Genomic DNA, 54935 nt, shown 5'->3' with positions numbered 1-54935 from the left:
TCGTCAGCGATTCGCCCTCGCTGTTCGTGTAGTTGGCGTTGGGCATGCCGGTCGCGATGTCATAGCGGCCCGTGGTGGGCGGCGTCTTCGCGGGGTCGAACGCGTTCACGTTCAAGCGCTGGAAGCCGCGCATGTGCGAGTTGTCGCGTGTCCGATCGATAGACACCTGGGCGTTGAACGTCGAGCCGGTCGGGAACCATCCGGCCGAGATGCGGCCGCTGGTGGTGGCCTGATCGCTGACCGCACTGCCGTCGGTCAGGTTTTTGCCGTAGCCGTCGCGGTTCAGGCTGGCGCCGGCCAGACGGAAGCGCAGCTGGCCGTCGTTCAGCGCCGTGCCCACCGCGCCCTTGGCCGTGACCTGGCCGTAGCTGCCCGTCGCCAGCGTCACCGCGCCCTCGGTCTTCTGCGGCAGCGGCTTGGACACGTACTTCACCGCGCCGCCCACCGTGTTCTTGCCGTACAGCGTGCCCTGCGGGCCGCGCAACACCTCCACGCGCTGCACGTCGTAGACGTCCAGCAGCGCGCCCTGCGGGCGGGCGATGTAGACGTCGTCGAAGTAGATGCCCACGCCCGGGTCCACGCCCCACAGCGGGTCCGCCTGGCCCACGCCGCGGATGAAGGTGGTCAGCGTCGTGTTGCTGCCGCGCGCGGCGTAGATGGTCAGGTTGGGCACCTGGCCTTGCAGGTCGCCGAGGTCCTTGATGGCCAGCTTGTCCAGCTGCTCGGCCGTCAGCGCCGTCACGGCCACCGGCACGTCCTGCAGCGACTCCTCGCGCTTGCGGGCCGTGATCTTGACGACGTCCAGCGTCGTCACCGTCGGTTCGGTGGCCGGGGCGGTCTGGGCCTGGGCCGGCAGCGCGGCGCCGAGTGCGGCGGCAATGGCGAAATGCAGGCGGTGGACGCGTGAAGGCGCCGGTAGGCGTCGTGGCATGGAGGTCTCCTCGTTGTTTGTGTGAGCCAGCCCCCGCAGCGCAAAAGACATGCCCGGGCCAAGTTGGGGCAAACCGCGTGGAAACCCTTGCGCGCTAACCCGCGAAACGGGCGTGCACGGCCTCGGTTCTGTCTGAAATCCAGTCAGCGTGCATCGCCGCTGCTGTCCATTCGCCGGACATCCGCCCTTGGGGCTGCAGCGCCCGCCGGCCGCGGCTATCCTGCGCCGCTATCCCCATCCCCCGGAGACCCGAGATGCTCAAACGCCTGCTTCCCGCCGCCCTTGCCTTGGCCTTCAGCGCCACCGCCTTCGCCGCCGGCCCGCAGCTCAAGGGCCAGGCGCCGGGCTGGTACCGCGTGCAGCTGGGCGATTTCGAGATCACCGCGCTGTCCGACGGCAGCATCAACCTGCCCGTCGACAAGCTGCTGCAGCAGCCGCCAGAGAACACGTTGCGCGCGCTGCAGCACGCTTACCTGGGCGTGCCGCTGGAAACCTCGGTCAATGCCTACCTGGTGAACACCGGCGCCAAGATCGTGCTGGTGGACACCGGCACCGCCGGCCTGTTCGGCCCCACCGCCGGCGTCATGCTCGCCAACCTGAAGGCCTCCGGCTACAAGCCCGAGCAGGTGGACGAGATCGTCATCACCCACATGCACGGCGACCACATCGGCGGCGCCTCCAGCACCGCCTTCCCGAACGCGACGCTGCGCATCGACAAGCGCGACAGCGACCACTGGCTGGCGCCCGAGCAGGTCGCCAAGGGCGACGGCGCCAAGGCCATTGCCGCGCTGGTCAAGGGCTTTGCCGATGCCGGCCGCTTCAAGCCTTTCGAGGGCGCTGCGGCGGGCGTGGAGATCGTGCCCGGCGTGAAGGCGTTCCCCGCCTACGGCCACACGCCCGGCCACAGCAACTACGTGGCAGAGAGCAAGGGCCAGAAGATGATGTTCTGGGGCGACCTGATGCACGTGGCCGCGGTGCAGTTCCCCAACCCCGAGGTCACCATCCAGTTCGACAGCGACCCCAAGGCCGCTCGCCCCGAACGCGAGAAGGCCTACGCCGCCGCGGCCAAGGACGGCTACTACGTGGCCGTCACGCACATCAGCTTCCCCGGCATCGGCAAGCTGCGCACGGATGGCAAGGGGTATGACTGGCTGCCGGTCAATTACTCGACGAACCGCTGAACCTCAGCCTGCGATCACGCGGTTGCGCCCGCCGCGCTTGGCCGCATACAGCGCAGCATCCGCCCGCGCCAGCAGCGCCGCGGCATCTTCGTCCCGCCAGGTCGCCAGCCCCACCGACACGGTGATGGCAACACCCGGCACCAGCGGGCCGTCGGCCACCGCGCGGCGCAGCCGGTCGGCCGCGTCCACGGCCAGCAGCTCCTTGGTGCCGGACAGCAGCACGACGAACTCCTCACCGCCGTAGCGGGCGCAGACGTCCGACGGCCGCAGCTGCGCCTGCACGCGTTGCGCGAACGCGCGCAGCACCGCGTCGCCCACGCCGTGGCCGTGCGTGTCGTTGACGGCCTTGAAGCGGTCCAGGTCCAGCATCAGCAGCGACAGCGGCCGGCCTTCGCGCCTGGCCAGTGCGAGCTGGGCGGCCAGCGCCTGGTCCAGCGAGCGGCGGTTGGGCAGGCCGGTCAGCGCGTCCGTCGCCGCCTGGTGCTCCATGGCGGCCAGCGCTTCGCTGAGCTGCACGGTCAGCGCCGCATTGGCCAGCTGCAGCCGTATGCCCTCCACCACGCGCGTGGCCACGCCGTGCATGAAGTAGCACAGCAGGCCCAGGAACACGGCCAGCCCCAGTGCGATGTCCAGCATGGCCCGCCCGGGCAGGCGCAGCAGACCGGTCAGCGCCGTCAGCCACAGTGCGGCGCACAGCGCGTAGAACACGTGGATGCGCGTCACGTAGACCGGCGCGTTGACCGCCGCGACGCCGCACAGCACGGCCCCCAGGAAGGCGTTCAGCGCCGCATCGTTGCCCGCCAGCAGCGCGATGACGGCGCCCCACCAGGCGCCGTCGATGGCGGCCGCTGCCTGCAGCCAATGCTGGTGCCGGGCCAGGTTCATGCCCTCGCGGCGTATCAGCGCCAGCAACCCCAGCGAGATCAGCCATCCCGTGGCTGCCAGCGCCAGCCAGGCCAGCAAGTTGGCTTGCGGCACGCGGCCCCAGGCGGCCCAGGCCACGAGGCCCCAGCCCAGCGGCGCGGTGCGCATCGTGCGGCTCAGCGCCAGCACGCATCGGCCGAAGGCGATCTGCTGCGCCTGGTCGTCGTCAGGCCCGGCGGCCGGCGGCGGAAGCGGTGCGGTCATGGAGCGCGAGTATCGGCAAGCCGCAGCGGCTGTCCAGTCAGTTCTGCCCGCGCGCCATGCGCGCAATGGTGGTCAGGTTGATCGCCGCGATGACGATCTCCAGCGCCGTGCCGCCGATGGAGCCGACGACGAGGTTGTTGGCGATCCACAGCGCCGTGCCGCACAGCATCAAGAGCCGCATGGGGATGCCCTGCAGCGTGAACAGCGCGATGGTGCCCAGGCAGGAGGCCGTCAGCGGCAGCCAGTCGGTGGGCTTCTCGGCGATGACCAGCCCGAAGCCGATGTTGGCCGTGACCACCGCCACCGCCACCCACTTGGAGCGCGTGCGCAGCGACAGCAGCGAGCGCGTCATCGAGATCAGCGAGCTGGCCACGGCCGTCGGGTTGCCCAGCAGCGTGAAGTGCACGACATAGGCCAGGCACTCGCCCGTCATGTACCACTTGAAGCGTCGGTCGTCGGTCTGCAGGAAGCAGGCGACGCCCAGCACGAAGGCGACGTAGCCGAACAGCTGAGCGGGGGAGAACCAGTCGGTGGCGAGCATGCGGGAAGCGGTGGCCCCCGTGAACTGGGGGGTGAGAAGCGGCGGGGGCGAATTGTCCTGCTGACGCCAGGGAATACAGCCTTCGCGTGACGGGCAGGCTCATTCATCGGGGTTATGCCGTTCGCTCGAATTGGCAGCGGCGCCACGGACTAACCCGATCACGCCTGCACAACGCGTTTGACGACCATCCGGCCCGCCTCAGCTCAGCGACTGTGTCGCCCCTGCCATGAACCCGTTGAAGAAGAAGCTGCTCGCCGCCCTGGCCCTGACGGGCTGCCTGATCGCCGCGCCGGCCATGGCCGAGCTGCAGGTGCGTGCCGGCGGCACGATGGTCTACGACACCGTGACCAACCTGACCTGGATCACCAATGCCGCGACGGGCGGCCTGCTCAATCAGGCCGATGCGACCGCGTGGGCGGCGTCCTTGAGCTTCGGTGGCTTCGACGACTGGGCGCTGCCCACGGTCGCGCCGGTCAACGGCAGTGCGCTGCAGCTGGACTACAGCGAGGACGGCTCCACCGACGTCGGCATCAACAACGCCGGCCTGAACACGCAGCTGGGTTACCTGTACTACGCCAGCCTCAGCAACGCGGCGTTCAGCCTGACGAACACGGGCCCGTTCAGCGGCCTCGTCGACCCCGGCAATGACGTCGGCCCGGTGTTCTGGACCAGCAGCGCCAGCGACCCCGGCTTCAGCCTCGCCTTCTTCATGGGCATGGGCATGCAGGACCAACTGGCCAACGACACGCTGGCCCAGGCCTGGGCCGTGCGCGTGGGCGACGTGGCGGCCGTGCCCGAGCCCGGCAGCGTCGCGCTGATGCTGGCCGGCCTGGCCGGCGTCGCGGCTGCGCGCCGTCGTCGTTCGATCTGACACGGAGACCCACGATGAAACGATTGGCTCTTCTCGCCCTGCTGTGCCTGGGCTTTGCCGGCACGGCGCAGGCCCAGTACACACCCACCCCCAATGACTGGGCTTGCACGGGCAAGGTCGGCGGCACCTGGACGCACGGCCGCGCGCCGTCGGGCTGCGATGCGTCGGCCTTCGGCCCCGACAGCTTCGTGCGTGGCAACTACACGGGTGTCATCTACGACGACGCGGCCCATGCCGTGAGCAACGCCACCGAGCGCAAGCGCTACATGCAGGCCATGTACCCGGTGATCCGCGACGCGAGCCAGCGCTACCTGCTGGCGCGCAAGCCGGGCGCATCGGCGCGCGAGCTGGAGGCCTTCCAGCGCGGCACCTACGCGACGCTGCGGCAGGAGACGTTCTGGTCACACTACCGCGACGCGCAGCTCGCCGCCGGCCAGCCCTACGTGCTGAAGATGATGCGCGGCGACAGCGGCCACGGGCACGGAATGATGCAGGTCGACGACCGCTATCACTTCGTCCGGCTGCAGGAGGGGAAGGGCTGGAACATGATGCAGAACTTCACCTACGCCATCGACATCTACTACGCCGCGTGGCAAGCCGCGCCCGCCGCCTGCCTGGGTGGCGTGACCGAGCCCACCGGCACGACGGCCGACATCGACGCCTACTGGCGCAGCCGCGCACGCGCCGCGTGGAGCGCCTACAACGGCGGCCCCACGCGCGTGTGCCGCTGGCAGAACCCGGCCGACGTCAATGTCGCCAAGGACAACGGCTACCGCGACAACTACGACAACCGGCTGTGGCTGGTGGACGTGGCCGACCTGACCAAGGCCGCCGCCATCGATGTCAACTGCCTGATGGACAACGGCCCGTCCTGCCCGGTGCCCACCGGCGGCAGCGTCGAGTCCGGCAAGCTGCTGCAGGTCGGCACGTCGGCCTGCGTGCTGAACGCCGCCGGCACGCTGGAGTGCGTGGACGACGTGCGCGACGCCGCCTGCCTGGGCGGCCGCGCCAGCTTTGACGAGAACAGCATCACGCCCGTCTACGTTGCGCAGACCACCGGCTTCCCGCGCATCGACCACAACCGCCACCAGCTGTGCCGCGGCCAGGTCGCGGGCCTGCAATCGCTGGGCAGCGCCATCGCGACGCTGCAGCCGCTGGACCTGCGCTCCGCGCCGGATGGCATGGTGCTGGGCCAGGCTGCCGCCGGCACCTACCAGGTGCTGGACTTCATGGTGGTTGGCGCGCAGACACAGAAGCGTCTGTACCGCATCCGCGCATCCGTCAATGGTGCGCTGACCGACGGCTGGATCGATGCCGGCTTGCCGGCCACGCACGCCGCGCTGACCGTGGGCGCCGCGCCCGCCGGCGCCGGCACGCTGCCTTACGCGGGGGACTGGGTCAAGGTCGTGCCCAACCTCAACATGCGCGCCACGCCCAACGGCACCGTGCTGATGGCCATCCCGGCCGGCACCGCGGTGCAGATCAAGGAGGTGTACGGCACGGCCTCGGCCAACAACCTGTACTACCGCCTCGAGTACACGCACACCGACGGCGTGCTGCGCGAGGGCTGGGTGTTCGGCGGCAACCTGTACCCCGTTTCCACGCTGGCCAACTGGGTCGTGCCGACGACGGCGCCGTCCGCGCACAAGCCGGCGCACTGCCCCAACGGCACGCGCTACGACGCCCACCTGCGCCAGTGCATGAGCGCCAGCCAGACGTATGGCCCGTTCACGGCCGCCAGCACGCAGGCCTGCGTGGAAGCCGGCGGCGGCGCGGTCTGCACGGCCAATCGCCCGACCGTCATCGACGGCGTGGCGGTGACGATGCCCATCTGGAGCAAGGCGCTGGCGGCTGCGGCCACCGGCAACGGCGACTGCCCGCGCGGCGCGTCGCGTTCCATGGCGCACCGCTTCCACTGCACCGAGGCCGTCACGCGCAATGGTGCCGCCGAGGTGGACGTGTACGGCCCGTTCGGCACCGCACTGGTCAACGCCTGTCTGACGCGCAGCGGCAACGCGGCCTACTGCCGCACCAACCGCTGGCCGTCGGCGACCTTCCTGGCCCTCCAACCGTGATGGTCTGAGACATGGCGACGAAGGCTGTTCTCGCGTTGGCGCTCGCCGCGGCCGTGGGCGCCGGGCTGTGGTGGAGCCAGCGTGATGACGGCGCGCCGGCTGGTGGCGAGGCCCGGGCGTCGCCGCAGCCGGCGCTGGCCGGCGCTGCCGTCGGGCCTGTCATGGCACAGGCGCCGGCGTTGGCCGCCAGCCTGCCGCTGCAGGAGCCGATCAACGCCACCGCGCTGGCCTCCCAGACGCCCGTCCAGGCCGTGCGCGGCCTGCTGCAGTGCCACGCGGCCAACACTTGTCGCGTCACCAGCCGCGAGGGCCTGGATGAACATTTCGAGATCGTCGGCGCGCTGATGCAGCAGATCGAACGGCTGCAGGCACAGGGCAACCCGGCCGAGCAGAGCGCGCTGGTGCGCGAGCTGCTGGCCTTCCCCGATGGCCACGTGCAGGCTGCGGCACTTGCGCTCGCAGCGAAGCTGCCGCCCTCGACAGAAACCGTGTCCGCCGCCGTGGCAGCGCTGGGCAAGACCTACGACGCCGTGCTGCTGGACAAGGCCTACCCGGTGCTGCGCCAGTGGCAGCAGCTGGGCCTGACGGCGGGCTACGACGAGATGTTCGTGGGCCTGGTGCACACCGGCGGCTGGCAGGCCGCGCAGTCGGTGGCCGAGAACGTGGGCCCGTTCCTGAACGCAGGCAACGTGGCGCGCTTCGAGCAGGTCGCGCGTGAGCTGCAACCGGGCGCGCGCCAGCAGGCCTTGCTGCGCTCGCTGCGCGACTACCAGCTGCAGCGCCAGGGTGGCTGAGCTGTCGGGCTTGCGACAGCCCATGCGGCTGACGCTGGCTAGCCTGTGGGCATACAGACAGGAGACATCATGGCTGCCCGCATCGCGCCCGCAAGCGAACCTTTCGATCCCCAAGTTGCCGAGGTCATCAACCGCACGATGAAGGGGCGGCCGCCGCTGCGGCTGTTCACGACACTGGCGCGCGATCCCCGCCTGGCGAAGAAGTTCTTTGCCGGTGGCCTGTTGGACAAGGGTCACCTGAGCCTGCGTCAGCGCGAGATCGTCATCGACCGCACGACGGCGCTGTGCGGCTCCGAGTACGAATGGGGTGTGCATGTCGCCGGCTTTGGTGCCGTCGCGGGCCTCAGCGAAGAGCAGGTCCGCGCCACCGTGCATGGCGGCGCGGAAGCGGCCTGCTGGAGCGACGAGGAGCGGCTGCTGCTGCGCCTGTGCGACGCCTTGCATGCCGACTGCGACGTGGACGACGCGCTGTGGGCGGAGCTGCAGCGCGCGTTCAGCGACGACGCGCTGATCGAGCTGCTGATGCTGGCCGGCTTCTACCGCACCGTGAGCTACTTGACGAATGCGCTGCGGCTGCCGCCGGAGGCGGGCTGCCCGCGGTTTCCTGCCGGCTGAAGCAGTTGGCCGCTGGCTGACGAAGGCGGCGCCGTCCGACAGGGGCGGCGGGGCGCGTTCCCATACTGGGGCGATGCGCTTCCAGGACTATTACGAGACCTTGGGTGTCCGGACCGATGCGGACGCGGCCGCCATCAAGCAGGCCTACCGACGCCAGGCCCGGCTGCTGCATCCGGACCTGAACCACACGGCCGAGGCGCATGCGGCCATGGCGCGCATGAACGAGGCCTACGAGGCCTTGTCGGACCCGCAGCGCCGTGCGGCCTACGACGGCGTGCGGCGTCGGCAACAGGCCGCCGCTGCCAAGCCGGCCAAGCCCGAACTGCCCAGCGACTGGAAGCAGGGCTTCAGCTACGACGGCAAGCCCACGGCGGGCCGCAGCGGCGACGGCGGGTTCAGTGACTTCTTCACCAGCATGTTCGGCCGCTCCGCCAAGCCGGAACCGGCCGACGCGCCCGAGCGCGGCGCCGATGAGCATGTGAAGCTGGTCATCGACGCGTCGGACGCCATCGACGGCGCCGTGCGCGCGGTCAGCGTGCGCAGCCTCGCGCCGGATGACAAAGGCCACCGCGCCGCAGTCATGCGCAACCTGCAGGTCAAGATCCCCAAGGGCGTGCGCGCGGGCCAGCACATCCGCCTGCCCGGCCAGGGCTCGGCAGGCAGCGGTGGCGCGGCCGCGGGCGACCTCTACCTGGAGATCCAGTTCAAGGACACCGCTCGCGAGAGCAGCCGCGACGTGCTGGAGCCGCTGCCGCTGGCGCCCTGGGAGGCCGCCTTGGGTGGCGATGTCAACGCGACGACGCCGGCCGGCGAGATCAGCGTGACGGTGCCGCCCGACACGCCGCACGGCAAGCGCCTGCGGCTCAAGGGCCGCGGCCTGCCCGGCCAAACCGGTGAATCGGCCGGCGACATGGTGCTGCAGGTCGAGGTGAAGCTGCCGCCGTCCACGCTGCCCGGCGCGCGCGCCGCCTACGAGGTCATGGCGGCGGCGGTGGGCCGCGACTTCCATCCGCGTGCACCGGGGGGCTCCGCATGAACGACTCCACCGTGCTGGTCGGCGTGCTCGTCGACGACCAGACGCTGACGCTGGACGAGCTGGCCTGCGCCTGCGGCGTCAGCGCCGACTGGCTGAGCCAGCGGCTGGATGCCGGCCTGCTGGTCTGCTGCAGCGGCGAGGGCGCGGCACGCCGCTTCGCGAGCGCCCAGCTGGACCGGGCGCTGCGGCTGCAGGCCATCGAACGCGACTTCGACGCCAACCAGGAGCTGGCTGCGCTGGTGGTGGACCTCATCGACGAGATCCACCGGCTGCGCTCGCGCTCCACATGATCCCGAAAGCTTTCCCATGAGCTACATCGACTGCTACCTCGCGCCGGTGCCGCGCGCGAACAAGGCCGCCTACGAAGAGCTGGCCCGCATCTCCGCGCAGGTGCTCAAGGAGCACGGTGCGTTGAGCGTCGTCGAGTGCTGGCTGGACGAGTCGGGCCCGGACGCCAGTTCGTACCACGGCACCAGCGCCCGCGAGGCCGACGAGTCCTACGCGAGCATGGCCACCGCGGCCGGCGCTGGCGATGGCGAGACCGTTGTGTTGTCGCATGTCGAATGGCGCGACAAGGCGGCGCGGGACGCTGGCATGGAGAAGGTCACCAGCGACCCGCGCATGCAGTTCGAGGACCGGCCGCCCGCGTTCGGCGGCAAGCGCCTCATCGCGGCGGGGTTCAAGCCCATGCCGCTGGATTGATCCGTTTGCTTCACGCCGCCACGGCCTGCCCGGCGCGCTGCGGCAGCCGCATGAACATCAGCGCCGACAGGAAGGCGCCCATGCCCAGCGCGAACGCGCCAATGAACAGCCAGGCATAGCTGGACGACGCGTCGTAGATCAGCCCGCCCAGCACCGGCCCCAGCGCCATGCCGACGCTGCTGGCCATCGTCGTTCCGCCGATCACCGTGCCCATCATGTGCAGCGGGAAGTTCTCGCGCGCGATGACGGCGAACAGCGGCATCACGCCCGCGTAGGTGAAGCCGAACAGCGCGGCCACCGTGTAGAAGCTGCCCAGCTCGCGCGCATACAGATAACCCAGCGCGACGACGGCCTGCGCCAGCAGTGCCAGCACCAGGATGCGCGCGGCGCCGAAGCGGTCGCCCAGCAGGCCGAACACCAGGCGGCCGCCCATGCCTGCGAGCCCCTCCAGGCTGTAGATGGACACCGCCGCCATCAGCGGAATACCGCAGGTGACCGCATAGCTGACCGTGTGGAAGATGGGGCCGGAGTGCGTGGCGCAGGTCAGGAAGCTGGTCAGCACCAGGATCAGGAAGGGCGCCGAGCGCAGGGCCTGGCCCACGGTCATGTCGGGCTCGGGCGGGGCAGCGGCGGCCTGTGACAGCGAGGGCGGGCGGCGGATCAGCAACGCGGCCGGCAGCATGACGGCCGCCACCACGGCAGCGATGACCTGCAGCGTGCTGCGCCAGTCGTGCGCTTGCACCAGCCAGGCGGCCAGCGGTGACATCGTCAGCGGCGCCATGCCCATGCCGGCCGACACCAGCGACACCGCCAGGCTGCGCCGCGTGTCGAACCAGCCGGTCACGCAGGCCATCAGCGGCGCGAAGATGGCCGCGGCGGCCACGCCCACCAGCGCGCCGAACCACAGCTGGAACGCGAGCAGCGACGTCGCCACGCTGGCCAGCACCAGGCCCGTGATGAGCAGCACCGTGCCGGCCAGCACCACCTGGCGCGGGCCGATGCGGTCGGACAGCGTGCCCCAGAACATGCTGCCCACGGCCAGCGCGGCGAACGCGACCGTCATCGCGGTGGAGATGCCGGTCGTGGACCAGCCAGTGTCCAGCGAGATGGGCCGCAGCAGCACCGGCAGCGAGAACAGCGCGCCTATGGCCACGCAGCCCAGCAGGCCGCCGGCGGCGACGATGATCCAGCGGTAGTGCTCGCGCAGAGCTGAGGGGGTCGAGTCAGGCATGGCGGGTCCTTAGCAGCCAACGGCGACGGAGCGATTCCACCGCTTCACCGCCTACGACGAACGACGCCTGGCCGGATCGACAACACCGGCGCGAGCCAGGTCTCCCTAGCTTGTCGTGCCTCCCTATGTCGACACCTCGGCCGGCGTCTGCCGGCCAGCAGAATGGCCCGCAGCCGCCCGCCCACGGCGAAGCCTGGAGCCCACAGACATGCAGCGCCGTCCATGAAACGCAGACTCCTCCTGGCGGCGCCGCTGCCGTTCACCCTCTCCGGCTGCGTCGTCGGCGCGCAGACCCTGACCCGGGACATTCCGGCGGCCGACCCGCTCGCCAACGAGTCCATCCTCGTCATCGGATTCACCAAGCGATACCGGGTCCACATCGTCAGCGGCACGCGCACGCCGGGCGGATGGGCGTCCGACGAGACGCCGATGAGCAGCGCGGTGGTGGTGAACACCTATCCCGAGGACGGCTACATCGTCGCGCGCGTGCCGGCCACGACCGGGAGCCGGGTCTACGGGCTGACGGCCGTCATGCCCGATGCGGCGGGCTTTGCCCACTTCAAGGCCTGTGCCGGCAACATGACGCCGGTGTTCGAGGCGCCGGCCGGCAAGGTCATCTACGTGGGCGCCGTGGGCGTGTCGGCGGCGGGCAAGGGTGTTCAAGTGCACAAGGGCGCGCCGGCCAGCCTGGAAGAAGTCAGGCAGCAACTCGCCGGGCGCTTTCCGACCCTGGCCGCCGCGGTTCAGCCAGAGCCCATGCGCATGGAACGGCTGATGAAGGCGCTGTGCATGAACTTTGCAGGCTGATGCTGCCGGTCAGTCAGCTGATTTCTGTGGCGGCGTCTCCACCACCACCGGCTTCTCCGGCCATGCACCGCCCGCGCTGAACGCGGCCCAGGCCCAGCCCACCCACTTCAGCAGTGACGTGGCCAGCCACAGCGCCCAGGCCAGCATCAGGGCGCGGTAGGCCCAGGTCGGCGCGCTCAGCGCCCAGGCACCGGCCGTGTGCTCGGCGAAGCGGTCGTTCAGCCAGCTCAGCAAATGGCTGCTGGACTCCGGCCCCGCCACCATCAGGTCGGGGTAGCCCAGCAGGCCGGTGCGCAACACGTCCAGCAGCGCGCCGATGGCGAACAGCGTCCACAGCACCAGCAGCAGCTGCACGAGGATGCGCTGCCAGCGCTTCGCATCGGGCACGGCGAGTGCCCAGCGGCGGCGCGCTTCCAGCAGCGCGAACCAGCCGGCCAGCACTGCCAGCGCCCACATCGACACCGGCGCCACGCCCAGCGCCAGGATGATCCAGGCCGGCCGGTTCATGATGCCGGGCAGGCCGCGCGGCGCGAACCACGCCAGCACCAGCACGACGATCAGCACGCCCCAGATCAGCACGGCCGGCCCTATCAGGGGGCCGCCCACGGCCAGCACGATGCGGTCCTCGGGCACGTGCAACTGCAGCCGGTCGTTGACGCCGGGCAGCCCCAGTGCCAGGCCTTCGTGCCGCCACACCAGGCCCATGCCTGCGGGCTGGCGCCAGCGGATCTGCACCCGCTGCGCGCCGGGCGTCAGCGGCAGGCTCAACACGCCGTCGCGCGGCTGCAGTGCCAGCGTGGTGCCGTTGATCTGCACGCTCAGCAGCTCGGCACCGGCCGGCAGCTTCAGCGCGTGCGGGCCTCCCAGGCTGGCGCGCAGGTTCAGGGCCAGGTCCACGTCGGTGCTGCGTTCGCCGGGCTTCAGCGTCGTGTGCACCTGGTCCAGCGTCAGCGTCTGGCCGGCCAAGCCGGCGGGCTTGGTGATGGCCAGCTTCAGCGTCTCGCCGGGCCAGGGCCGCCATTCAGGCCGCCATTCGCCATCCTGGTTCACCGTGGTGGTCGGCAGGCCGCTGGATTCCAGATGCCATTGCGGCGACGCGGCCAGCGTCCAGCGCTCCACCTGGTTGGGCTCCTTGCCGGCTGCCAGCGTCAGCGCGGCGGCGGGCGGCAGCGTGCTGGTGACGTCGGCGGCGTCGTCGCCACCCAGCTGCAGGCTGGCTATTCCGTCGCTGACCGTCACGCGCGCGTCGCCGATGGCTTCGCCGGGCAGCAGCGCCCAGCGCACGCGCAGCGGCGCGCGGCTGGGAGCCAGGCGCTCGATATGGGTCTGGATCTGCCAGCGCAGGCCCAGCTCCAGGCGGCGGTCCACGCGCACCAGCGGTGCCAACGCGTCGCGCTGCGTGCCGGCGTCTTCGGCGCGGGCGCCGGCCTGGGCCTCGCGGCTCAGCGTGATCGCACCGGTGCTCTGGCCGCGCGGGTCCAGGCCGGCCAGCGTCCAGCCCTTCAGCTCGGCCTGCAGCGCGCGCGGGGGCAGCGGCAGCGCGATGTCCAGGCCGCTGGCATTGCCCACGTCGGCGCTCAGCACCAACTGGTGCACGCCAGCCGGCACGGCGGCCCACAGCCGGCCTTCGTCGTCACGGCGCGTGGCGGCAGGCTGGCCGTCGAGCAGCACGCTGGCGGGTTGCCAGCCGGTGCCTTGGCCGGGCAGCGGCACGGCCACCAGTGCCTGCGCATGGATCTCGGCGCGCAGCTGCACGGCCGAGCCCTGCGCGCTGACGATCAGGCGGGCCAGGTCGGCGCAGCGCGGCAGGCAGTCGGGCGGCGCGGCCAGCTTGCCGCGCAGCGTCTGCAGCTGGGCGTCGCTGGGCCAGGGCGCGGTGCCGACCTTGTCGTCGTTCGCGTCGGCCGGCGTGGGTGCGAGGCCCAGCGCCAGGCACAGCGCGGCGGCCACGGCGCCGGCACCACGGCGCGGCAGCGCGGGCGGCTTGAAGCCCGACACAACCACCAGCGCCAACGCCAGCAGCGCCAGCCCCACCAGCTTCAGCAGCGCGGTGGCCCAGGGCGGCAGCAGCCACAGGTTCAGCGTCTGCTCGGGCGTGACCGGGCCGCTCCAGACGAGCCGATGGGCGCGCCAGTTCCAGGTGGGCAGGCCGGGGCCGGTCTGCACGCGGGCGCCGGGGTCCACGCGGGACAGGTCGCTGCTGCCGGAGTAAGACGACGCACGTTTCTCCAGCATTCGTGGTGCGGGCATCTTGCGAACCTCCGGCGCGGCGACCTCGACTTCGGGCGGTGGCACGAACGCCGGATGCTCAGACGCGGCAGCCGGCACAGCCTGCTCGGCCATCACCATGCCCACCCCATCCAGGCTGGGGTAGATGGACAGCCGGATCTCATCCACCGCATACGGCAGCAGCACCAGCGCCAGCAGCGCGGCCATGGCGACGCGTCCGCGCGCGAACAGCATCTGCGCCCGCCCCACCGGCAGCACGCGCGCTAGCGCCGTCAGCGCCAGCAGGCCGAACCACAACACGGCCGGCGGGCTGCCGGGCGTGTGCCAGGTCAGCGCCAGCGCCACGCCCACCAGCACGCCGGTGCGCCAGCCCAGCAGCCGGAAGGCGGCCAGCGCGGCCAGCAGCACGAAGAAGAAGTCCCACAGCGTCCACAGACTGACCCAGGCGCCGTCGGCGCGGCTTGGGCCTTGCGCGTGCAGCAGCCGCCAGCCGGGCGGCAGCTGCAGCGTGGCGTTCAGCTGATCCACGGAGGCCGTCCAGCCGCTGGCGGGCAGCGCACCGTCGCGGGCCCAGCGGCTGTCGGCCGTGATGCTGGCCTCGCGGGCGCGCACCTCGAAGCCGGCGGGGCCGTCCTTCACCAGCTGCGTGATGGGCTGGTCTTCACCGCCCAGCGATGCGCGGCCCAGCTGGCCAGGCGCGGCCATGGACAGCCGTGAACTGGCCGACAGCGCGCCGCTGAAGCGGTCGCTCGCCGTCAGCGCACGGCCGTCGAAGTCCAGCCACAACCGGCGCTGCAGGCTGAGCGTGTCGGGCGCGGCGGTCTCGTTGCCGCGCTGCAGCTCGGTCAGCTTCAGCGTCTCGCCCGGCTTGAGCCGGAAGGCCGGCAGCGCGCGCCAGTCGTCGGGCATCTCGACCTGGCGCGGGTCCACGCTGGCCACGCCCTCGGGGCGTATCAGCCGCAGCGCGGGCTGCGCCTTCACGGCCCAGACCTCTTCGTCGGTGGCCGTCTTGGGCAGGGTCAGGGCTTGCACGGGCGAGTTCAGCCGCGCGGTCAGCGTGACGCGCCAGGCGCCGGGCCGGGCCTGCACGATGAGCCGGCCGTCCTCGGCCAGCCGCGCGGGCAGCGGGCTGTCCAGCTGCATCGCCACCAGCCCCGGCAGCAGCGCCAGCGGCAGCTCCACCGCGCGGGCGCGGCCGGCCACGCGCAGCTCGTAGGACGTGGTGACCGTCAGCGGCAGCTCGTCGTCGACGAGGCGCACGGTCTGCACCGTCACGCTGTCGCTGGCCTCGGCCGGGCTGGCCACGGCGCGCAGCCACAGCCGGCCGTCGCCGTCGGGCTGGCGGGCTTGCGTGGCACCGTCGCTGCTGACGACGATGGCGCCCACGCCGGCCGGCACGGCCAGGTTCTGCGGCATCGCATCGCCCCAGGCGATGCGGCCTTCAACAACATGGCTGCCCGGCGCCAGCCAGACGGCGGGGTGGCCCTCGATCTCGGTGACGGGCAGCGCGCGGCCCGCCACCTTCGCGTCCTGCGGCCAGGCGCCGGCTTCGCCGGGCAGCGCCATGCGGGCCGGGGCACCGAACACCTGCACATCGAGACGGAAGCTGGCTTCACGCGCACCGACATTCAGCTGCAGCCGGCCAGGCCACACGCAAACGGCACCATCGGCCGCATCCTGCGGCGCCGGGCAGCCCAGCGGCGGCTGGCCTTGCAGCGCCCACGGCAGCCAGTCGCGTGCGGCGGGCGGCAGGTCGCCAGCCGTCAGCGGTGCGGTGTGGGCGGCCAGACTGGCGAGCAGCAGCGCCAGCGTCGTCGTGAATCGCTTCATGGGTCGTCTCCCTGCCAGCTCGGGCCCCGAGATGGATTGCGGCGGATTCCAACACAGTGAAATGTCCACCAGTTCCGTGGTTTTTCACGGGCGCGTTTGGTGCGACCGGCGAGGCCGTGGCGAGCTGCCTATGCAAGCGGTGACCTGGCTGCCGCACCCGGCCGTCGGTGCGGGTGCCAGTTCAGGTACTCCAATCGCAGGGAACGGCCGGTATGGGCGTGAATACCCCGCATTGCACTGCCGAGTCGCCGCTGGCACAGTCGCCCCGCTCACTTTGCCGGTTATTGCATCAATTTGATGATCGCCGGGGCATTTCATCTCAGTGGATTCACGTTGCCGCGGCACCTTACCCACGTCTTCCACGCGCAACTCCACAACCTCTGTACCGCCCATGAACAAACGCGCTTGGCCTTTGATGCTTCTCCTTTCTCTCTTTGGAGCGAATGCCGGTGCAAGTAGCCTGCCAGAGTCGCACGAAGGCGTTCGATACGAGGCGCATACCGATATCGAAGGCTTTCGTCTTGTTGCTCGAGGACGCCCGGGCCAGAGCCCGCAAGCGCTCTCCAACGCACTCGAAGCGCGAGCGAGAGCAATTTGCGCAGATTCGAAGCCGATCTCTCAACCTAAAGAGACCGAGTACGAATATCTAGAGGGCGGAACGAAATTCTTGATGCCCGCAGGCGGGGCCTTCATTCCGCTCACCACGTACAGCAATGTACGCATGGCGCCGTCGTCGAATGCTGTATTCACTTGCACCCAGACCGTTGCAGTAGCGCCCACTGCTGGGTTGCGAGTGGTCATTGAGAACCAACTGGGCGAAACCATTGCATACATAGATCAGGGCTTCGCGTCGTTCAATCGAGAACGCCTCGATGTTTTGATTGGCGGAGCGCCGATGGCTCGCGTCATTAGAGACGCCGTAGTCGAAGCACTAGCGGCTCGTGGGTACGCGACGGAAGTCTTGGATACCCCAAATCTCACGGCGGGCCGGATCGTTGTCGCAAAAGCTTCGGTGCCACAAGAGCAGTTTGACGGTGTCGCCATGCTGACAAAGATAGGTCTACTTGGCATTCAGAACCTGAGTGCCGCCTTCTGCAGTATCCAGGTTGCGGTCAATGCCTCCGGTGGAAATAAGCCACTAGCGACAGGTGGTGTCAGCACGCGGCAGATGCTGCCGGCCATCTACTCAAGCTGGAAGAAAGACATGGCAGAAGGGCCGAGCCCCAGCACGCACGAGAAAACCTCCGCATTGCTCGCAAGAACGTTGGCCACCAACGTCAAGGCTGCTATTCACGCACTCCCTGCAAGCGCAATCCAGTCGCTACTTGCACCGAATGCCCAGTAAGCGTGGTTCGTTGGGTTAAACGCAATGAACCAATAAATCCATGCCTGGAGCGTTGAAGGAGGGGCATCCGCTGCAGCCGTTGGTTCAGCGATATGCGCCTCGCATGCATTTCAGACCCGATGGCGATGGCATGGCCGCACAGTCCGCCGCTTCTTGACCTGGAGTCTTCGCATGAAGCCAATCACTGTGCTTGCCGCCTTGCTCGCTGCCTCGTTCACTGCCTCGGCCGTCGAGCTGACAGCCGTCGATGGCGGCACCTTCGTCGTGCTGGATAGGCAGCAAAAACTGACGCAGATGTACTACCGCCTGTCGCTGAAGGACGGCAAGTGGCTGATGGGGGGCAAGCAGCCCGGCTCGCCCTGGACCGATATCAGCTGCGACGCAGGCTGCGAGTACCGCCCTTCGACCGATGCGGAGGTGCAGGCCCATGTGCCAACTGCATGGCGCGAGCGGGCCGAGTTCGCCTGCATCCGCAACGTCGCCCAGGCGTTCTGCCGCTACAGCGCCAAGGGCAACACCGCCGGGGCGCCGAACTACGTGGTCATCGCGTTGGTCACAGGGCAGCCCATCCCGTTGTTCGTGCGGCGAGTCTCGGCCGAGTGATGTGCATCTTCACGTCGGCCGGCGCCGCAGTTCGGATGGCCGGGCCTGCATAGTTGCCGCGACTCGAATCACCTGAACCGAGAGAACGCCGACCATGCCTGCCCTGGAGTCCTCGCCGCCCATCCTGGCCGAAGCCGGGGCGCAACAGCGCTGGTTTGCGCCGCTGCGTGCGTTGGTGTCCGCGCAGCGTGCGGGGTCGCTGACCCGGCATTGCCTGCTGGCCTGGCCCGTCGCGCTGCTGCCCAGCCTGGCGCTGGTGAGCCTGGTGTACGGCCTGCTTCAGTGGCTGGGCATCGACTCGTCGACGTTCGAGCCTCCGCCGCGCCGGCTGACGATGGGGCAGGTCTTCAGTGCCGTGGTCTTCGCACCGCTGGTTGAGACGCTGGTGCTGGGCGGTGGGTTGTGGCTGCTGTCCCGCCTGTCGCACCGGCCCCTGTTCGTGGCCGCCGCGTCCAGCGTGCTGTGGGGCTGCTTGCACGGGGCCTCCGGGCTGATCTGGTTCTTCGGCACCTTCTGGAGCTTCTACATCTTCAGCTGCAGCTACCTGGCCTGGCGGCCGGCGTCGTGGTGGCGGGCCTATGCCGTTGCGGCCGTGCCGCACGCGCTGATCAATCTGACCGCGATGGGGTTGCTGGCGCTGCAGCCCTGAGCTCGGTAGGTTGGGGTGACAACCCCAACATCGATTGATCCGCTGAACGTTGGGGTTCGCCAGCTCACCCCAACCTACGCTGCTGTCGCTGCAGCCCTGAGCATCAGCGCGGTAGGCATTGGCGGTAGGTCGTGGTGATGCAAAGTTGCGAGCAGATCAATAGTTAGAACGCTCCAAATGCGCATCGCCTTCTTCGCCGCGCTCATGCTTTTCTGCGAGCTTGTACATGCGGGCTATGACTTGCACATCACACGCAAGGCGCATTGGGCCGATGCCGATGGCCCCACGATATCCATCGTGGAGTGGCGCGAGTACGTGAAGCGGGACTCTCAGGTGGCCCGAGATTCAAACAATACAGAGCTTGATTTCGTGGTTTCCATACCTGGTGAGTCGTTTCCGATCTGGTTTGACCCGAAGCGCGGCGAGCTAGTGACGAAGAATCCCTCGGAACGAGCGGTGGTGAAGCTGATTGAAATTGCCAAGGCGTTGCGCGCTAGGGTGCAAGGCGACGACGGGGAGCTTTACCCAAGCGAGCGCCAAGACCAGTCGCTCAAGCCGAGCGCCGCGAATGCCTCATCGCGCTTGTCGCACTTCCTCAAAACCTCACCACCCAACTCGCATTGATCGCCCTGAGCGTATTCCGCCTTGTGCTGCTGCCGGCCGAGAAGCCGTCCACGTCTTCGACCGCGCTGGCCACCACGCTGTCGGGCGCCAGCAGGTTGGTCAGGCCCACGCGCAGCTGCGAGAAGCGGTCGACCTTCCAGGCGGCGAAGGCGTCGAGCGTGCGTTGCGCGCTGCGTTGCGCGACCTGGCGGTCGGTCTGGTTGGTGGCGTAGCCGGGCTGCAGGATCAGGCTGGCGCCCACGGTCCAGCCGCTGTCGCGGATGCGCCAGTCGAAGCCCATATTGGACAGCCACGGCGGCTGTGCCTCCAGCCGGTTGTCGGGGCCGTCCACCTGTTCGACCTGCGAGCGGTAGAGGTTGAACGCCGCGCGCAGGTTGACGCCGCTGTCCTTGTCGAACAGCGCCGGCAGCCATTCCTCGCCGCGGCCCTTGATCTCGAACTCCAGCCCGCGCGTCGTGGCCTGGCCGATGTTCATGGGCCGTGAGACCCAGCGCGGCATGTTGGTGATGTCCGGCGCCATGCCCGTCTCCAGCCGGATGCCGCGGCGGATCAGGTCGTCGATCTGGCGGTAGAACATGCCGATGCTGAGCACGCCGCCGCTGGCCGGGTAGTGCTCGAAGCGCAGGTCGAAGCCGGTGCTCAGCTCGGGCTGCAGCTGCGGGTTGCCGGCCGAGTCGGCGGCGATGGGCGTGTTGGTCTCGGTGCGTTCGTAGTTGCCGTTCAGCACGTAGCGGCTGACCAGCGCCGACAGGTCCGGCAGCTTGAAGCTGCGCGTGACGCTGGCGCGGATCTGGTCGCGGCCCTTGGGGTCGAACTTGTAGTTGATGTGCAGCGTCGGCGCGACGACGCGGTTCTGGTTGTCGATGGCGTTGGTGCCGTTGTCGCCGCGCGTGCGCACCTGCTCCAGGCGCAGGCCCGGCTGCAGACCCCATTGCGGGCTGAGCGCCCAGTCGTCCTGGATGAAGACGGCCACGCGACCAATGCGCGCGGCAAAGGGCACGCCGGTGGCGCTGTCGATGCGCTCGATGCCGGCGTCCCAGACGCGGCGCAGCTCGTCGCGTTCGCGCGTCTCCATGTCCCAGCCGGTGACGATCGTGTGATCCTCGGCCACGGGCTGGGTCCAGCGGCCGCCCAGCGCCACGCGCTCCTCGCCGAAGTCGGTCTGCGTCTCGCGCGTCACCAGCAGCCGGCCGTCGGCGCGGTAGCTGTCGTAGTGCAGGCTGCTGTCGCGCGTGGTGTCCTGCCAGGTGCCGCGCAACTCGATCTTGCCGCCGTCTTCCTGCTTGTGGATCCAGTTGGCCGCGGCGCGGAGAACGTTGCCGGCGTTCTCAGATTGCGATTCGTCGCGGGCCGTCTGCCACGGCGTGCCCAGCAGCGCCACGATGCGCCTGTCGCTGGCGTTGCGCCCCTGCGTGTGCTGCCAGAACGCGCTGAGGTTGAGCGTGTCCCAGTCGGTGAACTTCCACTGCAGCCGCGGCGCGATCTGGGCGCTGCTGCTGCGGCCCTGGTCGCGGCCGTCAATGGCCTGCGATTGCACCTCGCCGGCCGGCGTGCGCGACAGGCGCACCTGCTCGTACGCCGTGGCCCAAGCCGAGCGCGTCACGTTCATGGGCACGACGAAAGACAGCGCGCCGATGCGGTCGCCCCACTGGAAGGCGGTGCTGCCACCGGGCTGCAGCGCGCGGTAGTTCAGGTTGCTGCGCCATTCGCGCTGCAGCGTGCGCGGCGGTTCGCGCAGCACGACGTTGATGGTGCCCGCCACGCCGGGATACTCGGCGGTGGCGCCGGCGACGACCTCGATGCGCTCCACGTCGCCCGGTGCCAGCGTGTCCAGCGAGAAGCCCGGCGGCGCCGGCTCGCCGTTGATGAGGATCTGCGTGTAGCCGCCGCCCAGGCCGCGCAGCCGCGGCGCGCCGCCGTCCATCGAAACACCCGGCAGGCGCTTGAGCACGTCGGTCACGTCGATGTCGCCCTGCCGGTCCAGCTCCTCGCGGCCGTAGATGGACATCGCGATGGACTGGCGCCGGCGCAGGCCGTCGTCGGTCTCGGCGGCGGCGGTGATCTGCACGCGGTCCAGCGCGTTGGGCGGCGTGGCCTCAGCCGGCTTGGCAGGCGCTGAGGCTGCAGCCGCCGCAGCGGCGGGCACCGATGCCGCGGGCTGGGGAGCCTGTGGCGTCTGCGCCGGGCTGTTCAGGGCGCCCAGCAGCAAGGCCAGGGCAAGGAGGGGGCGGTGGAACTTCATGCCGGCTCGGGCACGGCTTGCCGGGGCGGGCAAGGCGGGCCGCAGCGTCTCGCGGGTCAAGGGGAGCGCGAACTGTAAGAGCCGGCGCCTCGTTGCGGCGCTGGTTTCAGCGAAGCATGACGGCCTGTTCGATGGGGGCCGCCTGCACGCCCGCCGTGCGGCATGGCCTACGGTTATGCCCACCACCGAACTTGGCATCGGCGCCGCGCCGGCCCAGCGGCCAACGCGGTGCTCAGGGTCAGGGCTTGACGCGCAGGATCTTGCCGTCGCCTTCCAGCACCAGGTACAACAGGCCGTCCGGGCCTTCGCGCACATCGCGCATGCGGCCGGTGTCGGGGAACAGCTTCTCCTGCTCCACGACGCGGTTGTCGGCCCCCAGCTTGACGCGCTCCAGATGGCCGAACTTCAGCGAGCCGATGAAGAAGCTGCCTTGCCAGGCGGCGCCGTACTTGGCGCTCTTCAGATTCACCAGGCCGGCGGGCGCGATGGACGGCACCCACTTCACGTTGGGCTGCTCCATGCCGGCCTTGGCCGCGATGCCGTCGCCGATCTTGCCGCCGCCGTAGTTCTCGCCGTAGGTGATGACGGGCCAGCCGTAGTTCAGCTTCGGGCGGATGAGGTTCAGCTCGTCGCCACCCTGCGGGCCGTGCTCGTGCTCCCACAGCTGGCCCTTGGCGTCCAGCGTCAGGCCCTGCGAGTTGCGATGGCCCAGGCTCCAGATCTCGGGCAGCGCGCCGGCGGTGGCGACGAACGGGTTGTCGGCCGGCACGCTGCCGTCCTTGCCCACGCGCACGATCTTGCCGAAGTGGTTGTCCAGCGTCTGCGCCTGGGCCATGCCCTTGTAGCGCTCGCCCAGGCTCAGGAACAGCTTGCCGTCCGGCGCCTCGACGATGCGGCAGCCGAAGTGCAGCTTGCTCTCCATGCGCGGCTTCTGGCTGAAGATGACCTTCGCGTCGGTCAGCCGGCGGTTGTCGGCGCTGAGCTTGGCGCTGGCCAGCACCGTGGTGTTGGTCTTGTCGGCGGCGGGCTCGGCGTAGCAGAAGTAGATCGTGCGGTTGCGCGCGAAGTCGCTGTCGGTGATGACGTCCAGCAGGCCGCCCTGGCCCACCGCATCGACGGCCGGCACGCCCTGGATGGGCGCGCTCGGCTTGGCGCCCGGCTTGGCGGTGCGCATCGTGCCGTCGCGCTCGGTGACGAGCAGCTGGCCGTCCGGCAGGAAGGCCACGGCCCACGGGGTCTTGAGGCCTTCGACGACCGTTTCCAGGGACGGGGCGGCGTGGGCGATGCTGAAGCCCAGCAGGGCGAGGGGAAGGAGGCGCTTGCTCATAGAACGGCTCGTGGCGGCATGAACGGGGCGCGCATCATCGCAGCCCACGCGCAGCGGCGTGCGCGCAGGCCTTTTCTTCAGGCCAGGCGCATGACGATCAGCAGGCCGTTCACTGGCTCGTCGCCTTCCTTGCGGATGACGCTTTGCGTGGCGCTCTCCACGCTGAAGCCGTGCGCCGCGGCGAGGCGCTGCAGATAGGCCAGCGAATGCGCGTAGCGGCGCCGCGAGTTCAGCTCGAAGTCCACGCCGTCAGCGGCCTCCACCGAGAACGCGAACAGCCCGCCCGGCCGCAGCGCGGCGGCGGTGGCGGCGAACACGGCATCCAGGTCGCCGATGTAGACGAACACGTCGGCTGCGACGGCGATGTCGAAGCGCGCGGGCGGCCCGGCCAGCGCGGCGGTGAGGTCGGCGTGCAGCAGCTCGTCGTACAGGCCCAGCGCCTGCGCGCGGGCCAGCATCTGGCTGGACAGGTCCACGCCAATCAGCCGGCGCGCCAGCGGGCGCAGCAGCGGGCCGCACAGGCCGGTGCCGCAGCCCAGGTCGATGATGTCGCTGCCGGCCTGGGGCTGCGCGCGCTGCAGCTCGGCCAGCAACAGCTCCGGCGTGCGGTAGGCCAGCTTGCCGACCAGGTGCTGGTCGAAGTTCTGCGAGTAGCTGTCGAACAGCTCCTCCACGTAGCGCGGCGGCGCGGTGGGCGGCGCCGGCTCGTCGCCCAGCGCCGCCAGCGCGTAGCGGATCTGCTCCACGTCCATGCCCAGCGGCAGTGCCTGGCGGAAGGCCTGGATCGCATCGCCTCGGCGGTGCAGCGTCAGCAAGGCCTCGGCGCGGCCGATCAGAGCCTCGGGGTAGTCGGGCTTCAGCGCAAGGGCCGCATCGAAGCTGGCGAGCGCCTCCTCGGGGCGCTCCAGCGCGCGCAGGCTGGTGCCGCGGTTGCGCAAGGCCTTGGCGTCGTCGGGCCTCAGGGCCAGCGCGCGCTCGAAGGTCTGGATGGCCTCCAGGTGCCGGCCCAGGTTGCCCAGCACATTGCCCATGTTGGTCAGCGCGGGGGCGCTGTCGGGGCGCTGCGCGAGCGCGCGGGTCAGCAGCTGGTGGGCTTCGTCGAAGCGGTTGGTCTGGCCGGCAATGACGCCCAGCAGGTGCAGGGCGTCGAAATGCGTGGGTGCCGTGCGCAGGATGCGCCGGTAGCGCTTCTCGGCCTCGTCCAGGCGGCCCTGCTGGTGCAGGGCCAGGCCGCGCTGGAACTCGTCGTTGGCGCTAGTCATCCCAAAGACTGCTGAACAGCACCAGGCCCACGCTGAGCAGGTCCACGCCCAGCACGCCGGCGTTTGGCGAGGTGAACGCCAGGCGCGGGTCCTCACGCTGCGCCCGCGAGCGCTCCTTCTCCATCGCGACGACGGCGTCGGCCACATCGCTGGGGCTGCCCCAGGAGGGCCGCGCGGGCGCATGGGCATAGGTCTGCAGCGCCTTCTCGACGGCCTGCGGGTCCAGCAGCGACAGCGCGGTGCGGCAGTGCGAGCAGGCGTCTTCCTTGCGCAGGTCCACCGGCGCGCCACAGGCGCTGCAGTGGATGCTGCCGACCTTCTTCGCGATGTCGGCGATCTCGGGCTTGGTGAGTTGACGCACGAAGCCCTTCTCGATCATGAAGGACGAGAAGCTGCTGAAGCGGCCGTGCCGGCTGGGGCAGCGATGCGTGATGTAGCGCCCGCTCTTCACGAGATCGAAGCCCTGCACCAACCCGCCGCGGCACTCGGCGCAGCGCAGCCGCGCGGCCAGCGGCGTGCGGGGTGCATCGTGGTGGCGGTGCATCTCCTTGAACATCGTCGCGATGGCCTGCGGCGCGAGCTTCAGGTTCTCCATCTCGTCGAACCAGAGCCCGTGGCAGCCGAAGCAGAAGTCGATCTCGACCTCGCCGCCGTACTGCGCCGGCAGCGCATGGATCTCCATGCGGTCGCCGCAGGAGGGGCAGGAGCGGGAGGCGGGCGTGGGCATGGGTGGATGGTAGTGGGCTGACTGCCAATCGAGGGATGTCGGTTTGGGCGGCAGGCTGCTGGAATGCGCGTCTTTCCGACTCCCTCACACCCGCATGCATCGTTTTTCCTCCCCGATTGCCGTCGCTCTGCTCGCGGCGCTGGCACTGCCCGCCGCCGCCGCGCCGGTGCTCGAACTCAAGCCCGGGCTGTGGGCCCATGAAAGCGAGGCCTGGATCAACGGCCAGTCAGTCACGGCGGCGCTGAAGGGCGCGCGTGAGCGCATCCGCGCCAAGCTGAACGATGCGCAGAAGCGCGAGTTCGACGCCGAGCAGGGCGACAACAAGCGCAGTTGCCTGGCGCCGCAGCAGGCGCGCATCGATCTGTCGCGCTACCTGGAATCGGTGCTGAACAACGCCGGTGATCACTGGCGCTGCGAGGTGAAGGCCGACCAACTGGACAGCAGCTCCTCAGCCGGCAGCTACGCCTGCCGTACCGACGGTGGCGGGCGCTTGAAGGGCCGCTTCACGGCCAGCTACGGTCCTACGCAGTACAAGCTGGAGCTCAACGGCCGCGGCAACGCGATCAATGGCGACACCGGCGAGGCGCTGGGCGGCGACATGGACCAGCGCATGCTGTCAACCGGGCGCTGGCTGGGTGGGTCCTGCTGAGGCGCTGATGGAGCGGCGCGCACGCGCCGCCGCTCAACCTTCCAGCCGCTGCTGAAAGACCAGGCCCGCGTGCTCGCGCAGCGCGTGGAACTGGATGCGCGGCCAGTTCTCCTGCATCGCACGCAACTCGCCGGCGTACTCCAGCAGCACGGTGGGCGCGTTGACGGCGTCCCAGGCCACGCGGTGCGCGTTGTGGTCGATGAAGCGGCGCAGCTCCTTCTCGCCGCTGCCGGGCTGGCCTTCGGCGTCTTCGCAGGTGACCCAGCGCGCGACGTTGTAGCGCGCCGGCATCACACGGGCCTTGCAGCCGTACTCGTGCTCCAGCCGGTGCGCGACGACCTCGAACTGCAGCTGGCCCACGGCGCCCAGCAGCAGCACGCTGCCGGCCTCGGGGCGGAACACCTGGATCGCACCTTCCTCGCCCAGCTGGCGCAGGCCCTCGCGCAGCTGCTTGGTGCGCAGCGGGTCGGCCACTTCCACCGAGCGGAACATTTCCGGCGCGAAGAAGGGCAGGCCGGTGTACTGCAGCGCCTCGCCTTCGGTGATGGTGTCGCCCAGTTGCAGCACGCCGTGGTTGGGGATGCCGATGATGTCGCCGGCAAAGGCCTCGTCCAGCAGTTCGCGGCGCTGCGACAGGAAGCTCACCACCGTGTTGGGGCGCAGTTCCTTGCCTGAGCGCACGACCTTGAGCCGCATGCCGCGCTCGAAGTGGCCGGACGCCACGCGCACGAACGCGATGCGGTCGCGGTGGGCCGGGTCCATGTTGGCCTGGATCTTGAACACGACGCCGGTGAACTTGGGCTCCTCCGGCTTCACGGTGCGCTGCATGGCCTGGCGCGAGTCCGGCGCGGGAGCCAGCTCCACCAGCGCGTCCAGCACCTCCTGCACGCCGAAGTTGTTGACGGCCGAGCCGAAGAACATCGGCGTCTGCTTGCCGGTCAGGAAGTCGTCCAGCGCGAACTCGGGCGCGGCCTCGCGCACCAGCTCGATCTCACCGGAGGCGTTGTCGTACTGCATGCCGAAGCGCTCGGCATAGGCCGGATTGCTCAGGCCTTCCAGCACCTCCTCGGTGCCGGCCGCGCGGTCCTCACCGGGGGCGAACACACGCATGCGTTCCTGGCGCAGGTCCATCACGCCGTGGAACTGCTTGCCCATGCCCACCGGCCAGGTGAAGGGCACGACCGTCATGCCCAGCTCCTGCTCGATCTCGTCCATCAGCGCCAGCGGGTCTTTCACCTCGCGGTCCATCTTGTTGACGAAGGTCAGGATGGGCGTGTTGCGGGCGCGGCAGACCTGCAGCAGGCGGCGCGTCTGCGGCTCCACGCCGTTGGCGGCGTCGATGACCATCAGCGCTGCGTCCACGGCGGTCAGCACGCGGTAGGTGTCTTCGGAGAAGTCCTGGTGGCCCGGCGTATCCAGCAGGTTGATGACGCAGTCGCGGTACTCCATCTGCATGACGGACGACGCCACCGAGATGCCGCGCTGCTTTTCGATCTCCATCCAGTCCGACGTCGCATGCCTTGTCGCCTTGCGCGCCTTCACGGAGCCGGCGATCTGGATGGCGCCGGAGAACAGCAGCAGCTTCTCCGTCAGCGTGGTCTTGCCGGCGTCGGGGTGGCTGATGATGGCGAAGGTGCGGCGGCGGCGGACTTCCGTCTCGATGCGGCTGGCGGTGGATTCGGACATGGAGTTCTGGGGTCGGACTGACCCGGGATTATCCGTGCCGGCCTTGGCGCCCCCTCCGCAAACCCCGACAAACGCATCCGAGCGTGGCTTCTGTCGCAACGCAGGCCGCGAGGCCCGCGTCGCCAACCACACAAGGGCGGCCGGCGCAGGCAAAGTTGGTGGTTTCGCTGCCGAGGAGGAGTCGCCATGCTGTCCCGCTTCAAGTCCCTTCGCGCGCAACTGGTCGCGCTGGCCGTCGTGTCCATGCTGCTGGGCCTGCTGGCGTTGGCCGTGGCCAACTACATGACCGCGCGCGGCCAGGTGCTGAGCGAGCTGCAGCAGAGCACGCAAGGGCTGGCCCAGGCGCAGGCACAGGCGATCTCGGACTGGGCCGCCTCCAAGGTGGCGGTGGTCAAGTCGACGATGCCGGTGGCCGCGGTGCCGGCGGAGCAGGCGGTCAGCTACCTGGTGCAGGCGCGCGAGTCCGGCGGCTTCGACAACAGCTACGTGGCGTTCGCCGACAAGCGCATCCTGTTCAATGCGCCGCAGACGCTGCCCGAGGGCTACGACCCCACCGGCCGGCCCTGGTATCTGCAGGCTGCAGGCGCCGGCGGCCCGGTGCTGACCTCGCCCTACAAGGACGCCGCCACGCAGCGCATGGTGGTCACCTTCGCCGTCGCGGTGAAGCAGGGCGGCAACACGACGGCCGTGGCCGCGGGCGACGTGTTCCTGGACAACGTGGTCAACATCGTCAAGTCCATCCGGCCCACGCCGGCCAGCTTCGCCTTCCTGACCGACAAGGACGGCAACTTCATCGCCCACCCCGACCTCAAGCGCGGCGGCACGCCGGCGAAGGACGCGGTGCCCGGCCTGACCGCCGAGCGGCTGCGCCAGCTGGCAGCGGCGGCCCGGCTGGAACCGGCAGACATCGACGGCACGGCCCACGAGCTGCTGGCCACGCAGGTGAAGGGCACGGACTGGGTGCTGGTCATCGCGCTGAACAAGTCCGAGGCGCTGGCGGGCCTGCGCGGGCTGGCGGCCAGCTCGCTGGTGGCGGCCGTCGTCGTGCTGGTGGCGGGCGGCATGGTGATGGGCACGCTGGTGGCACGGCGGCTGCGCCGGCTGGCCCAGCTCAACGAGGCGCTGCAGGACATCGCCTCCGGCGACGGCGACCTGACGCGGCGCGTCAGCGCGGCCGGCGAGGACGAGCTGTCCGAGATCGCGACCAGCTTCAACACCTTCGTCGAGAAGCTCAATCGCGTGCTGCGCGAGATCCGCGACGGCAGCGAGTCGGTGCGCACCGCGTCGCAGGAGATCGCGCTGGGCAACCAGGACCTCTCCGCCCGCACCGAGCAGACCGCCAGCAGCCTGGAACAGACCTCCAGCTCCGCCGAACAGCTGACCGACACCGTCAAGCTCAACGCGCAGCGCGCCGCGCAGGCCAACCAGTTCGTCGTCGCGACGGCCGAGGTGGCGCAGCGCGGCGGCGACGTGGTGTCGCGCGTCGTCACGACGATGCAGGACATCAGCAGCAGCTCCAGCCGCATCGCCGACATCATCGGCACCATCGACGGCATTGCCTTCCAGACCAACATCCTGGCGCTGAACGCGGCCGTGGAAGCGGCGCGTGCCGGCGAACAGGGCCGCGGCTTCGCCGTCGTGGCCAGCGAGGTGCGCTCGCTGGCGGGCCGCAGCGCCGACGCGGCCAAGGAGATCAAGACGCTGATCTCGGCGTCGGTGGAGCGCGTGGACAGCGGTTCGCGCCTGGTCGCCGAGGCCGGCGAGACGATGAACCAGATCGTCACCTCGGTGAACCAGGTGACGGGGCTGATGCAGGAGATCGCCGCGGCCAGCAGCGAGCAGAGCGGCAGCATCGCCGAGGTGGGCACCGCGGTGTCGCACCTGGACCAGCTGACGCAGCAGAACGCGGCGCTCGTGGAGGAGTCGGCCGCGGCGGCCGAGGCGCTGAAGCAGCAGGCCGAGCGGCTGGCGGCGGCGGTGGGGGCGTTCCGGCTGGAGCGCTGAGCGGTATCCTCGGTCAGCGCAGCAGCGGCAGCGCGTCCAGCCGCCGGTCGATGTCGGCCAGCATGCGGCGGTAGGGCGGCGCATCCAGGCCGCCGTAGGTCGCGAGGAACTCCTTGCGGCCGAGAAACTCCGGCAGGTCGGCCACGTCGGGCATGAAGTCGCTCTCGCGCGCGCCGCGCGCCAGCCGCTGCTGCAATGCCTGCGGGTCGCGCCGTGCCAGCAGCCCCAGGCGCGCGCCGGCGCGGTCGGCGGCGATGTCGTTGAAGCTGAAGCCGCTGCCTTGGCGCAGGTCCACCGTTTCCTTGTAGACGCCGATAGCGTCGGCCAACGGCCCGCCACCCTCCAGCGCCAGCGCGGCGGAGATCAGGAAGTGCTGGGCGAAGTCCTCGCGGCCGGCCAGTGTCATCGTCAGGTGGGGCGGCTGGGGCGCGGCCTGGATGGCCGGCACCAGGTCGGACATGCGCCGGCCTATGGCCTGCAGCGCCAGCGTCAGCAGCGCCGCACGGTTCTCGGCGACCGCATCGCCGCCAACGCTGCGCTGGCTGGCGAGCGTGAACAGCGGCGGCAGCAGGTTCGCCAGCGGCAGGCCCGTGCTGCCGCCCGCCGAGACGTGGGCCTGCATTGCGCCGGACAGGGCCTGGGCATAGGCGGTCAGGCGCGCCTGCTCCGCGGGCGGCAGCAGCGTGCCGAGCAGCCGCTGCAGGCCGTCATCACCCCACTCGTAGACCACCTCGACGCGGGCCGGCGTCAGGCGCACGCGCCGCACCATGTCCAGCGCCAGCGCGCCCTCGGGGGTGGCATTCAGCCGCGCGGCCAGGGCTGGCAGCAGCCGTTCGGCCAGCCAGGCGGGCACCGGCAGCCGGCCCACCCGCAGGTCGGCGATGGCGGGCAGCCCCGGGGTCTCGTGCAGCGTGGCGGCGATGTTCAGCCAGGCCGCGACGGGGCTGTGCGGCACGGGCAGGCTGGCCTGCAGCCGCGCGCTGCCGCCGGCCAGCATCAGCTGCGCCGACCCGCCCGGCGCGACGCGGCGGACCAGCTGGTCCAGCATCAGGTTGGCCTCTCGCTCAGAGGCGATCAGCGTGCGAAACGGGCCGAACGCCGGCCGGCGTGGGTCGTTGCGGTGCAGGAAATCGCGCGCCCGTGCGACGTCCGCCGCCGACACCGCGGTCGGCTCCGGCCAGCGGGGTGACTGCTGCACGGCCAGTGTCAGCGCCAACAGGGCGGCTGCGGCGAGCGCCAGGGTCAGCCAGACGATGCCTTTCAGGCCCATCCGCAGCGCCGCGCGCAGGCGGCCGGGGCGGCGCTGGGCGTCGCTCACTCTTCCAGCAGGCCGCGCAGCATCCAGGCCGTTTGTTGGCTGCGCCGACAGACGGCTCGCGCTGTCGCGCGGGGCCGCTTCTCGGCCCACTGGCTACTCCTCCAGCAAGCTCCGGAGCATCCAGGCCGTCTGTTCATGCACCGTGATGCGCTGCGTCAGCAGGTCGGCCGTGGGCTCGTCGCTGGCCTTCTCGACGACGGGGAACAGCGCGCGCGCGGTGCGCGCCACGGCCTCGTGGCCCTCCTTCAGGATGCGCACCATCTCCAGCGCCTTGGGCGGCTTGGCCGGCGCGTCGGGCAGGCCACTGAGCTTGGCGAACTGGCCGTAGCTGCCGGGCGCCGCATGGCCCAGCGAGCGGATGCGCTCGGCCACCGGGTCCACCGCGTTCCACAGCTCGGTGTACTGGGCCATGAACATCGCGTGCAGGCTGTTGAACATCGGGCCCGTGACGTTCCAGTGGAAGTTGTGCGTGGTCAGGTACAGCGTGTAGGTCTCGGCCAACAGCTTGGACAGGCCGGCGGCGATGGCGGCGCGGTCCTTCTCATTGATGCCGATGCTGATGCCGGCGTTGACGGCGGGGGCGGACTTCTTGGGCATGGGGGGCTCCGGATGGGGATGTGCAGAGCCTAACGGATGCATCGTGACCGCACATACCCCGAAAGAAAGTCCCGCGCCCGGAAAAAGCAAAGCCACCCGAAGGTGGCTTTGCTGAAGGCGCGAGGCGATCAGGCGCGGCGCTTGCGGCGCGAGGCACCCAGCAGCGCCAGGCTCAGGCCGGCCAGCGCGAAGCTGCCTGGTTCCGGCACGGTGGCCATGGCCGCGGCGATGAAGTCGCGGTGGATGCTGACGGGCACGAAGCCGTTGAATTCGCCGAAGCTGCTGTTGAGTTTGTTGTCCACGTCGCCCCAGGTGTCGCCGAAGGTCAGGCCGAACGACGTGACCGACGCCACCAGGTCGCCGATGAACTCGGGGCCGCCCGAGTCGCCGCCGGCGCTGGAGACTTCATCGGCGCCGAGGCCGGTGTTGCAGTACTTGCCGCTGGGCGCGATGCCGAAGCCGAAGACGGCGATGTTGCAGCTGAGATCGTTGGCGCCTCTGCCGTTGTCGAAGTCGGCCAGGTAGGTGTATTCGATCTGGCTGGCGGGTTCGCCCAGCACGTCGTCCCAGAAGCCGCCGAAGTCGGCATCGCCCAGGCGGAAGTCGTAGCGGTTGTCGCCCTGGCGGAGCCGGCCCGTGCGCGCATCCACGCCGGCGCTGCCGCCGACGGTCGAGCGGCCGCCGTAGCCGGCGATGTTGTACTCCAGGCCGGTCAGGTCGCTACCGCCGTACAGGCCGTGCGTCTTCACGCTGGAGTCCACGAAGGCGTCCAGCGTCAGCACGGCGATGTCGTTCTGGTCGATGACATGGCCGGTGTAGGCCGAATGCACGTAGTAGTTGCTTACGCCGTAGCTGAAGGTCGGCGCGGCCCAGGTGACGTTGTCGGGGTCGGTGCCGGTGTAGAAGTGCACCGTGGTGTTCACCGGGCGGGCTGCAGTGCCGTCGCTGACGCAGTGCGCTGCGGTCAGGATGGAACGCTGGTTGGACATCAGCGTGCCGGAGCAGATGAAGGCGTCGCCGTTGGCGTATTCCGTGATGATGGTGGCCACGCCGCTGTACTGCGAGCGGGGCGCGAAGTAGCGCGGATCGCCGCCGCCGGCCGTGGGGGCCGTTGCCGTGGGTGTCACGCCCACGATGGTGCTGCTGGCGGTCCACGACGTGCTGCCGAAGCTGCCCGAGACCGATTTGAGGCTGGCGTGTGCGCTGCCGGCGGCCAGCATGGCGATGGCCAGTGCTGCGAAAGTCTTCGTCACGGAAATACTCCCTGGTTTGAGTTCGTTGCCGCCGGTCCGCGCGGTGGCGCGTTGGGGGGGCAGCAAGGTTGCGGGTACGAGGGCGCGACTATCGGTGGTGTTTGCGCCCGCGTAGAACCTCACTCCCATGTTCCAGGGGGAGGGTTTTGCCTCAGCTCAAACGAGTGACACCGTTCAGTTCGCAGGCATAGATCGCGTTGCGAAGCGCAGCGATCGCCTCATAGCGTGTGAAGCTGCGCCGCCAGGCCAGCACCACGCGGCGCGTGGGCACGGGGTCGCTGAACGGCACGAAGCGCAGGTGCGGGGTCTTCTCGCGCGGCACTGACAGTCGTGGCACCACGGTCACGCCCATGCCGGACGCGACCATGTGCTTGATGGTCTCCAGCGACGAGCCCTCGAAGCTGCGGCGTATGCCCTCGGCGTCGCTGGAGAAGCGCGCGAACTCGGGGCAGACCTCCAGCACATGGTCGCGGAAGCAATGGCCCGTGCCCAGCAGCAGCATGGTCTCGCGCTTGAGCTCCTCGGCGCTGATGGTGGCGCGGTCGGCCAGCGGGTGCGACGCCGGCAGCGCGACGACGAAGGGTTCGTCGTAAAGATCGGCCGTGGCCAGGCCCGTGTCGGGGAAGGGCTCGGCCATGATGGCGCAGTCCAGCTCGCCGGTGCGCAGCATCTCCAGCAGCTTCACGGTGAAGTTCTCCTGCAGCATCAGTGGCATCTGCGGGTACTTCTCTATCGTGTGGCGCACCAATTCGGGCAGCAGATAGGGACCGATCGTGTAGATGATGCCCAGCCGCAGCGCGCCGGCCAGCGGGTCCTTGCCGCGCTTGGCGATCTCCTTGATGGCGCCGGCCTGGTCCAGCACCGACTGTGCCTGGCGCACGATCTCCTCGCCCAACGGCGTCACGGACACCTCGCTGCCACCGCGCTCGAAGATCTTCAGATCCAGCTCCTCCTCCAGCTTCTTGATGGCGACCGACAGCGTCGGCTGCGACACGAAGCAGGCCTCGGCCGCACGACCGAAATGGCGCTCGCGGGCGACGGCGACGATGTAGCGCAACTCGGTCAGGGTCATGGCTGGGGGACGGCTTCAGGGAACGGACCCGAACGCTACACTGCCGCCGCCCCACGAGGGTCTTCAGGGTTTATACGGAGAACCGCATGACTGAACGCAAGCTCATGACGCTGCCGCGCCTCGCGCAGATGCATGCCGGCGGCGAGAAGATCGCGATGCTGACCTGTTACGACGCGGCCTTCGCCAGCCTGCTGGACGAGGCGGGCGTGGACATCCTGCTGATCGGTGATTCGCTGGGCAATGTGCTGCAGGGCCGTGGCTCCACGGCCCCCGTCAGCCTGGACGACATGCTGTACCACACGACCTGCGTGCGCCGCGGCGTGAAGTACGCGTTCGTCATCGCGGACCTGCCGTTCGACAGCTATCACGTCAGCAAGGAAGAGGCGTGGAAGAGCGCCGCCGCGCTGGTCAAGGCCGGCGCCCACATGGTCAAGCTGGAAGGCGGTGGCTGGACGACCGAGACGGTGCGCTTCATCAGCGAGCGAGGCATCCCGGTCTGCGTGCACCTGGGCTTCACGCCGCAGACGGTCACGGCGTTGGGCGGCTTCAAGGTGCAGGGCCGCGACGAGGAAAGCGCGGCGCGCATCAAGCGCGAATCGCAGCAGGCGGTGGAGGCCGGCGCGGCCATGCTGCTGTACGAGATGGTGCCGGCCGCACTGGCCGCCGACATCACGGCCGCGTCGCCGGTGCCGGTCATCGGCATCGGCGCGGGCGTGGGCACGTCGGGCCAGGTGCTGGTGCTGCACGACATGCTGAACATCACGCCGGGCCGCAAGCCCCGCTTCGTCAAGGACTTCATGACCGGCAAGGACTCGGTGCTGGCGGGAGTGAAGGGCTATGTGGACGAGGTGAAGGCCGGCAGCTTTCCGGTCAACGAGGTCCACGGGTTCTGAGCATGCGCGTCATCCACACGATCAACGAGCTGCGCGACGCGCTCGCCATCCACCGCGAGCGCGGCTTCGTGCCCACCATGGGCAACCTGCACGACGGCCATCTGCAGCTCGTCAAGCAGGCACGCGAGCTGGTCGGCCCGGCGGGTGCGGTGGTCGCCAGCATCTTCGTGAACCGGCTGCAGTTCGCGCCGCACGAGGACTTCGACACTTACCCGCGCACGCTGGCGCGGGACTGCGAGCTGCTGGAAGGCGCCGGTTGCGACATCGTGTTCGCGCCCAGCGAGAAAGAGCTGTACCCCGAGCCGCAGGGCTACAAGGTGACGCCGCCTCCTGAGCTGGCCGACATCCTGGAAGGCCACTTCCGCCCCGGCTTCTTCACGGGTGTCTGCACCGTCGTGCACAAGCTGTTCAACATCGTGCAGCCCACGCTGGCCGTGTTCGGCAAGAAGGACTACCAGCAGCTGATGGTGCTGCGCCGCATGACGGCGCAGATGGCGCTGCCGATCGAGATCTACGGCGGCGAGACGCGCCGCAGCCCGGAAGGCCTGGCGCTGTCGTCGCGCAACGGCTATCTGAGCGAGGCCGAGAAGGCCGAGGCGCTGCGGCTGTCACGCACGCTGAAGGCGCTGATCGCGCGCTGGCAGGCCGGGGAGCGCGAACTTGCGGTTATGGAAGCCGACGCCATGCAATCGCTGCGTGACGCCGGTTGGTTGCCGGATTACGTCACACTCCGGGTCCGCCACGACCTCAGTGGCGCCGTGGACGGCCAGCCCCTGGTGGCGCTGGCCGCCGCCAGACTTGGCACGACCCGTTTGATCGACAACCTTGAAGTTTGAGATGACCCCGAATCGACTCCCCCGCCGCGCGCTGTTGGCGCTGGCCACGACCCTTGCTCTGACCGCTTGCGGCGGTGGTGGCGGCAGCAGCGGTGGCAGCACGCCCACGCCGACCCCGGTCCCGCCCGTCACGCTGACCGTCACGCACAAGGTGCGCCTGACCACCAACAAAGGCGTCATCGAACTGGGCCTGGATCGCACCCATGCGCCCATCACGGTGGACAACTTCCTGAAGTACGTGAACGACGGCTTCTATACGAACACGCTGTTCCACCGCGTCATCGCCAACTTCGTCATCCAGGGCGGTGGCATGACCCGCAACGCGGCTGGCGCCATCGTGGACAAGGCAGCGACCTACCCGCCCATCCTGCTGGAAAGCAAGAACGGCCTGTCCAATGTGCGTGGCACCATTGCGATGGCACGCACGGCCGTGACCGACAGCGCCACCAGCCAGTTCTTCATCAACACGGTGGACAACTCCTCGGTACTGAACTACGGCAGCGCAGCCAACCCCGACGGCTATGCCGTGTTCGGCCAAGTGACGCTTGGACTCGACGTGGTGGACGCGATCCGCGCCGTAAACACGAATGCGTCGGACATGCCGCTGGTCGACGTCGTCGTCACTGAAGCCAAGGTCATTGCCCTCTAGTAACCAACTGCGACGACGTGTCAGCGGCACCCGCCTCTGACACGTTGGGCAGGCCCTGCCACATCCCGGGTGCTGCCATGCTGCGTCGCGTCGCCGTTCTGCTGTCCGTCCTGAGCCTCGCCGCCTGCGGCGGCGGCGGCTATGTCGAGATCGGCGGCGGTGGAGGCGGAGGCGGCGGCGGGTCCAACCCGCGCCCCAACCCCAACCCGAATCCGCCCACGCTGTCGTGCAGCGCGGCCGGCCTGGCGGCGTCCGCCGCCAGCCAGTGGGGCACCGTCTGCATGCTGACCAGCAGCGGCGAGATCGTCGTCGAGCTGTACGACAGCTATGCGCCGCAGACGGTCGCCAACTTCTACAAATACGTCGCCGCCGGTTTCTACTCGAACACGCTGATCCACCGCGTGGACCGCGACTTCGTCGTGCAGGGCGGCGGCTACCGCAGCGGCATGATCGAGAAGCAGCCGCTGTACGCGCCCATCAAGCTGGAGAGCAACAACAACCTCTCCAACCTGCGCGGCACCATCGCGATGGCCCGCCGCAGCGACGCCGACTCGGCCACCAGCCAGTTCTTCTTCAATGTGGTGGACAACACGGGCCTGGACTACCAGAGCGCCAGCAACCCGGGCTATGCCGTGTTCGGCCGCATCATCTCGGGCCTGAACACGCTGGACGCGATCAACATCGTGCCGGTCTACCGCTACAGCTCCACCGACCTGCAGCCGCAGACGGAAGTGCTGGTGTACTGGGCGCAGCGGCTGAAGTAGCCGCCGCCCACCCCGCCGTTTCGCCATTCGTCCGCCCGGCCCGCCGCTGGTCATCCGGCAGCGGGTTACAGGGAAGATCATCGGCAACATGCGCTCCATCACAACCTGGATGGAGACCAGCATGTCCTCACGCAAGCGTTCCTGGATGGGCCTTTTCGGTGCCGCCGTGGCCATTTTGACGGCACTCTACGTCGGCCGCAGCGAGGCCGCGCCCGCCGAGTTCCGCGACCTGCGCGTCGAGGTCGTGGGCCAGGGCAAGCCGGTGTTGATGATCCCCGGCCTGAACAGTGCCGCCAGCGTCTGGACCGAGACCTGCGCCGCGTTGCAGCCCGGCGTGCAATGCCACCTCGTGCAGCTGCCCGGCTTCGCCGGCGCGCCGGCGGTGACGACCGAGCACTTCAACACCGCGATGCGCGACCGCCTGCTGGCCTACCTGGACGACCGCAAGCTGGACAAGCCCGTCGTCATCGGCCACAGCCTGGGCGGCACGCTGGCGCTGCAGATGGCGGCCGAGAAGCCTGGCCGCATCGAGCGACTGGTCATCGTCGACTCGCTGCCCTTCCTGGGCGGCCTGCGCGGCATGACGCCCGAGGCCGCGCGCGGCATGGCCGCCGGCATGCGCCAGCAGATGCTGGGCGCCAGCAAGGAACAGTGGGAGGCGGGCACCCGCCAGGGCGCGGCCGGCATGACCCGCAGCCCCGCCCATCTCGAGCGTGTCGTCGCCTGGAGCCTGGCCAGCGACCGCGCCACGACGGCGCAGGCCATGTCCGAGCTGTGGGGCGAGGACCTGCGCCCGCTGCTGCCCAGGATCACCGCGCCGACGCTGGTGCTGGGCGCCTGGGCCGCGTTCGAGCCCATGGGCTCCACGCTGGACAGCACGAAGAAAATCTTCGAGACCCAGTACGCTGGCCTGAACGGCGCCAAGGTCAGCATGAGCCAGCGCGGCTACCACTTCCTCATGTGGGACGATGCCGACTGGCTGGTCGGCGAGGTCAAGGGCTTCCTGGCGGCCCGATAAGAAGGTCAAACCCGACAGGGCGGGAGGAGCATGGACACGCGCAAGCGGGCGGTGGTGCAGGCGCTGCTGTGGGCCGGCTACGTCGGCATCTCGCTGGTCATGGTGGCGAGCTTCCAGCGGCTGACCGGTTCGCTGGCCTTCGTGATGGTCTGCGTGGGCGCCGGCCTGTGGGCGGCCAGCGAGGGACTGCGGGCGTTGGCGCTGCGCCGCGGCTGGCTGGAGCTGCCGCCCCGCGCGCTGCTGCTGCGGCTGCTGTTGCTGCCGCCGCTGCTGGCCTTCTCGCTGCAATGCCTGCTGCTGCTCGTCAACCGCGTGGGCCTGGCGCTGGGGCTGCTGGAGTTCCCCGCCAACATGCCGCACAGCGGCCTCATGATCCTGAGCTACACGGTCAACACCAGCATCCTGCTGTGGCTGTGGGCGGCGGTGTGGGTGGGCCTCCAGATGATCAACCGCTGGCGCCTGGGCGAGATCGCCAAGTGGCAGGCCGAGGCCGCCGCCCGCGCGCTGGAGCTGCAGGTGCTGCGGGCCCAGATCAACCCGCACTTCCTGTTCAACGCGCTGAACAACCTGCGCGCCCTCATCAACGAAGACCCGGTCCGCGCCCGCGAGATGCTGAGCCGGCTGTCCAACACGCTGCGCCACACGCTGCAGCACAGCGCCAAGGAGCGCGTGCCGCTGGCCGACGAACTGGCCGTCGTGCGCGACTACGTGGCGCTGGAGCAACTGCACCACGAGGAGCGGCTGCGCGTGGACTGGCAGGTCGACCCCGCGACCGCCGGTGCCAGCGTGCCACCCATGCTGCTGCAGCTGCTGGTGGAGAACGCGATCAAGCACGGTATTGCGCGCACGCCCGGCGGCGGCGTGGTGGACATCCGCGTCGCCCGCGACGGCGACAAGCTGTCCGTGGCCGTGGGGAACCCGGGCCAGTGGAAGCCGGGCAGCAGCGCCGACGGCACGGGCCTGGGCCTGGCCAACCTGCGCGAGCGCCTGACGCGCGCCGGCGGCGAGGGCGCGGGCTGCCGCATCGAGGCGGCGGACGGCCGTGTGCAGGTCAGTGTGGAGATGATGGCGGCATGAGGATCTACATCGTCGAGGACTCGCGCCTCGCCCGCCAGGAGCTGCGCACGCTGCTGGCCGCCATTCCCGACGCCGACATCGTCGGCGAGGCCGCCGAGCTGCTGCCCGCGCGCGAGGCCATAGACCAGCTGCAGCCCGACCTGCTGCTGCTGGACGTGGAGCTGCCCGGCGCCACGGGCTTCGACCTGCTGGACCAGATCGAGCACCTGCCGCTGGTCGTCTTCACCACCGCCTACGACCAGCACGCATTGGCGGCCTTCGATCGCAACGCGCTGGACTACCTGCTCAAGCCCATTGAGCCCGAGCGGCTGGAGGCGGCGCTGGCCAAGGTGCGCGAGCGGCTGCGGCCCGCACCGGCCACGATGGTTCAGACGACGCCGGCGACATCGATCAAAGGCGCCGACGACATGGTCTTTCTGCGCGATGGCGAGCGCTGCTGGTTCGTGCGGCTGGGCGACATCGCCGGCTTCGAGAGCTGCGGCAACTACGCGCAGGCCTGGTTCGACGGACAGCGCCCGCTGATCAACCGCACGCTGACCAGCCTGGAGGAGAAGCTGGACTCGCAGCTGTTCTTCCGCGCCAGCCGCAGCCACCTGATCAACCTGCGCTGGATCCAGGCCATCGCGCCGTCCAGCAGCGACGGCTACCGCGTGACGCTGCGCGACGGCCACCAGGTGGAGGTGTCGCGCCGCCAGGCCAAGCTGCTGCGAGAAAAGCTGGAGTTGTAGGAAGCGCTGAACAAGCCCCTCGCGCGCAGCGCATCCCTGCCTTGGGCGGTCTGCTGCGTTGCAAATGCTCGCCATGGCCCGCCAGGGCTGCGCTTTGCGCCTTGCCGCCCATCCCAAATCAGGGCGCGCTGCATCGCGGGAACTTATTCAACGCTTCCGTCAGCGTGCAGCCTGTCCAAGGCGTTGTGCAGTTCGTCGCACGACGGCTGACTGTTCATCGCACATCCCCGACGATGCGACGCATCTCAACACCTGACCCCAAGGAACTCGAACATGAACCGCATCGCCACCTTCACCGTCGCCCTGGCCGCCGCCGTCGCCCTGAGCGCCTGCGTCTTCGCGCCGCCGGTGCACACGTCCACCGACAGCGCCTCCATCCAGAAGATGAGCGATCAGGCCCTGGCCACCTGCGGTGCCGGCAACGTCAAGGAAGTGAACGCCAAGAGCTTTACCTGCAAGTGAGCCTAGGCTTTTAGGAACTCCGCCTTCGTCCCGAGCCAGCGCGCGACCTGCCGTCGCGCGGCCTCGGGATGTTCGTCCAGCAGCCGCGGCGCCAACGCGCGGGCGGCGACCAGCAGCGGCGCGTCCTCCTGCAGGTCCGCGAACCTCAACAGCTCCGCGCCGCTCTGGCGCGATCCCATGAACTCGCCCGGGCCGCGGATGTCCAGATCGCGCCGGGCGATCTCGAAGCCGTCGGTCGTCTCGACCATGGCCTTCAGCCGCGACTTGCCGGTGTCGGACAGCGGCGGGCTGTAGATCAGCACGCAGACGCTGGCCACCGAACCCCGGCCCACGCGGCCACGCAGCTGGTGCAGCTGCGCCAGGCCAAAGCGCTCGGCGTGCTCGATGACCATCAGGCTGGCATTGGGCACGTCCACGCCCACCTCGATGACCGTCGTGGCCACCAGCACGCTCATGCGGCCGCTGGAGAACTCGGCCATGACGGCCGCCTTGTCGCCGGGCGACATGCGCCCGTGCAGCAGGCCCACCGACGTGCCTGCCAGTGCCTCGCTCAGCTCGGCGTGCGTCTCGGTCGCGTTGCGCAGGTCCACCGTCTCGCTTTCCTCCACCAGCGGGCAGACCCAGTAGACCTGGGCGCCGTCCGCCACCGCGCCGCGGATCTTGTCGACCACGTCGTGGCGCTTGGCGTCGGTGAACACCTTGGTCACGATGGGGCTGCGGCCGGGCGGCAGCTCGTCGATGGTGGAGACGTCCAGGTCGGCGAAATAGGTCATCGCCAGCGTGCGGGGAATGGGGGTCGCACTCATCATCAGCAGATGAGGCTCCAGGTCCATCGCCTTGAGCTTGTTGCGCAGTGCCAGCCGCTGCGCGACGCCGAAGCGGTGCTGCTCGTCGATGACGGCCAGGCCCAGCTTCGCGAAGCGCACCTTGTCCTCAATGACGGCGTGCGTGCCGACGATGAGCTGCGCCTCGCCCGAGGCGGCGGCGTCCACCATCTTCTGCCGCGCCTTGCCTTTCACGCTGCCGGTGATCCACGCCACCTTCAACCCCAGCGGCTCCAGCCACGCTATCAGCTTGCGGAAATGCTGCTCGGCCAGGATCTCGGTGGGTGCCATCAGCGCGCACTGCCAGCCGGCATCGATGGCGATGGCCGCGGCCAGTGCCGCGACGACCGTCTTGCCCGAGCCCACGTCGCCCTGCAGCAGCCGGTGCGTGGGCTGCGGCCGGGCCAGGTCTTGCGCAATCTCCTCGGACACGCGCTGCTGCGCGGCGGTCAGCTGAAACGGCAGCACCTCCAGCAGCTTCTGGTGCAGGCCGCCGGGCCGCGCGCGCAGCGCCGGTGCGACCAGCAACGCCCGCTCGCGCTGGGCCTGCAACTGCGACAGCTGCTGGGCCAGCAACTCCTCGAACTTGAGCCGGTGCCAGGCCGGGTGGTGATGCTCGTGCAGCGCCTCCTGCGACGCGCTGGGCGGCGGATGGTGCAGATAGGTCAGCGCCTCCTTCAGCGACGGCAGCCCCTGCGGCACGACGCCCGCCGGCAGGATCTCGCGCAGGTCGGCCCGCGCCAGCCCCGAGGCCACGGCCTTGCGCAGATAGGCCTGCGGCAGCTGGGCCGAGGCGGGGTAGACCGGGGTCAGGGATTGCGCCAGCGGCGTGTCCTCGTCCACCACCTTGACGACCGGGTGCACCATCTCGCGGCCGAAGAAGCCGATGCGCGCCTCACCGCGCACGCGCAGCCGCGTGGCCGCCGACATCTGCTTCTGCTGCGACGGGTAGAAGTGCAGGAAACGCAGCAGCAGGCTGCCGGACTCGTCCTTCACGCGCACCAGCAGCTGGCGGCGGCTGCGCAGCTCGACCTGGCAGTCCACGACGACGCCCTCCACCTGCGCCGGCACGTTGTCCTGCAGCGCGGCAATGGGCGTGATGCGGGTCTCGTCCTCGTAGCGCAGCGGCAGGTGCAGGGCCAGGTCGATGTCGCGCACGAGGCCGAGCTTCTCCATCGCCTTCTGCGGGGCGGATTTGGCTTGCGGTTTGCTGGGTGCGGCGGAGGCCTCGGGCATGGCGCGATTGTGGCGGCGGCGACTGCGCGCAGATGAATACGCGAAATCGTTCGTAGTCGCCTCGCGACCGCGCCACTACCTTGGCGGCTTTGCAATCCCGGAGACCTGTGCCGTGCGTTCTTCCCTGCTTGCCCTGATCGTTGCCGGCTTCGCTGCGTCCGCCCACGCCGCGCCGCCGGCGCAGGTGGTTGATGGCATCTTCGTCGGTCCCAACGGGTTGTCGCTCTACACCTTCGACCGCGATGCCGCGAACAAGAGCAACTGCAACGACCGCTGCGCGGCGAACTGGCCGCCGCTGACCGCCGCGGCCGACGCCAGGCCCGAGGGCGACTGGACCGTCGTGACCCGCGACGACGGGAGCAAGCAGTGGGCCTACAAAGGCAAGCCGGTCTACGGCTGGGTCAAGGACCAGAAGCCCGGTGATCGCACGGGCGACAACGTCAACCAGGTCTGGCATCTGGCCAAGCCCTGAGTTCCAGAACGCGGGGCTGAGACAATCTCGGCCCCATGTCCGAACTCACCGTCGCCCATTTCGATTTCGATCTGCCACCCGAGCTGATCGCCCAGCATCCCGCCGCCGAGCGCACCGCGTCACGGCTGCTGGACGCATCGGGTGAGACTCGCGTAGACCGTGTGTTCCGCGAACTGCCGGGCCTTTTGCAGCCCGGCGACCTGCTGGTGTTCAACAACACCAAGGTCATCAAGGCGCGCCTGTACGGCGTGAAGGCGACGGGTGGCAATGTCGAGGCGCTGGTCGAGCGCGTGCTGCCAGGCACGCAGGAAGTCTGGATGCACCTGCGCGCCAGCAAGAGCCCCAAGCCCGGCAGCCGCGTGCGGTTTGCCGATGCCTTCGACGCCGAGGTGCTGGGCCGCTGCGGGCCGGACAACGGCCTGTTCCACCTGCGCTTGGCCGGCGACCCGTTCGCGCTCCTGGACCAGCACGGCCATGTGCCGCTGCCGCCCTACATCGCGCATGCCGACGACGAAGACGACGTGCGTCGCTACCAGACCGTGTTCGCGAAGGAACCTGGCGCCGTCGCCGCGCCGACCGCGGCGCTGCATTTCGACGAGGCCTTGCTGGCGCGGTTGGCCGAGGCTGGGGTGTCGACCGCCCACGTCACGCTGCATGTCGGCGCCGGCACCTTCCAGCCGGTGCGCGTGGAGCAGATCGCCGACCACAAGATGCACAGCGAGTGGTTTGACGTGCCGCAGGCGACCGTGGACGCCATCGCCGCCTGCCGCGCGCGCGGCGGCCGCGTGGTGGCGGTGGGCACCACGACGCTGCGGGCGCTGGAATCCGGCGCGTTGAGCGGCCAGCTCGTGGCCGGCGCGCGCGAGACCGACATCTTCATCACGCCAGGCTTCCAGTTCCGCGTCGTCGACCGGCTTGTCACGAACTTCCACCTGCCCAAGAGCACGCTGATGATGCTGGTCAGTGCCTTCGCGGGCTACGACGAGGTCATGGCGCTGTACCGCCACGCGATCGCGCAGCGCTACCGCTTCTTCAGCTATGGGGATGCGATGCTGCTGTCTCGCACCCAGCCCACGCGTCCCTGAGATGCCTCGTCGACGGCCTCCGTGAACGCGGCACGAGCCGTGACGGGCAGCGAGAAACGCATGTGCACGCGTGCCTCATGCCGCACGTCCGCCAGCACGGCGCCATGCTGCTCGGCCAGCCGCCGCAGCCTTCCTTCCAGCTCGTAGGGCAGCTCGCAGCCCAGTTCCACCTGGGCCACGCGCTCGACCTTGTCTGCCGTCAACAGCGCCTGCGCGATGCAGTCGGTGTAGGCCCTCACCAGGCCACCCGCGCCCAGCTTGACGCCGCCCCAGTAACGCACGGCCGTGGCCAGCACGCCGTCCAGGCCCTGGTGGCGAAGCACGTCCAGCATGGGCCGGCCTGCCGTGCCGCCGGGCTCGCCGTCGTCGTTGGCGGCGGAGTGGCCGCCGGCGAGCAAGGCCCAGCAGACATGGGCCGCGCCCGGGTGTTCGGCGCGCAGCTGCGCCACGCGGGCCAGCGCGGCGGCGCGGTCGGCGCAGGGTTCAACGCGGCCGAGGAAGCGGCTCTTCTTGACGATCAGTTCGTGCTCGGCCGGCGCGGCCAGGGTCAGGGGCATGGCGGGATTGTCCCGCGCTGCATCGATGGTGCTTCAGGGCGGCAGCAGCCTGACGGTGCCGGCGGGCAGATGCCGGGCCAGGAGTTGCGCAAGGCTGCCGTCCAGCCGCATCGCGCGCAGGGCCTGCTCCAGCTTGTGCGCGTCGGCCTCGCGCACGGTCTTGCGCGACAGCGCCAGCCCCGACGTGGTGGCCGTCTCGGCGGCGTGCCAGTCGCTCAGCTGCAGTTGGGCCATCAGCTCCGGAGGCTGGCCCGCCAGGCTCCAGGGGTAGGCCAACATCAGCGCCACGCGCCGGCCGGCGAAGGCGCGCCAGGCGATGTCGAAGTCGGCCACGTCGCTGACCCGGCCCTGGGTGCGCAGCTGGGCCAGCAGCGGGTCGTAGCCGGGGCCGTAGAGCGCCTGGCTGATGGCGACGGCGCGCAGCGCCGGGTCGGCGAGGAACTCGGCCTCGCTCTTGATGCCGGCGTCGCGCCAGGTCACGGCCATCATGCGGCCGCCCATGATGGGCAGGATGCGCACGACGGTGGCGCGTTGTTCGCTGGGCACCACCCAGCTCGCCATGTCGATGTCGCCGCGCGCCAGCCGCATCCACAGCCGGGGTTGGGATTCAAGCTGGAACTCGAGCTTGCAGCCGCTGCGTTCGGCCAGCGCGTCGAAGAAGTCCTTGTCCAGCCCGCCGAACTGACCCGCGGCGGCGCGCTGGTAGAGCCGGGGGTATTCGCGCAGGCCCACGCGGTAGGGGCCGCAGCCATCGGCAGCGCAGCTCTGCGCGCTGAGCCACAGGCCCAGGGCTGCGAGCGTGCATCGCCAGATCGCCATGACCCCTCCTCGGTCGACTGACGGCCCAGTCTAGTCCGGATCAGGCGCTGCTAGGTGGCGTTCGCGGGCAGGCCGTAAGCCTGCTTGAGGCGCTCGATGGCGCCGCCGCGGCGCAGCTGGTCGAGCGCGCGTTGCAGCGCATCCGCGGGCGCCGGTTCGGCGTCCGGGCGCAGGCCGAAGCAATAGTCGGTGCCGGCATCCAGCACCGCCACTTCCTTGATGCGCTCCGGCGGTTCGCGCAGCAGCTGCAGCTGCCAGTAGATGTTGAGGTCGCCGATCACCAGCAGGTCCATGCGCCCGGCCAGCAGCTTGCGCACGCTGGCTTCGTAGCTGGGCGACACCTCCAGCTCCTTGCCCGGCTTCAGGCCCTCGGCCTGCAGCTGCTCCAGCGTGGCCGTGCCGGCGGTGGCGCCCACGCGCAGGCCGTCGAGCTGTTGCAGCCCGCGCCAGCGGATGTCCGCGCGGCTGTTCAGCCGGTAGATGCCCACGCGGCGCGGCAGCAGCGGGCCCACCCAGCGGTAGCGGTGTTCGCGCTCCGGCAGCCGGGCCAGCGGGAACAGCAGGCTGCCCGGGGTCTCCAGAAACGACTTTTCCGCGCGCAGCCGCGGCTGCAGCGCCAGCGCCAGGTCCAGGCCGGCCAGCTCGGCCATGCGGCGCAGCAGCTCGACGCCCAGTCCCGTGGGCTGGCCGTCCTGCTCGAAGCTCAGCGGCGGCAGCGCGTGGCAGAACACCGGCAGCGGCGTGCGGGCGGCCGCGGCGCGCAGCGGCAGCGCGGCGGCGAGGGCGAGCAGGGGGCGGCGCTGCATGTCGCGGTCAATGCCCGCTGTCGCCGTCGGGCAGGCGCAGCGCGGCGGCCAGCTTGTCGCCGACATGGCGGCGCAGGATGGCGTCCAGCCCGCCGTCACGCCGCATGGCTGCAATCGCCTCGCGCAGCCGCGCGCGGTCGGCCTCGCTGACGCGCTCGCGTGACATGGCCAGCGCGCCCACCACCCGTTCCGTCGGCGCCCAGAAGACGGCGTCGTAGGCCTGGAATTCCGGATCCTGCTGGCGCAGCCGGGCCAGGCTGCCTATGCCCAGCACCATCGCGTCGGCGCGGCCGGCCTTGAAGGCGCGCACGGCGCTGGGCTGGTCTGCGGCCTCGACGACACGGCCGCGTGCTTCCAGCCGGGCCAGCAGCGCCTCCATCTGCGGGCCGTCGCGCGCGGCGCGCACCTTCAGCAGGCGGCGCTGCTCATCGCGCATGAATGCCTCGGCAGTGCTGGGCACGCTGGGGTTGCGCAGCACCACGGCGCGGCGCGACTGCAGGTAGGGCACCAGCTCGACGATGCGCTCGCGCTCGCGGTTCACGACCGCCGACAGCGTGATGTCCAGCCCGCCCGACGTCATCAACGCCCAGGTGCGCGCCCGCGATTCCAGCACCGTGTCGAAGCGGCAGCCGGTGCGCCGGGCCAGTTCGTCCAGCACGTCCTTGTCGATGCCGCGGTACTGGCCGTCGGTGTCGCGGTGGTAGAGGATGGCGTATTCGTAGAAGGCCACGCGGTAGGGGCCGCAGGCCAGAGCCGCGCCGGGCAGCAGCAGTGCCGCCAGCAACAGGAGCAGCCGCAATGGGGCCATGGCAGGGATCCTCATTGCGGGCCAGTTTAGGCGGGCGGGCCCTGGCTGCGACAATCACGGCCCCATGCTGAAGTTCGACCTCCTCAAGACCGAAGGCCGCGCGCGCCGCGGCACGCTCACGCTCAACCACGGTGTCGTGCAGACGCCCATCTTCATGCCGGTGGGCACCTACGGCACGGTCAAGGGCGTCACGCCGCGTTCGCTGCAGGAGATGGGCGCTCAGATCATCCTGGGCAACACCTTCCACCTGTGGATGCGCCCGGGCCTGGACGTCATCACGCAGTTCGGCGGCCTGCACCGCTTCGAGAGCTGGAACAAGCCCATCCTGACGGACAGCGGCGGCTTCCAGGTCTGGAGCCTGGGCGACATGCGCAAGATCAGCGAGGAGGGCGTCAAGTTCGCGTCCCCCGTCAACGGCGACAAGCTGTTCCTGACGCCCGAGATCAGCATGCAGATCCAGACCGTGCTGAACTCCGACATCGTCATGCAGTTCGACGAGTGCACGCCTTACGAGAGCAAGGGCAAGCTGACGACCGAGCGCGAGGCGCAGCAGTCCATGGAGATGTCGCTGCGCTGGGCCAAGCGCTGCATCACCGAATTCGACCGGCTGGAGAACCCCAACGCGCTGTTCGGCATCGTGCAGGGCGGCATGTATACGAACCTGCGCGACGCGTCGCTGGCCGGCCTGGCCGAGCTGGACCTGCCGGGCTATGCCATCGGCGGCCTGTCCGTGGGCGAACCCAAGGCCGAGATGCAGCGCATCCTGGCGCACACGGGCCACCAGCTGCCGGCCAACAAGCCGCGCTATCTGATGGGCGTGGGCACGCCGGAGGACCTAGTCGAAGGCGTCAGCCAGGGCATCGACATGTTCGACTGCGTGATGCCCACCCGCAATGCGCGCAACGGCCACCTGTTCACGCGCTTTGGCGACGTGCGGCTGCGCAACGCGCGCTACAAGGCCGACGAAAAGCCGGTGGACGAAACCTGCATCTGTGAATGCTGCACCGGCTTCAGCCGCGCCTATCTGCACCACCTGGACCGCTGCGGCGAGATGCTGGGCCCGATGCTGACCAGCATCCACAACCTGCATTACTACCTGAACCTGATGCAGGAAATGCGCGACGCGCTGGACGCCGGCCGCTTCGAGGCCTGGCGGGCGCAGTTCCACGCGGATCGGGCGCGCGGCGTCTGACGCGAGGCGGGCGCGCGGTGTGATCTGAATCACACCCGAAGCGCGGCACCCGCTTGATTGAGGGGGCTGCGGCCATCCCGCGATCGCGGTGGATGCCTGGCGAGGCTGGCCGTTCGCGCCTGGACAATCCGAGCCGCAGGGGCGACGAGGCGTCAATCCCTAGAACACAAGGAGTATTGATGAACTTCGCCGGCAATCTCGCCGTGGCAGCCGCCACGGCCTTCATCGGCATGGCCCAGGCCGCGCCCATCATGGCTTCGACCGACGGCACGGGCTGGACGACCTCCGCCGCCGCGACGGTCGTCACCGTGGGTGCCGGCGAAGGCGCCATCACGGGCCAGGCGCTGCGCTTCAGCGGCAACAGCGACAGCGCCGCCACCTGGGCGCTCGGCGGCGCCGTCAACGCCCGCCAGGTGCTGGTGAGCTTCGACCTGCAGTTCGACACCGGCGCCATCGACGGCAACGACTTCCTGGGCTTCTGGTTCGGCAGCTCGACCGGCCCCAACGTGGGCCTGAAGGGCAATTGCGGCGGCACCGCCGGCTGCACGTCCGACCTGTTCGTGCGCACACAGGGCACCGGCGGCAGCTTCTCCACGGCCGTGGCCGTGGGCACCACCTACCACCTGATGGCGCTGCTGGAGAAGGTGGGCGGTTCGTCCACCTACAACCGCTACTCGCTGTGGGTGGACCCCAGTGCGGCGGAGCAGGCCGGCTTCACCGGTGCGGACGCGGTCTTCAACGGCTCCTCGGGCCTGACCAGCTTCAGCAGCATCGGCTTCCGCTCGGCCAACCTGGACAGCGGCGACGCCATCCTGGTCGACAACGTCAGCCTCAACACCGTGCCGGAACCGGCATCCGCCGTGCTGGCCGGCCTGGCGCTGCTGGGCGCGGGTGTGGCCTCACGCCGTCGCCGCGGCTGATACCCGGTCGCTGCACCGCCTTCGGGCCGTCGCGTGTCGCACGCGGCGGCCCGATTCATTTGGGCGCTGACCTTCGACAGGCCCCGTGCCTGCGGTGAAGATGCCGGCATGCTGAAGGCCTTGCTATCCCCGCTGCGCTGGTTGGTGCGCGTCGTGCTGGCGCTGTTGATCCTGTTCGAGGAATGGGGCTGGGAGCCGCTGCGCCGCGTCTTCGCGCTGATCGCCAAGCTGCCGGTCATCCGGCAGTTCGAGACGCTGCTGAAGCAGCTGCCACCACGCTGGGCGCTGCTGGTGCTGGTGTTGCCCAGTCTGCTGATCCTGCCGGTCAAGCTGCTGGCCGTCTGGCTGGTGGCCGAGGGCCGCGTGACGCTGGGCGTGGCCCTCGTCATCGCGGCCAAGCTCATCGGCACTGCGCTGCTGGCCTGGCTGTTCCAGCTGATCCAGCCGGCGCTGATGCAACTGCCCTGGTTCGCGCGCGTCTACGAGCGCTGGACCTACTGGAAGGCGGAACTGCTGGCCTGGGTGCGCGCCAGCGCGGTGTGGCGCGCGGCGCGAGCCGTCAAGCTGCGGCTGAAGCGCCTGTTCCGAGCAGGCCGGCCACCCGCGAACGAAGCGCATCGGGACTGACCTCGGCCGCCGTCATCGGACTGTCCACCGTCAGGCTGATCATGCTCCAGATGCCGCGGCGCAGCGGCTTCACCATCGCCCGGCCGGCCTCCGCCCGCGAGAAATAGCTGCCCCACAGGTTGCCCAGCGCCATCGGGATGACGGGCACGTCGGGCATGCCGTCGATGAGCTTCATGACGCCGCCCTTGAACGGCTGCAGCTCGCCGTCGCGGGTGATGCCGCCCTCCGGGAAGATGCATACCATCTCGCCGTCGGCCAGCACGGCGCGGGCCGCGGCGAAGGCGGCGTCGTAGGTGGCCGGGTCGGTCTTGGCCGGCGCGATGGGAATGGCCTTGGCGAGCTTGAACATCCAGCCCAGCACCGGCGTCTTGAAGATCTGGTGATCCATCAGGAAGCGGATGGGGCGCGGGCTGGCGGCCATCAGCAGCACGGCGTCGACGAAGCTGACGTGGTTGCACACCAGCACGGCCGGGCCGGTCGTCGGGATGCGCTCGTCATGGACGATCTTGAAGCGGTAGACCAGGCGCGTCAGCACGAAGGCCGCGAAGCGCAGCAGGTACTCGGGCACGATGAGGAAGATGTAGAACGCCACCACCGCGTTGGCGATGCCCACGGCCAGGAAGATCTGCGGGATGGTCATGCCCGCGCCCAGCATCGCGCCGGCGATGATGGAGCTGGCGATCATGAAGATCGCGTTCAGGATGTTGTTGGCCGCGATGATGCGCGCCCGGTGCGTGGGCTGCGCGCGCAACTGGATCAGCGCATACATCGGCACGCTGTAGAGGCCGGCGAACAGCGCCAGCAGCGTCAGGTCGGCCAGCACGCGCCAGTGCGCCGGCTGGGCCAGAAAGCCGGACACGCTGTACGGTGCGCTGGCCGGCAGGCCGCTGGCGGCGAAGTACAGGTCGATGGAGAACACGCTCATGCCGATGGCGCCCAGCGGCACGAGGCCGATCTCCACATGGCGCTTGGACAGCATCTCGCAAAGCAGCGAGCCGATGCCGATGCCGATGGAGAACACCGCCAGCAGCAGCGACGCGACCTGCGGGCTGCCGTGCAGCACTTCCTTCGCGAAGGCGGGGAAGTTGCTGAGGAACACGGCGCCGAAGAACCACATCCACGAGATGCCCAACAGTGACCGGAACACGGCCAGGCCTTCATGCGCGAGCTTGAGGTTGCGCCAGGTCTCGGTGAAGGGGTTCCAGTTGATGACGAGGTTGGGGTCGGTCGACGGGCTGGGCGGCAGCGCCTGCGCGGTGACGCGGCCCAGCACGGCCAGCGCCAGGCAGGCCCAGGCCACGTGCTGCGGGCCCACGACGGGCGTGTCCACCAGGATGCCGCCGGCCAGCTGGCCCAGCAGGATGGCGACGAAGGTGCCCATCTCCACCATGCCGTTGCCGCCGGTCAGCTCGCGCTCGTTCAGGTGCTGCGGCATGTAGGCGTACTTGACCGGGCCGAACAGCGTGGAGTGCAGGCCCATCAGGAACACGCAGGCCAGCAGCGTCGGTACGTGCGCGGCGTAAAAGCCCCAGGCGGCGATCACCATGATGGCGATCTCCAGGCTCTTCACCAGCTGCATCAGTCTGGCCTTGTCGTGCTTGTCGGCCAGCTGGCCGCTGGTGGCCGAGAACAGCACATAGGGCAGGATGAACAGCGCGCCGATGACCAGGCCCGCCATGCTGGGCGGCAGCCATTCCAGCTGCAGCTGGTAGGTCACCATCAGCGTGAACGCGAACTTGAAGACGTTGTCGTTCGCGGCGCCGAGGAACTGCGTCCAGAAGAAGGGTGCGAAGCGGCGTTGCTTCAGCAGCGCGAACTGGTTCGGGTGACCTGGAGCCCCTCGTCCGCCGGGTACGTCGGCCGATCCCCCGAGGGGATGCGGGCCCGCTTGGGAGCGGCCCGGCGCTGGGCCCGTTGGCGTCGTTTGATCGGTCATGGCGTTACCTGTTGCAGGTTGTCGGAAAGGCCGGCGCGCGTCAGCCACGCGAACATCGAGTCGGCGGTGACGGTGTCGATGTGCCGGGTCATGCGGCGCGCGGTCGGATGATCGTCGAAAGCGATGTTGGCCTGGGTCATGCGCCCGCCCAGCCGGGTCAGAGCGGACAGGCGCAGGTCGGTGGGCTGGTAGCCCTGGGCCTTCAGCCAGTCATGCGCGGCGCGGCGGCTGACGATGCCCGGGCCGGCCGCGCCGGCCAGCGTCTCCAGCACCCACTGGTTGCTCTGCTGGTAGGTGGTGCCCCACACATAGGCCACCATGCTGTAGCGGCGCTCGTTGAAGCGCTGCGCGCGGGTGTTGTCCATCAGCACCGGCAGCAGCGCCTGCTGCAGCTCGGGCTTGAGCGCGACGAAGGCCGCCTCGTAGCGGTGCGGGTTGTCGAGGAAGAACTCGCCCAGGCCCTGGCGGAACAGCGCCGCATGGTCGGTGCCGCAATGGTTGAGCTTGTGCAGCACGCGCCAGACGGCGGGCTGCTGGTTCGTGTCCTTGTAGGCAAAGCCCACGTGCGACCAGCGCAGGTCGTACTTGGACAAGTCCTGGCCCGCGCGGGCCAGGATCAGCACCTGCGCGCCGCTGTCGTCCAGCTTCTTGGCCGTGGCCTGCGCGAGGTTCAGGCCTTGCTCGATCTGGCGCGTGGTCTGCGGCCGCTCCTCGCAGGGGCGGCCGGCATGGGCCGCCGTTGCAAGCGCCAGCGCGGCGATGGCAAGAGCCAGCTTCACCAGCTTCAACGGCTGACCCGCTCGTTGTGCAGCAAGGCCTTGCCGATCTCGTTGGGGATGAACGCGATGACGTTGCCGGCGGCGGACAGGATGGCGCCCGCGCCGATGACCGACACCACCACGGCCGCGCCGGTGGACACGACGACGCCCTCGGCCAGCTTGCCCGAGGTACGCAGGCTGATGCGGGCGCCGTCGGACGCGCGCTGCAGCACCCACACCGTGGCGTCGCCGACGATCTCGACGCTGACCACGGTAAGCGTGACGCCGGCCGACAGCAGGCCCGCGGGCACCGCGCTCAGTGCGGCGCCGGTGGCGCTGACCGCGCCGACCGACAGCGCGATGGGCGCAACGGACAAGGCCGCGCTCATCTCGGACGGCGTCAGCTGGGCGTGGGCGGACTGGCACAAGGCCAGGGCCAGGGCGGTGGTGGCGAACAGCTTCTTCATGATTGACTCCAGGAGATCAGGCGTTGCCGTTGTCGGGCTGCACGGCGGCTTCCCGACGGCCCTGCAGGCGCGCTTCCATCAGGTCGGCCTCGTGTGCGTCACGCAGCATCTTGGCCAGCGTGAATACGTTCGAGATGAGGTAGAGCCAGCTGACGCCCAGGTAGGCTTTCCAGACGGGTTGGATCTCCATGCGCCACAGGCCCCAGCCCGTCAGGCTCATGGCCAGCACGAAGCCGGCCCAGACGACGATGCGCCACATCGGCGTGTCGACGCTGCGGTCCTGGTTGTCGCGGATGAACTTGGCCAGCGCGAAGGCGGTGGACAGGCAGAACACATAGCCCATCACCATGAACGCGCGGTCCAGGTCCTGCCCCGGCAGCCAGGCCAGGCCCGAGCCGCACAGCATCACGCTGAGGCCGAAGGAGATCCAGACCTGCAGGCGCCAGGCACTGGTGTCGCGACGGATGTAAGGGGTGGAGGACATGGAGGGACTTCCCTGTGGGTTGGAATGGCCGCGATGTTGCGCGAAGGTGCGGGGCGTGCCCTCGGGAATAGTGCCGAGGCGCGTGGCGAGCGCCGCGAAGTAGCGTTTCATGACGCTGCCGCGCGTTCGAAGTGCGGACGGGTCGCAAAAACCGCTGCCGGGAACGCGGCGCCGCGGCAGCGGGCTAGGCGTTTCAGCGCCAGGTCGAACAGCAGCGGGTTGTGCTCGCGCAACTGGGCCAGTGCGGGCGCGTCGACGGCGTCGAGCAGGCCGATGTCAACGAGTTTGGGCAGGCGCACGGCGGCCGGGATGCCCGGCAGTGGGTAGTCCGAGCCATGCAGCAGGCGCAGGTGCCAGTCTTCCCGCGTCAGCAGCGTGCGGCCGACCTCGGGTTCGCGGTTGGTCTGCAGCACGACGGAGATGTCTCCCAGCAGCCGGCCGCCCCAGTCCTCGTCCATCAGGCGGGCAAACAGCGAGAAGGCGGGCACCTCGCGGGGGCGCTTCTGGTCCAGGTCCAACGCATGGCCCAGCGATGCGCAGTGCGCGATGACGACGCGCACGCCGCGCTCCAGCGCCGCGCGCACCAGCAGCGGGTTGCCCAGCTCGTCGCGGCCGGCGCCCGGCACGGCGCGCTCCTCGCCGCAGTGCACGATGACGGGCAGGCGTGTGGCGGCCAGGCGGTCGTAGAAGGGGCGCAGCCGCGGGTCGTGCAGGGCTATGTTCATGCTGGACGGCAGCCACTTCAGCGCGACCGCGCCGCCGCTGATCGCGGCGTCGAGCCGCTGCAACGCGTCGGGCCGGTACGGATGGATGGACGCCACCCAGGCGAAGCGCTGCGCATGTTCGGCCGCGATGCGCGCGGCATAGGCGTCGGGCACGTGGAAGGTCGTGTGCGCGGCGTGCGGGAGGCCGGCGTCGTCGCAGGCATGGTCGAACGCGAACAGCATCCAGCGCGCGCCGTCCGGGAACTCGTCGGCCAGCGCGCGCAGCCGCTGCACATAGGCGCGGTCCACGCTGGGCGCGTCGGCCGGCACGCAGGCGGCGTTCAGGATGAAGCGCTTGCGCAGCATCTCGACCGGGTGCCACCACTGGCTCAGCGTGGCATTGACGGTGCAGCCGGAGCCGGAGTCGCCGGTGCCAAGCAGATGGGTGTGCACGTCCCATAGTTGCTGCGGGTCCAGCCCTTCAAAGGCTCGTGCGAGCAGCGGCCGCAGCGCGTCGGGGATGCCGCTGCGGCAGGGGTTGGCGAGGCCGGCGCGGGCGGGCGATGCGAGCGAGGTGAACAGGCCGGCGGCGGCGCCGCAGCACAGCAGGTGGCGTCGAGAAAGCATGGGGCGAGAAGGAGGTGGTTGGCGTGGGGCGCGACTGTCAGCGCCGGGGCCGCCGGCGCCCTCGTTTTTGTCAATGCGGCGCGATGCCCGCGCCCGTGGGTGCCGCCATGCGCTACCGTTCGCGCCCATGTCGAGCACGCAATCTCTCGTGGCCCTGATCAAGGCCGAGCTGAAGAGCCAGGGGCTGAGCTATGCCGAGCTGGCGCAGGCGCTGGAACTGTCGGAATCCAGCGTGAAGCGCATGCTGGCACCCGGCGGCGAGATGCCGTTGTCACGCGTGGACGAGATCTGCCGCGTGTTGAAACTGGACTTCGCCGAGCTGGCCGCGCGGCTGGCGCGCGAGGCGCCGGCGCAACGCGAGCTGAGCCTGGAGCAGGAGAAGGCCGTCGTGGCCGACCCGAAGCTGCTGCTGGTGGCCATCTGCTGCCTCAGCCTGTGGGCGCTGGAGGACGTGCTGGCCCGCTACCGGCTCAGCGAGGCGGACGCCGTGGCGGCGCTGGTCAAGCTGGACCGGCTGGGTGTGATCGAGCTGCGGCCGCACAACCGCTACAAGCTCAAGGTGGCCAAGACGCTGCGCTGGCGGCCTCAAGGGCCTGTCATGCAGTTCTTCCGCGAGCGGGTCATGGCCGACTTCTTCGCCGGTGGCTTCGACGGCGAGGGCGAGTTGCTGACGCTGGTGCACGGCGAGTTCGGCGCCGGCCATGCGCGCGAGCTGGCCGAGCGGCTGCAGCGCACCGCCGACGACTTCGCGCGCCAGCACCTGCTGGACCAGAAGCTGCCGGTCTCCGAGAAGCGGCCTTACAGCGTGGTCATCGGGCTGCGGTCGTGGGTGTTTGAAGCGTTCAGAGACCTCGAAC

General features: G+C 69.7%; 53 protein-coding genes (2 of these 53 only partly in view). 29 read left to right on the top strand and 24 right to left on the bottom strand.

Translation table 11 applies throughout. The annotated features are described in order from the left end of the window. On the bottom strand, positions 1–931 hold the 5' end (the start) of the coding sequence (locus tag J2X21_RS22685) for a TonB-dependent receptor (RefSeq protein WP_310332394.1). It extends 1268 nt beyond the left edge of the window; 931 of the gene's 2199 nt are visible here — the first part of the coding sequence; its start codon is at positions 929–931; its stop codon lies beyond the left edge, outside the window. Positions 932–1185: 254 nt separating this feature from the next. Between J2X21_RS22685 and J2X21_RS22680 the strand changes: the two genes are divergently transcribed. Then, on the top strand, positions 1186–2112 hold the full coding sequence (locus tag J2X21_RS22680; RefSeq protein ID WP_310332393.1) for an MBL fold metallo-hydrolase: 927 nt from the start codon (positions 1186–1188) through the stop codon (positions 2110–2112). Positions 2113–2115: 3 nt separating this feature from the next. Here J2X21_RS22680 and J2X21_RS22675 read toward each other — a convergent pair whose 3' ends face one another. Beyond that, the gene (locus J2X21_RS22675) at positions 2116–3240 is read right to left on the bottom strand and encodes a GGDEF domain-containing protein (protein WP_310332392.1); all 1125 of its coding nucleotides are present in this window, start codon (positions 3238–3240) and stop codon (positions 2116–2118) included. A 37-nt stretch (positions 3241–3277) separates the two neighbouring features. Continuing rightward, the gene (locus J2X21_RS22670) at positions 3278–3781 is read right to left on the bottom strand and encodes a YgjV family protein (RefSeq protein ID WP_310332391.1); all 504 of its coding nucleotides are present in this window, start codon (positions 3779–3781) and stop codon (positions 3278–3280) included. Between the two features lie 226 nt (positions 3782–4007). Here J2X21_RS22670 and J2X21_RS22665 point away from each other — a divergent pair, with 226 nt between their 5' ends. The 7 genes from J2X21_RS22665 (at position 4008) to J2X21_RS22635 (ending at position 9874) form a co-directional block, all read left to right on the top strand. Then, positions 4008–4652 (top strand): PEP-CTERM sorting domain-containing protein, encoded by a 645-nt coding sequence (locus J2X21_RS22665; RefSeq protein WP_310332390.1) that lies wholly within the window; start codon positions 4008–4010, stop codon positions 4650–4652. A gap of 14 nt (positions 4653–4666) precedes the next feature. Beyond that, positions 4667–6727, top strand: a complete 2061-nt coding sequence (locus tag J2X21_RS22660; protein ID WP_310332389.1) for an SH3 domain-containing protein — start codon at positions 4667–4669, stop codon at positions 6725–6727. 11 nt (positions 6728–6738) lie between these two features. After that, positions 6739–7521, top strand: a complete 783-nt coding sequence (locus J2X21_RS22655; RefSeq protein ID WP_310332388.1) for a hypothetical protein — start codon at positions 6739–6741, stop codon at positions 7519–7521. A gap of 69 nt (positions 7522–7590) precedes the next feature. Next, positions 7591–8136, top strand: coding sequence for a carboxymuconolactone decarboxylase family protein (locus tag J2X21_RS22650; protein ID WP_310332387.1), 546 nt, complete (start codon positions 7591–7593; stop codon positions 8134–8136). A 73-nt stretch (positions 8137–8209) separates the two neighbouring features. Further along, positions 8210–9172 carry a DnaJ C-terminal domain-containing protein gene (locus tag J2X21_RS22645; protein WP_310332386.1) on the top strand — a complete coding sequence of 321 codons (963 nt, stop codon included), beginning with the start codon at positions 8210–8212 and terminating at the stop codon, positions 9170–9172. Continuing rightward, positions 9169–9462: a chaperone modulator CbpM gene (locus tag J2X21_RS22640; RefSeq protein WP_310332385.1), complete on the top strand. Its 294-nt coding sequence runs from the start codon at positions 9169–9171 to the stop codon at positions 9460–9462. The genes J2X21_RS22645 and J2X21_RS22640 overlap by 4 nt, the downstream gene beginning before the upstream one ends. 16 nt (positions 9463–9478) lie before the next feature. Further along, positions 9479–9874: a DUF1428 domain-containing protein gene (locus J2X21_RS22635; RefSeq protein ID WP_310332384.1), complete on the top strand. Its 396-nt coding sequence runs from the start codon at positions 9479–9481 to the stop codon at positions 9872–9874. A gap of 10 nt (positions 9875–9884) precedes the next feature. On the opposite strand, the gene J2X21_RS22630 is transcribed toward J2X21_RS22635, so the two are convergent. Further along, entirely contained in the window at positions 9885–11105 is a 1221-nt protein-coding gene (locus J2X21_RS22630) for an MFS transporter (protein WP_310332383.1), read from the bottom strand. 222 nt (positions 11106–11327) lie between these two features. Here J2X21_RS22630 and J2X21_RS22625 point away from each other — a divergent pair, with 222 nt between their 5' ends. Beyond that, positions 11328–11912, top strand: a complete 585-nt coding sequence (locus tag J2X21_RS22625; protein WP_310332382.1) for a hypothetical protein — start codon at positions 11328–11330, stop codon at positions 11910–11912. Between the two features lie 9 nt (positions 11913–11921). Here J2X21_RS22625 and J2X21_RS22620 read toward each other — a convergent pair whose 3' ends face one another. Then, a complete protein-coding gene (locus tag J2X21_RS22620) occupies positions 11922–15971 on the bottom strand; it encodes a hypothetical protein (RefSeq protein ID WP_310332381.1) in 4050 nt (1349 codons plus the stop codon). Positions 15972–16362: 391 nt separating this feature from the next. On the opposite strand from J2X21_RS22620, the gene J2X21_RS22615 reads away from it, so the two are divergent. From J2X21_RS22615 to J2X21_RS22600, 4 genes are all read left to right on the top strand, one after another. Beyond that, positions 16363–17316 carry a hypothetical protein gene (locus J2X21_RS22615; RefSeq protein ID WP_310332380.1) on the top strand — a complete coding sequence of 318 codons (954 nt, stop codon included), beginning with the start codon at positions 16363–16365 and terminating at the stop codon, positions 17314–17316. Positions 17317–17487: 171 nt separating this feature from the next. Beyond that, entirely contained in the window at positions 17488–17919 is a 432-nt protein-coding gene (locus J2X21_RS22610; RefSeq protein WP_310332379.1) for a hypothetical protein, read from the top strand. A 94-nt stretch (positions 17920–18013) separates the two neighbouring features. Further along, positions 18014–18568 (top strand): hypothetical protein, encoded by a 555-nt coding sequence (locus J2X21_RS22605; RefSeq protein WP_310332378.1) that lies wholly within the window; start codon positions 18014–18016, stop codon positions 18566–18568. A 177-nt stretch (positions 18569–18745) separates the two neighbouring features. Then, entirely contained in the window at positions 18746–19192 is a 447-nt protein-coding gene (locus tag J2X21_RS22600) for a hypothetical protein (RefSeq protein ID WP_310332377.1), read from the top strand. Here the strand turns inward: J2X21_RS22600 and J2X21_RS22595 are convergent. From J2X21_RS22595 to J2X21_RS22580, 4 genes are all read right to left on the bottom strand, one after another. Further along, positions 19164–21434, bottom strand: a complete 2271-nt coding sequence (locus tag J2X21_RS22595) for a TonB-dependent receptor plug domain-containing protein (RefSeq protein WP_310332376.1) — start codon at positions 21432–21434, stop codon at positions 19164–19166. The two genes, J2X21_RS22600 and J2X21_RS22595, sit on opposite strands and share 29 nt — an antisense overlap. A 238-nt stretch (positions 21435–21672) precedes the next feature. Beyond that, positions 21673–22761 (bottom strand): PQQ-dependent sugar dehydrogenase, encoded by a 1089-nt coding sequence (locus tag J2X21_RS22590; RefSeq protein ID WP_310332375.1) that lies wholly within the window; start codon positions 22759–22761, stop codon positions 21673–21675. A gap of 77 nt (positions 22762–22838) precedes the next feature. Further along, a complete protein-coding gene (locus J2X21_RS22585) occupies positions 22839–24023 on the bottom strand; it encodes a tetratricopeptide repeat protein (protein ID WP_310332374.1) in 1185 nt (394 codons plus the stop codon). Continuing rightward, entirely contained in the window at positions 24016–24750 is a 735-nt protein-coding gene (locus J2X21_RS22580) for a TFIIB-type zinc ribbon-containing protein (protein ID WP_310332373.1), read from the bottom strand. The genes J2X21_RS22585 and J2X21_RS22580 overlap by 8 nt, the downstream gene beginning before the upstream one ends. A 94-nt stretch (positions 24751–24844) precedes the next feature. Between J2X21_RS22580 and J2X21_RS22575 the strand changes: the two genes are divergently transcribed. Further along, positions 24845–25399, top strand: coding sequence for a DUF3617 domain-containing protein (locus J2X21_RS22575; RefSeq protein WP_310332372.1), 555 nt, complete (start codon positions 24845–24847; stop codon positions 25397–25399). Between the two features lie 33 nt (positions 25400–25432). Here J2X21_RS22575 and J2X21_RS22570 read toward each other — a convergent pair whose 3' ends face one another. Beyond that, complete coding sequence (locus J2X21_RS22570; RefSeq protein ID WP_310332371.1) at positions 25433–27085, bottom strand: peptide chain release factor 3; 1653 nt, start codon at positions 27083–27085, stop codon at positions 25433–25435. 186 nt (positions 27086–27271) lie between these two features. Between J2X21_RS22570 and J2X21_RS22565 the strand changes: the two genes are divergently transcribed. After that, positions 27272–29089 (top strand): methyl-accepting chemotaxis protein, encoded by a 1818-nt coding sequence (locus J2X21_RS22565; protein WP_310332370.1) that lies wholly within the window; start codon positions 27272–27274, stop codon positions 29087–29089. A 13-nt stretch (positions 29090–29102) separates the two neighbouring features. Here J2X21_RS22565 and J2X21_RS22560 read toward each other — a convergent pair whose 3' ends face one another. The 4 genes from J2X21_RS22560 to J2X21_RS22545 all read right to left on the bottom strand — a co-directional run bounded on the left by J2X21_RS22560 (position 29103) and on the right by J2X21_RS22545 (position 33329). After that, complete coding sequence (locus tag J2X21_RS22560) at positions 29103–30407, bottom strand: hypothetical protein (protein ID WP_310332369.1); 1305 nt, start codon at positions 30405–30407, stop codon at positions 29103–29105. A gap of 93 nt (positions 30408–30500) precedes the next feature. After that, entirely contained in the window at positions 30501–31004 is a 504-nt protein-coding gene (locus tag J2X21_RS22555) for a Dps family protein (protein WP_310332368.1), read from the bottom strand. Between the two features lie 128 nt (positions 31005–31132). After that, on the bottom strand, positions 31133–32257 hold the full coding sequence (locus tag J2X21_RS22550; RefSeq protein ID WP_310332367.1) for a trypsin-like serine protease: 1125 nt from the start codon (positions 32255–32257) through the stop codon (positions 31133–31135). A gap of 151 nt (positions 32258–32408) precedes the next feature. Further along, complete coding sequence (locus J2X21_RS22545) at positions 32409–33329, bottom strand: hydrogen peroxide-inducible genes activator (protein WP_310332366.1); 921 nt, start codon at positions 33327–33329, stop codon at positions 32409–32411. Positions 33330–33415: 86 nt separating this feature from the next. Here J2X21_RS22545 and panB point away from each other — a divergent pair, with 86 nt between their 5' ends. The 8 genes from panB (at position 33416) to J2X21_RS22505 (ending at position 39756) form a co-directional block, all read left to right on the top strand. Then, a complete protein-coding gene (gene panB / locus J2X21_RS22540) occupies positions 33416–34222 on the top strand; it encodes a 3-methyl-2-oxobutanoate hydroxymethyltransferase (protein ID WP_310332365.1) in 807 nt (268 codons plus the stop codon). A gap of 2 nt (positions 34223–34224) precedes the next feature. Next, the gene (gene panC / locus J2X21_RS22535) at positions 34225–35058 is read left to right on the top strand and encodes a pantoate--beta-alanine ligase (RefSeq protein WP_310332364.1); all 834 of its coding nucleotides are present in this window, start codon (positions 34225–34227) and stop codon (positions 35056–35058) included. 1 nt (position 35059) lies between these two features. Further along, a complete protein-coding gene (locus J2X21_RS22530; protein WP_404667318.1) occupies positions 35060–35707 on the top strand; it encodes a peptidylprolyl isomerase in 648 nt (215 codons plus the stop codon). Positions 35708–35784: 77 nt separating this feature from the next. Next, the gene (locus J2X21_RS22525) at positions 35785–36471 is read left to right on the top strand and encodes a peptidylprolyl isomerase (protein ID WP_310332363.1); all 687 of its coding nucleotides are present in this window, start codon (positions 35785–35787) and stop codon (positions 36469–36471) included. A 121-nt stretch (positions 36472–36592) separates the two neighbouring features. Continuing rightward, positions 36593–37489 carry an alpha/beta fold hydrolase gene (locus tag J2X21_RS22520; RefSeq protein WP_310332362.1) on the top strand — a complete coding sequence of 299 codons (897 nt, stop codon included), beginning with the start codon at positions 36593–36595 and terminating at the stop codon, positions 37487–37489. A gap of 30 nt (positions 37490–37519) precedes the next feature. Further along, positions 37520–38566 carry a sensor histidine kinase gene (locus J2X21_RS22515; protein ID WP_310332361.1) on the top strand — a complete coding sequence of 349 codons (1047 nt, stop codon included), beginning with the start codon at positions 37520–37522 and terminating at the stop codon, positions 38564–38566. Beyond that, positions 38563–39294: a LytR/AlgR family response regulator transcription factor gene (locus tag J2X21_RS22510; protein WP_310332360.1), complete on the top strand. Its 732-nt coding sequence runs from the start codon at positions 38563–38565 to the stop codon at positions 39292–39294. The genes J2X21_RS22515 and J2X21_RS22510 overlap by 4 nt, the downstream gene beginning before the upstream one ends. Before the next feature lie 273 nt (positions 39295–39567). Further along, the gene (locus J2X21_RS22505; RefSeq protein WP_310332359.1) at positions 39568–39756 is read left to right on the top strand and encodes a hypothetical protein; all 189 of its coding nucleotides are present in this window, start codon (positions 39568–39570) and stop codon (positions 39754–39756) included. Between the two features lie 2 nt (positions 39757–39758). Here the strand turns inward: J2X21_RS22505 and recG are convergent, their stop codons facing one another. Continuing rightward, positions 39759–41816, bottom strand: coding sequence for an ATP-dependent DNA helicase RecG (gene recG / locus J2X21_RS22500; protein ID WP_310332358.1), 2058 nt, complete (start codon positions 41814–41816; stop codon positions 39759–39761). Positions 41817–41928: 112 nt separating this feature from the next. Here recG and J2X21_RS22495 point away from each other — a divergent pair, with 112 nt between their 5' ends. Together J2X21_RS22495 and queA are read left to right on the top strand one after the other, a co-directional pair. Then, the gene (locus J2X21_RS22495) at positions 41929–42288 is read left to right on the top strand and encodes a COG4315 family predicted lipoprotein (protein WP_310332357.1); all 360 of its coding nucleotides are present in this window, start codon (positions 41929–41931) and stop codon (positions 42286–42288) included. A gap of 35 nt (positions 42289–42323) precedes the next feature. Further along, on the top strand, positions 42324–43373 hold the full coding sequence (queA, locus tag J2X21_RS22490) for a tRNA preQ1(34) S-adenosylmethionine ribosyltransferase-isomerase QueA (RefSeq protein WP_310332356.1): 1050 nt from the start codon (positions 42324–42326) through the stop codon (positions 43371–43373). On the opposite strand, the gene J2X21_RS22485 is transcribed toward queA, so the two are convergent. Genes J2X21_RS22485 through J2X21_RS22470 form a run of 4 tightly spaced genes read right to left on the bottom strand, consistent with a single transcriptional unit; the run spans position 43325 to position 46363 of the window. Continuing rightward, entirely contained in the window at positions 43325–43930 is a 606-nt protein-coding gene (locus tag J2X21_RS22485; protein ID WP_310332355.1) for an IMPACT family protein, read from the bottom strand. The two genes, queA and J2X21_RS22485, sit on opposite strands and share 49 nt — an antisense overlap. 33 nt (positions 43931–43963) lie before the next feature. Beyond that, positions 43964–44749 (bottom strand): substrate-binding periplasmic protein, encoded by a 786-nt coding sequence (locus tag J2X21_RS22480; protein WP_310332354.1) that lies wholly within the window; start codon positions 44747–44749, stop codon positions 43964–43966. Positions 44750–44799: 50 nt separating this feature from the next. Beyond that, a complete protein-coding gene (locus J2X21_RS22475; RefSeq protein ID WP_310332353.1) occupies positions 44800–45555 on the bottom strand; it encodes a substrate-binding periplasmic protein in 756 nt (251 codons plus the stop codon). A gap of 7 nt (positions 45556–45562) precedes the next feature. Next, a complete protein-coding gene (locus tag J2X21_RS22470) occupies positions 45563–46363 on the bottom strand; it encodes a substrate-binding periplasmic protein (RefSeq protein ID WP_310332352.1) in 801 nt (266 codons plus the stop codon). Positions 46364–46427: 64 nt separating this feature from the next. On the opposite strand from J2X21_RS22470, the gene tgt reads away from it, so the two are divergent. The 3 genes from tgt to J2X21_RS22455 all read left to right on the top strand — a co-directional run bounded on the left by tgt (position 46428) and on the right by J2X21_RS22455 (position 49102). Next, positions 46428–47555 (top strand): tRNA guanosine(34) transglycosylase Tgt, encoded by a 1128-nt coding sequence (gene tgt, locus J2X21_RS22465; protein WP_310332351.1) that lies wholly within the window; start codon positions 46428–46430, stop codon positions 47553–47555. 179 nt (positions 47556–47734) lie between these two features. Beyond that, positions 47735–48475: a PEP-CTERM sorting domain-containing protein gene (locus J2X21_RS22460; protein ID WP_310332350.1), complete on the top strand. Its 741-nt coding sequence runs from the start codon at positions 47735–47737 to the stop codon at positions 48473–48475. A 108-nt stretch (positions 48476–48583) separates the two neighbouring features. Beyond that, complete coding sequence (locus J2X21_RS22455) at positions 48584–49102, top strand: hypothetical protein (protein ID WP_310332348.1); 519 nt, start codon at positions 48584–48586, stop codon at positions 49100–49102. Here J2X21_RS22455 and J2X21_RS22450 read toward each other — a convergent pair. The 5 genes from J2X21_RS22450 to J2X21_RS22430 all read right to left on the bottom strand — a co-directional run bounded on the left by J2X21_RS22450 (position 49035) and on the right by J2X21_RS22430 (position 54078). Then, positions 49035–51038: an MFS transporter gene (locus tag J2X21_RS22450; protein ID WP_310332346.1), complete on the bottom strand. Its 2004-nt coding sequence runs from the start codon at positions 51036–51038 to the stop codon at positions 49035–49037. The two genes, J2X21_RS22455 and J2X21_RS22450, sit on opposite strands and share 68 nt — an antisense overlap. Continuing rightward, positions 51035–51817 (bottom strand): DUF2145 domain-containing protein, encoded by a 783-nt coding sequence (locus J2X21_RS22445; protein WP_310332345.1) that lies wholly within the window; start codon positions 51815–51817, stop codon positions 51035–51037. The genes J2X21_RS22450 and J2X21_RS22445 overlap by 4 nt, the downstream gene beginning before the upstream one ends. Positions 51818–51822: 5 nt before the next feature. Continuing rightward, complete coding sequence (locus J2X21_RS22440) at positions 51823–52263, bottom strand: hypothetical protein (protein WP_310332343.1); 441 nt, start codon at positions 52261–52263, stop codon at positions 51823–51825. A gap of 16 nt (positions 52264–52279) precedes the next feature. Then, positions 52280–52747: a YiaA/YiaB family inner membrane protein gene (locus J2X21_RS22435; RefSeq protein ID WP_310332342.1), complete on the bottom strand. Its 468-nt coding sequence runs from the start codon at positions 52745–52747 to the stop codon at positions 52280–52282. A 107-nt stretch (positions 52748–52854) separates the two neighbouring features. Continuing rightward, positions 52855–54078 carry an amidohydrolase family protein gene (locus J2X21_RS22430; protein ID WP_310332339.1) on the bottom strand — a complete coding sequence of 408 codons (1224 nt, stop codon included), beginning with the start codon at positions 54076–54078 and terminating at the stop codon, positions 52855–52857. 127 nt (positions 54079–54205) lie between these two features. Between J2X21_RS22430 and J2X21_RS22425 the strand changes: the two genes are divergently transcribed. Beyond that, positions 54206–54935 carry the 5' portion of a helix-turn-helix domain-containing protein gene (locus tag J2X21_RS22425; protein ID WP_310332337.1) on the top strand. 47 nt of this gene lie beyond the right edge of the window, so only the first 730 of its 777 coding nucleotides appear in the window; the start codon lies at positions 54206–54208; its stop codon lies off the right edge, out of view.

Origin of the sequence: Roseateles asaccharophilus (assembly GCF_031458115.1) — a bacterium.
GTDB classification, from domain to species: Bacteria; Pseudomonadota; Gammaproteobacteria; order Burkholderiales; family Burkholderiaceae_C; genus Pelomonas; species Pelomonas asaccharophilus_A.
The sequence above is the reverse complement of the archived record's forward strand: the minus strand, read 5'-3'. Positions and strand labels throughout refer to the sequence as shown.

Excerpts from the sequence above, each read along its gene's own strand:
- J2X21_RS22630 (WP_310332383.1), bottom strand. The coding sequence starts at position 11,105 with ATGCCTGACTCGACCCCCTCAGCTCTGCGCGAGCACTACCGCTGGATC.
- J2X21_RS22440 (WP_310332343.1), bottom strand. The coding sequence starts at position 52,263 with ATGAAGAAGCTGTTCGCCACCACCGCCCTGGCCCTGGCCTTGTGCCAG.
- queA (WP_310332356.1), top strand. The coding sequence starts at position 42,324 with ATGTCCGAACTCACCGTCGCCCATTTCGATTTCGATCTGCCACCCGAG.
- J2X21_RS22565 (WP_310332370.1), top strand. The coding sequence starts at position 27,272 with ATGCTGTCCCGCTTCAAGTCCCTTCGCGCGCAACTGGTCGCGCTGGCC.
- J2X21_RS22515 (WP_310332361.1), top strand. The coding sequence starts at position 37,520 with ATGGACACGCGCAAGCGGGCGGTGGTGCAGGCGCTGCTGTGGGCCGGC.
- J2X21_RS22475 (WP_310332353.1), bottom strand. The coding sequence starts at position 45,555 with ATGCAGCGCCGCCCCCTGCTCGCCCTCGCCGCCGCGCTGCCGCTGCGC.
- J2X21_RS22675 (WP_310332392.1), bottom strand. The coding sequence starts at position 3,240 with ATGACCGCACCGCTTCCGCCGCCGGCCGCCGGGCCTGACGACGACCAG.
- J2X21_RS22525 (WP_310332363.1), top strand. The coding sequence starts at position 35,785 with ATGCTGCGTCGCGTCGCCGTTCTGCTGTCCGTCCTGAGCCTCGCCGCC.
- panB (WP_310332365.1), top strand. The coding sequence starts at position 33,416 with ATGACTGAACGCAAGCTCATGACGCTGCCGCGCCTCGCGCAGATGCAT.
- J2X21_RS22605 (WP_310332378.1), top strand. The coding sequence starts at position 18,014 with ATGCCTGCCCTGGAGTCCTCGCCGCCCATCCTGGCCGAAGCCGGGGCG.
- J2X21_RS22665 (WP_310332390.1), top strand. The coding sequence starts at position 4,008 with ATGAACCCGTTGAAGAAGAAGCTGCTCGCCGCCCTGGCCCTGACGGGC.
- J2X21_RS22660 (WP_310332389.1), top strand. The coding sequence starts at position 4,667 with ATGAAACGATTGGCTCTTCTCGCCCTGCTGTGCCTGGGCTTTGCCGGC.
- J2X21_RS22620 (WP_310332381.1), bottom strand. The coding sequence starts at position 15,971 with ATGAAGCGATTCACGACGACGCTGGCGCTGCTGCTCGCCAGTCTGGCC.
- J2X21_RS22530 (WP_404667318.1), top strand. The coding sequence starts at position 35,060 with ATGACCCCGAATCGACTCCCCCGCCGCGCGCTGTTGGCGCTGGCCACG.
- J2X21_RS22555 (WP_310332368.1), bottom strand. The coding sequence starts at position 31,004 with ATGCCCAAGAAGTCCGCCCCCGCCGTCAACGCCGGCATCAGCATCGGC.
- J2X21_RS22650 (WP_310332387.1), top strand. The coding sequence starts at position 7,591 with ATGGCTGCCCGCATCGCGCCCGCAAGCGAACCTTTCGATCCCCAAGTT.
- J2X21_RS22455 (WP_310332348.1), top strand. The coding sequence starts at position 48,584 with ATGCTGAAGGCCTTGCTATCCCCGCTGCGCTGGTTGGTGCGCGTCGTG.
- recG (WP_310332358.1), bottom strand. The coding sequence starts at position 41,816 with ATGCCCGAGGCCTCCGCCGCACCCAGCAAACCGCAAGCCAAATCCGCC.
- J2X21_RS22670 (WP_310332391.1), bottom strand. The coding sequence starts at position 3,781 with ATGCTCGCCACCGACTGGTTCTCCCCCGCTCAGCTGTTCGGCTACGTC.
- J2X21_RS22510 (WP_310332360.1), top strand. The coding sequence starts at position 38,563 with ATGAGGATCTACATCGTCGAGGACTCGCGCCTCGCCCGCCAGGAGCTG.
- J2X21_RS22460 (WP_310332350.1), top strand. The coding sequence starts at position 47,735 with ATGAACTTCGCCGGCAATCTCGCCGTGGCAGCCGCCACGGCCTTCATC.
- J2X21_RS22590 (WP_310332375.1), bottom strand. The coding sequence starts at position 22,761 with ATGAGCAAGCGCCTCCTTCCCCTCGCCCTGCTGGGCTTCAGCATCGCC.
- J2X21_RS22485 (WP_310332355.1), bottom strand. The coding sequence starts at position 43,930 with ATGCCCCTGACCCTGGCCGCGCCGGCCGAGCACGAACTGATCGTCAAG.
- J2X21_RS22595 (WP_310332376.1), bottom strand. The coding sequence starts at position 21,434 with ATGAAGTTCCACCGCCCCCTCCTTGCCCTGGCCTTGCTGCTGGGCGCC.
- J2X21_RS22545 (WP_310332366.1), bottom strand. The coding sequence starts at position 33,329 with ATGACCCTGACCGAGTTGCGCTACATCGTCGCCGTCGCCCGCGAGCGC.
- J2X21_RS22615 (WP_310332380.1), top strand. The coding sequence starts at position 16,363 with ATGAACAAACGCGCTTGGCCTTTGATGCTTCTCCTTTCTCTCTTTGGA.
- J2X21_RS22600 (WP_310332377.1), top strand. The coding sequence starts at position 18,746 with ATGCGCATCGCCTTCTTCGCCGCGCTCATGCTTTTCTGCGAGCTTGTA.
- J2X21_RS22655 (WP_310332388.1), top strand. The coding sequence starts at position 6,739 with ATGGCGACGAAGGCTGTTCTCGCGTTGGCGCTCGCCGCGGCCGTGGGC.
- J2X21_RS22680 (WP_310332393.1), top strand. The coding sequence starts at position 1,186 with ATGCTCAAACGCCTGCTTCCCGCCGCCCTTGCCTTGGCCTTCAGCGCC.
- J2X21_RS22575 (WP_310332372.1), top strand. The coding sequence starts at position 24,845 with ATGCATCGTTTTTCCTCCCCGATTGCCGTCGCTCTGCTCGCGGCGCTG.
- J2X21_RS22625 (WP_310332382.1), top strand. The coding sequence starts at position 11,328 with ATGAAACGCAGACTCCTCCTGGCGGCGCCGCTGCCGTTCACCCTCTCC.
- J2X21_RS22470 (WP_310332352.1), bottom strand. The coding sequence starts at position 46,363 with ATGGCCCCATTGCGGCTGCTCCTGTTGCTGGCGGCACTGCTGCTGCCC.
- J2X21_RS22570 (WP_310332371.1), bottom strand. The coding sequence starts at position 27,085 with ATGTCCGAATCCACCGCCAGCCGCATCGAGACGGAAGTCCGCCGCCGC.
- J2X21_RS22585 (WP_310332374.1), bottom strand. The coding sequence starts at position 24,023 with ATGACTAGCGCCAACGACGAGTTCCAGCGCGGCCTGGCCCTGCACCAG.
- J2X21_RS22505 (WP_310332359.1), top strand. The coding sequence starts at position 39,568 with ATGAACCGCATCGCCACCTTCACCGTCGCCCTGGCCGCCGCCGTCGCC.
- J2X21_RS22640 (WP_310332385.1), top strand. The coding sequence starts at position 9,169 with ATGAACGACTCCACCGTGCTGGTCGGCGTGCTCGTCGACGACCAGACG.
- J2X21_RS22645 (WP_310332386.1), top strand. The coding sequence starts at position 8,210 with ATGCGCTTCCAGGACTATTACGAGACCTTGGGTGTCCGGACCGATGCG.
- J2X21_RS22450 (WP_310332346.1), bottom strand. The coding sequence starts at position 51,038 with ATGACCGATCAAACGACGCCAACGGGCCCAGCGCCGGGCCGCTCCCAA.
- J2X21_RS22520 (WP_310332362.1), top strand. The coding sequence starts at position 36,593 with ATGTCCTCACGCAAGCGTTCCTGGATGGGCCTTTTCGGTGCCGCCGTG.
- panC (WP_310332364.1), top strand. The coding sequence starts at position 34,225 with ATGCGCGTCATCCACACGATCAACGAGCTGCGCGACGCGCTCGCCATC.
- J2X21_RS22430 (WP_310332339.1), bottom strand. The coding sequence starts at position 54,078 with ATGCTTTCTCGACGCCACCTGCTGTGCTGCGGCGCCGCCGCCGGCCTG.
- tgt (WP_310332351.1), top strand. The coding sequence starts at position 46,428 with ATGCTGAAGTTCGACCTCCTCAAGACCGAAGGCCGCGCGCGCCGCGGC.
- J2X21_RS22480 (WP_310332354.1), bottom strand. The coding sequence starts at position 44,749 with ATGGCGATCTGGCGATGCACGCTCGCAGCCCTGGGCCTGTGGCTCAGC.
- J2X21_RS22610 (WP_310332379.1), top strand. The coding sequence starts at position 17,488 with ATGAAGCCAATCACTGTGCTTGCCGCCTTGCTCGCTGCCTCGTTCACT.
- J2X21_RS22435 (WP_310332342.1), bottom strand. The coding sequence starts at position 52,747 with ATGTCCTCCACCCCTTACATCCGTCGCGACACCAGTGCCTGGCGCCTG.
- J2X21_RS22635 (WP_310332384.1), top strand. The coding sequence starts at position 9,479 with ATGAGCTACATCGACTGCTACCTCGCGCCGGTGCCGCGCGCGAACAAG.
- J2X21_RS22580 (WP_310332373.1), bottom strand. The coding sequence starts at position 24,750 with ATGCCCACGCCCGCCTCCCGCTCCTGCCCCTCCTGCGGCGACCGCATG.